Source organism: Phytopseudomonas straminea (assembly GCF_900112645.1).
GTDB classification, from domain to species: domain Bacteria; phylum Pseudomonadota; class Gammaproteobacteria; order Pseudomonadales; family Pseudomonadaceae; genus Aquipseudomonas; species Aquipseudomonas straminea.
Map to the genome: position 1 here is coordinate 1 of NZ_FOMO01000016.1, position 48800 is coordinate 48800.

General features: G+C 63.7%; 41 protein-coding genes and 1 other RNA gene. 24 read left to right on the forward strand and 18 right to left on the reverse strand.

Translation table 11 applies throughout. From position 1 onward, the window contains the following. Window positions 1–327 (forward strand): TRAP transporter large permease subunit (locus BM279_RS22695; protein WP_143103634.1); only part of this gene is annotated, 327 nt, incomplete at its 5' end. A gap of 50 nt (window positions 328–377) precedes the next feature. Here BM279_RS22695 and BM279_RS22700 read toward each other — a convergent pair. Then, a complete protein-coding gene (locus BM279_RS22700; RefSeq protein WP_093507629.1) occupies window positions 378–1922 on the reverse strand; it encodes an EAL domain-containing protein in 1545 nt (514 codons plus the stop codon). Between the two features lie 213 nt (window positions 1923–2135). On the opposite strand from BM279_RS22700, the gene acs reads away from it, so the two are divergent. The 6 genes from acs (at window position 2136) to argR (ending at window position 8576) form a co-directional block, all read left to right on the forward strand. Further along, complete coding sequence (gene acs, locus BM279_RS22705) at window positions 2136–4097, forward strand: acetate--CoA ligase (RefSeq protein WP_093507631.1); 1962 nt, start codon at window positions 2136–2138, stop codon at window positions 4095–4097. Window positions 4098–4422: 325 nt separating this feature from the next. Then, entirely contained in the window at window positions 4423–5202 is a 780-nt protein-coding gene (locus BM279_RS22710; protein WP_093507633.1) for an ABC transporter substrate-binding protein, read from the forward strand. A 147-nt stretch (window positions 5203–5349) separates the two neighbouring features. Then, complete coding sequence (locus BM279_RS22715; protein ID WP_093507635.1) at window positions 5350–6039, forward strand: ABC transporter permease; 690 nt, start codon at window positions 5350–5352, stop codon at window positions 6037–6039. A 10-nt stretch (window positions 6040–6049) separates the two neighbouring features. Next, a complete protein-coding gene (locus tag BM279_RS22720) occupies window positions 6050–6748 on the forward strand; it encodes an ABC transporter permease (protein WP_093507637.1) in 699 nt (232 codons plus the stop codon). Window positions 6749–6777: 29 nt separating this feature from the next. Continuing rightward, window positions 6778–7542: an ABC transporter ATP-binding protein gene (locus BM279_RS22725; protein ID WP_093507639.1), complete on the forward strand. Its 765-nt coding sequence runs from the start codon at window positions 6778–6780 to the stop codon at window positions 7540–7542. A 53-nt stretch (window positions 7543–7595) separates the two neighbouring features. Beyond that, window positions 7596–8576, forward strand: a complete 981-nt coding sequence (argR, locus tag BM279_RS22730) for a transcriptional regulator ArgR (protein WP_093507641.1) — start codon at window positions 7596–7598, stop codon at window positions 8574–8576. A gap of 50 nt (window positions 8577–8626) precedes the next feature. On the opposite strand, the gene BM279_RS22735 is transcribed toward argR, so the two are convergent. From BM279_RS22735 to coxB, 3 genes are read right to left on the reverse strand one after another with little or no spacing between them, the layout of a single operon-like run. Further along, complete coding sequence (locus BM279_RS22735) at window positions 8627–8980, reverse strand: hypothetical protein (protein WP_093507643.1); 354 nt, start codon at window positions 8978–8980, stop codon at window positions 8627–8629. Beyond that, window positions 8980–11535: a cytochrome c oxidase subunit I gene (gene ctaD / locus BM279_RS22740; protein WP_244154208.1), complete on the reverse strand. Its 2556-nt coding sequence runs from the start codon at window positions 11533–11535 to the stop codon at window positions 8980–8982. Before ctaD ends, BM279_RS22735 begins: the two co-directional genes overlap by 1 nt. Next, on the reverse strand, window positions 11532–12473 hold the full coding sequence (coxB, locus tag BM279_RS22745) for a cytochrome c oxidase subunit II (RefSeq protein ID WP_279626507.1): 942 nt from the start codon (window positions 12471–12473) through the stop codon (window positions 11532–11534). The genes ctaD and coxB overlap by 4 nt, the downstream gene beginning before the upstream one ends. 81 nt (window positions 12474–12554) lie before the next feature. Here coxB and BM279_RS22750 point away from each other — a divergent pair, with 81 nt between their 5' ends. Next, window positions 12555–13013: a DUF2231 domain-containing protein gene (locus tag BM279_RS22750; protein WP_093507647.1), complete on the forward strand. Its 459-nt coding sequence runs from the start codon at window positions 12555–12557 to the stop codon at window positions 13011–13013. 44 nt (window positions 13014–13057) lie between these two features. Here the strand turns inward: BM279_RS22750 and BM279_RS22755 are convergent, their stop codons facing one another. After that, the gene (locus tag BM279_RS22755) at window positions 13058–13471 is read right to left on the reverse strand and encodes a CopD family protein (RefSeq protein WP_093507649.1); all 414 of its coding nucleotides are present in this window, start codon (window positions 13469–13471) and stop codon (window positions 13058–13060) included. A 375-nt stretch (window positions 13472–13846) separates the two neighbouring features. Between BM279_RS22755 and moaA the strand changes: the two genes are divergently transcribed. The 5 genes from moaA (at window position 13847) to BM279_RS22780 (ending at window position 18810) form a co-directional block, all read left to right on the forward strand. Then, window positions 13847–14842: a GTP 3',8-cyclase MoaA gene (gene moaA, locus BM279_RS22760; RefSeq protein ID WP_027910107.1), complete on the forward strand. Its 996-nt coding sequence runs from the start codon at window positions 13847–13849 to the stop codon at window positions 14840–14842. A gap of 253 nt (window positions 14843–15095) precedes the next feature. Further along, window positions 15096–15545, forward strand: a complete 450-nt coding sequence (locus tag BM279_RS22765; RefSeq protein ID WP_013791723.1) for a PA2169 family four-helix-bundle protein — start codon at window positions 15096–15098, stop codon at window positions 15543–15545. Between the two features lie 262 nt (window positions 15546–15807). Continuing rightward, window positions 15808–16953 (forward strand): ABC transporter substrate-binding protein, encoded by a 1146-nt coding sequence (locus tag BM279_RS22770; RefSeq protein ID WP_093507651.1) that lies wholly within the window; start codon window positions 15808–15810, stop codon window positions 16951–16953. Beyond that, the gene (locus tag BM279_RS22775) at window positions 16946–18031 is read left to right on the forward strand and encodes a FecCD family ABC transporter permease (RefSeq protein WP_013791721.1); all 1086 of its coding nucleotides are present in this window, start codon (window positions 16946–16948) and stop codon (window positions 18029–18031) included. The genes BM279_RS22770 and BM279_RS22775 overlap by 8 nt, the downstream gene beginning before the upstream one ends. Beyond that, entirely contained in the window at window positions 18028–18810 is a 783-nt protein-coding gene (locus BM279_RS22780; RefSeq protein ID WP_093507653.1) for an ABC transporter ATP-binding protein, read from the forward strand. The genes BM279_RS22775 and BM279_RS22780 overlap by 4 nt, the downstream gene beginning before the upstream one ends. Window positions 18811–18943: 133 nt before the next feature. Here BM279_RS22780 and guaD read toward each other — a convergent pair whose 3' ends face one another. Continuing rightward, window positions 18944–20251, reverse strand: coding sequence for a guanine deaminase (gene guaD / locus BM279_RS22785; RefSeq protein ID WP_093507656.1), 1308 nt, complete (start codon window positions 20249–20251; stop codon window positions 18944–18946). Between the two features lie 160 nt (window positions 20252–20411). Continuing rightward, the gene (locus BM279_RS22790) at window positions 20412–21641 is read right to left on the reverse strand and encodes an MFS transporter (protein ID WP_093507658.1); all 1230 of its coding nucleotides are present in this window, start codon (window positions 21639–21641) and stop codon (window positions 20412–20414) included. A 251-nt stretch (window positions 21642–21892) separates the two neighbouring features. Between BM279_RS22790 and smc the strand changes: the two genes are divergently transcribed. From smc to ligA, 3 genes are all read left to right on the forward strand, one after another. Continuing rightward, window positions 21893–25381: a chromosome segregation protein SMC gene (gene smc, locus BM279_RS22795; RefSeq protein ID WP_093507660.1), complete on the forward strand. Its 3489-nt coding sequence runs from the start codon at window positions 21893–21895 to the stop codon at window positions 25379–25381. Between the two features lie 225 nt (window positions 25382–25606). After that, on the forward strand, window positions 25607–26431 hold the full coding sequence (zipA, locus tag BM279_RS22800; protein WP_013791716.1) for a cell division protein ZipA: 825 nt from the start codon (window positions 25607–25609) through the stop codon (window positions 26429–26431). A gap of 99 nt (window positions 26432–26530) precedes the next feature. Further along, complete coding sequence (ligA, locus tag BM279_RS22805; RefSeq protein ID WP_093507663.1) at window positions 26531–28897, forward strand: NAD-dependent DNA ligase LigA; 2367 nt, start codon at window positions 26531–26533, stop codon at window positions 28895–28897. A 174-nt stretch (window positions 28898–29071) separates the two neighbouring features. Here the strand turns inward: ligA and BM279_RS22810 are convergent, their stop codons facing one another. Both BM279_RS22810 and BM279_RS22815 read right to left on the reverse strand, forming a co-directional pair. Then, a complete protein-coding gene (locus BM279_RS22810; RefSeq protein ID WP_093507665.1) occupies window positions 29072–30784 on the reverse strand; it encodes an OPT family oligopeptide transporter in 1713 nt (570 codons plus the stop codon). Window positions 30785–30907: 123 nt separating this feature from the next. Further along, window positions 30908–31186 carry an HU family DNA-binding protein gene (locus BM279_RS22815; RefSeq protein WP_013791713.1) on the reverse strand — a complete coding sequence of 93 codons (279 nt, stop codon included), beginning with the start codon at window positions 31184–31186 and terminating at the stop codon, window positions 30908–30910. A gap of 286 nt (window positions 31187–31472) precedes the next feature. On the opposite strand from BM279_RS22815, the gene BM279_RS22820 reads away from it, so the two are divergent. Continuing rightward, window positions 31473–33107 carry a methyl-accepting chemotaxis protein gene (locus BM279_RS22820; RefSeq protein ID WP_093507667.1) on the forward strand — a complete coding sequence of 545 codons (1635 nt, stop codon included), beginning with the start codon at window positions 31473–31475 and terminating at the stop codon, window positions 33105–33107. A 101-nt stretch (window positions 33108–33208) separates the two neighbouring features. Continuing rightward, window positions 33209–33305, forward strand: an RNA gene (gene ffs / locus BM279_RS22825) — signal recognition particle sRNA small type. A 188-nt stretch (window positions 33306–33493) separates the two neighbouring features. Here the strand turns inward: ffs and BM279_RS22830 are convergent. The 5 genes from BM279_RS22830 to BM279_RS22850 all read right to left on the reverse strand — a co-directional run bounded on the left by BM279_RS22830 (window position 33494) and on the right by BM279_RS22850 (window position 38211). Then, window positions 33494–34699 carry an OprD family porin gene (locus BM279_RS22830; RefSeq protein WP_372239586.1) on the reverse strand — a complete coding sequence of 402 codons (1206 nt, stop codon included), beginning with the start codon at window positions 34697–34699 and terminating at the stop codon, window positions 33494–33496. Window positions 34700–34921: 222 nt separating this feature from the next. Next, complete coding sequence (locus tag BM279_RS22835; protein ID WP_093507671.1) at window positions 34922–35923, reverse strand: tripartite tricarboxylate transporter substrate binding protein; 1002 nt, start codon at window positions 35921–35923, stop codon at window positions 34922–34924. A 62-nt stretch (window positions 35924–35985) separates the two neighbouring features. Further along, window positions 35986–37500 (reverse strand): tripartite tricarboxylate transporter permease, encoded by a 1515-nt coding sequence (locus BM279_RS22840; RefSeq protein ID WP_093507673.1) that lies wholly within the window; start codon window positions 37498–37500, stop codon window positions 35986–35988. A 12-nt stretch (window positions 37501–37512) separates the two neighbouring features. Continuing rightward, window positions 37513–37980 (reverse strand): tripartite tricarboxylate transporter TctB family protein, encoded by a 468-nt coding sequence (locus BM279_RS22845; RefSeq protein ID WP_075935114.1) that lies wholly within the window; start codon window positions 37978–37980, stop codon window positions 37513–37515. Between the two features lie 45 nt (window positions 37981–38025). Further along, window positions 38026–38211 carry a hypothetical protein gene (locus tag BM279_RS22850; protein ID WP_093507675.1) on the reverse strand — a complete coding sequence of 62 codons (186 nt, stop codon included), beginning with the start codon at window positions 38209–38211 and terminating at the stop codon, window positions 38026–38028. Between the two features lie 315 nt (window positions 38212–38526). Here BM279_RS22850 and BM279_RS22855 point away from each other — a divergent pair, with 315 nt between their 5' ends. From BM279_RS22855 to BM279_RS22870, 4 genes are all read left to right on the forward strand, one after another. Next, window positions 38527–39300: an IclR family transcriptional regulator gene (locus tag BM279_RS22855; RefSeq protein ID WP_093507691.1), complete on the forward strand. Its 774-nt coding sequence runs from the start codon at window positions 38527–38529 to the stop codon at window positions 39298–39300. A gap of 119 nt (window positions 39301–39419) precedes the next feature. Beyond that, window positions 39420–40466, forward strand: coding sequence for a Gfo/Idh/MocA family protein (locus BM279_RS22860; protein ID WP_093507677.1), 1047 nt, complete (start codon window positions 39420–39422; stop codon window positions 40464–40466). Between the two features lie 40 nt (window positions 40467–40506). Beyond that, the gene (locus tag BM279_RS22865; RefSeq protein WP_093507679.1) at window positions 40507–41328 is read left to right on the forward strand and encodes a sugar phosphate isomerase/epimerase family protein; all 822 of its coding nucleotides are present in this window, start codon (window positions 40507–40509) and stop codon (window positions 41326–41328) included. Between the two features lie 83 nt (window positions 41329–41411). After that, window positions 41412–42293: a DMT family transporter gene (locus tag BM279_RS22870; protein ID WP_075932747.1), complete on the forward strand. Its 882-nt coding sequence runs from the start codon at window positions 41412–41414 to the stop codon at window positions 42291–42293. Window positions 42294–42355: 62 nt separating this feature from the next. Here the strand turns inward: BM279_RS22870 and BM279_RS22875 are convergent, their stop codons facing one another. After that, window positions 42356–43732: an MFS transporter gene (locus tag BM279_RS22875; RefSeq protein WP_093507681.1), complete on the reverse strand. Its 1377-nt coding sequence runs from the start codon at window positions 43730–43732 to the stop codon at window positions 42356–42358. Window positions 43733–44309: 577 nt separating this feature from the next. On the opposite strand from BM279_RS22875, the gene quiC reads away from it, so the two are divergent. Both quiC and BM279_RS22885 read left to right on the forward strand, forming a co-directional pair. Next, complete coding sequence (gene quiC, locus BM279_RS22880; protein WP_093507683.1) at window positions 44310–46217, forward strand: 3-dehydroshikimate dehydratase QuiC; 1908 nt, start codon at window positions 44310–44312, stop codon at window positions 46215–46217. An 83-nt stretch (window positions 46218–46300) separates the two neighbouring features. Continuing rightward, a complete protein-coding gene (locus BM279_RS22885) occupies window positions 46301–46972 on the forward strand; it encodes a TetR/AcrR family transcriptional regulator (RefSeq protein ID WP_093507693.1) in 672 nt (223 codons plus the stop codon). 69 nt (window positions 46973–47041) lie between these two features. On the opposite strand, the gene BM279_RS22890 is transcribed toward BM279_RS22885, so the two are convergent. The 3 genes from BM279_RS22890 to BM279_RS23485 form a co-directional block, all read right to left on the reverse strand. After that, on the reverse strand, window positions 47042–47896 hold the full coding sequence (locus BM279_RS22890; protein ID WP_093507685.1) for a shikimate dehydrogenase: 855 nt from the start codon (window positions 47894–47896) through the stop codon (window positions 47042–47044). A gap of 7 nt (window positions 47897–47903) precedes the next feature. Then, window positions 47904–48344, reverse strand: coding sequence for a type II 3-dehydroquinate dehydratase (gene aroQ, locus BM279_RS22895; protein ID WP_093507687.1), 441 nt, complete (start codon window positions 48342–48344; stop codon window positions 47904–47906). Window positions 48345–48578: 234 nt separating this feature from the next. Beyond that, the coding region (locus tag BM279_RS23485; protein WP_208604553.1) for a hypothetical protein at window positions 48579–48800 on the reverse strand (222 nt) is incomplete at its 5' end.

The following is a 48800-nucleotide window of genomic DNA, read 5'->3' on the forward strand; positions in this document are numbered from 1 at the left end:
AACATCGTGCTGCTGATCGCCGGCACCTTCATGGAGCCGTCGGCGATCATCCTGATCCTGGCGCCGATCCTGTTCCCGATCGCCATGCAGCTGGGCATCGATCCGATCCACCTGGGTATCATCATGGTGGTGAACATGGAAATCGGCCTGATCACACCGCCGACCGGGCTCAACCTGTTCGTCACCTCGGCAGTTACCGGCATGCCGCTGACCCGCACGGTCCGCGCCGTATCGCCGTGGCTGCTGGTGATGCTGGCGTTCCTGATCCTGGTGACGTACGTGCCGTTCATTTCCCTGGCGCTGCCGAACTGGCTGGGCATGAACTGATAGTCGCCAGACGCTAGACGAAGCCCGGCCTAGAGCCGGGCTTCCTGGTTCTACACCGTCGGCGGCGTGCGTAGCGTATCGAACAGCGGCGCGGCGGGCATTGGTCGGGCGAAGTGGAAACCCTGCAGAAAGCGCACGCCGCGTTGTCTCAGGTACTGGACCTGCTCGGGGTTTTCCACGCCTTCAGCGACCAGGTCCAGCTGCAGGCGAGTGGCCAGGTCGAGGATGTTGTCCAGCAGATGGCGGGACAGCGAGTGTGAGTCGACCATGGAAATGAAGCTGCGGTCGATCTTCAGAATGTCGATGCGAAATTCTCGCAGATAGGCCAGGCTCGAATGGCCAGTGCCGAAATCGTCGATGGCGATGCGCACGCCCAGTTCGCGCAGCTCGGTGAACAGCTGCGCAGTGATCGCGGTGGGTGGGATCATCTGCCGTTCGGTCAGCTCGAGCACCAGGGTGATTTGCCCCGGCCCGAAGGCCGCCAGAAACTCGCGGCATTCCTCGGCCAGCTGCAGGTCCTGGCAGTGCGCTGCGGTGATGTTGATGCCGACATGAAACCCCTTCGGCAACTGCTCAGCGCGACCCGCGAAGTCCTCGCGGATATGGCGCATCAGCGCGCGGGTCATTGGTACGATCAGGCCCAAACGCTCGGCCAGGGGGATGAATTGATTCGGCGGCACCAGGCCTTCGCCTGGATGCTGCCAGCGCATCAGGGTTTCGACCCCGTCCCAGATGCCGGTTTCGGCGTCTATCACCGGCTGGTAATAGGGGATGAATTGGTCCGCCTCCAGAGCACGCTTGAGCGCAGTGCCAGGCGAGCTGGCGCGCAGGCTGAGGCGATAGGTGCCGATGCCTGCCAGTACGCCGAGAATGAGGAACAGCAGCCACTGCGGCTGATAGTGCGCCTGCATGTAGTGCAGGGTAACGCCCGGCGGATAGCCAGCAGTCACCTTGAACGGGTAGCGCGAGGAAGCGACCTCGGTGCTGTAGTCGCTGGTTGCCGGGGTTGGCGCGTTAGTCACATGGCCGTCAGCGGAAATCCAGTTCTGACCCACGGCGATCTGCAAGGAAACCTCTTGGCCATTGATCTGCAGCAGGTTGATCAGGTGCTGGCCGTCGATTCCGATCAGCACGCCATGCTGGTCGTCGGTCTGGCGATAGACCAGCACGGCGCGATCCGGAGTGACCACGTTGCCGGCCATCAGCCTGAGCTGCCCCTTGGCGTAGCTGGCGATGTCCTCGGTTTTTTCATAGGCGCCGAGCAGTGAGGTGCAGTAGATCAGGCCGTCGGTGACCAGATTGACCGAGCGCGAAAAGGGGCTGATGGTCATCTGGCTGCGGAGTGTCTGGACTACGTTCTCGCAGGGTTGCCCGGCAATCGGCAGCACTACGTCGGCAACTCTAGCGGCATCGTCGAGCATGTGCTCAAGTTGCGTGCGGGTATCGGTAGCGCTCTTTTCGGCACGGTTCTGCAACAGCGTGGCAGCCTGCCAATACATCAGGGGAATACCAAGCAGCAAAGGCAGTGCCGCGACCGCCAGCGAGGTGCTCAGGCGCAGCGTACGTCCGCGCTTGCGCAGGGTGGAGAGGGGCATGGGAGGTAGAAGAATCCAGAGTGGCTTTGCAGAGTCTAGCGGAAGTCGTACAACAAGAATGCTCGCTGCTTCTCGCAATTGTCGCCGTGTGCAATTTCGCCTAGCGTGCTTGTGGCCTGGCTGCCGTTAAGACCATGGTCGAATGGTTGGCGGCGGGCGCGATGGTTACAAAGGTAGATATAGAAGAACAACATCAATAACCGAGGTGATTCAATGAGTGCTGCGTCCCTTTATCCCGTGCGCCCCGAGGTGGCGGCCAATTCGCTGACCGACGAAGCCACCTACAAAGCCATGTACCAGCAGTCCGTGATCAACCCGGATGGCTTCTGGCGCGAACAGGCGCAGCGCCTCGACTGGATCAAACCCTTTACCAAGGTCAAACAGACCTCCTTCGACGATCACCACGTCGACATCAAGTGGTTCGCCGACGGCACGCTCAATGTGTCCTACAACTGCCTGGATCGCCACCTGGCAGAGCGCGGCGACCAGGTCGCGATCATCTGGGAAGGCGACGATCCGTCCGAGCACAAGGAAATCACCTACCGCCAGCTGCACGAGCAGGTGTGCAAGTTCGCCAACGCCCTGCGTGGCCAGGACGTGCATCGCGGCGACGTGGTGACCATCTACATGCCGATGATTCCCGAAGCCGTGGTCGCCATGCTGGCCTGCGCGCGCATCGGCGCCATCCACTCCGTGGTATTCGGCGGCTTCTCGCCGGAAGCCCTGGCCGGGCGCATCATCGATTGCCAGTCCAAGGTGGTGATCACCGCGGACGAAGGCCTGCGCGGCGGCAAGAAGATTCCGCTCAAGGCCAACGTCGACGACGCCCTGACCAACCCCGAGACGCGCAGCATCCAGAAGGTCATCGTGGTGCAGCGCACCGGCTCCGAGATCAAGTGGAACCAGCACCGCGACATCTGGTTCGAGGACCTGATGAAGGTGGCCGGCAGCGTCTGCGCGCCGAAGGAAATGGGCGCCGAGGAAGCGCTGTTCATCCTCTACACCTCCGGCTCCACCGGCAAACCGAAAGGCGTGCTGCACACCACTGGCGGCTACCTGCTGTACGCCGCGTTGACCCATGAGCGGGTGTTCGACTACAAGCCGGGCGATGTCTACTGGTGCACCGCCGACGTGGGCTGGGTCACCGGCCACAGCTACATTGTCTACGGCCCGCTAGCCAACGGCGCGACCACGCTGCTGTTCGAAGGTATCCCCAATTACCCGGACGTGACCCGCGTGTCGAAGGTCATCGACAAGCACAAGGTCAATATCCTCTACACCGCACCGACTGCGATCCGCGCCATGATGGCCCAGGGCGAAGCGGCCGTGGCCGGCGCCGACGGCTCCAGCCTGCGTCTGCTCGGCTCGGTCGGTGAGCCGATCAACCCGGAAGCCTGGGACTGGTACTACCGCAACGTCGGCAAGGAGCGCTGCCCGATCGTCGACACCTGGTGGCAGACCGAAACCGGCGGCATCCTGATCAGCCCGCTGCCGGGGGCCACGGCGCTCAAGCCGGGCTCGGCGACCCGTCCGTTCTTCGGCGTGGTGCCGGCGCTGGTCGATAACCTGGGTAACATTCTCGAGGGCGCCACCGAAGGCAACCTGGTGATCCTCGATTCCTGGCCGGGCCAGTCGCGCAGCCTGTACGGCGACCATGACCGCTTCGTCGACACCTATTTCAAGACCTTCAAGGGCATGTACTTCACCGGTGACGGCGCGCGCCGCGACGAAGATGGCTACTGGTGGATCACCGGCCGTGTCGATGACGTGCTTAACGTCTCTGGCCACCGCATGGGTACCGCCGAGGTGGAGAGCGCCATGGTCGCCCACCCGAAAGTCGCCGAGGCGGCGGTAGTGGGCGTGCCGCACGATATCAAGGGGCAGGGCATCTACGTCTACGTGACTCTGAACCAGGGCCAGGAGCCGTCCGAGCAATTGCGTCAGGAGCTCAAGGCCTGGGTACGCAAGGAGATCGGCCCGATCGCCACGCCGGACGTGATCCAGTGGGCGCCGGGCCTGCCGAAGACCCGCTCGGGCAAGATCATGCGCCGTATCCTGCGCAAGATCGCCACCTCCGAGTACGACAGCTTGGGTGACATTTCCACCCTGGCCGACCCGGGCGTGGTGCAGCACCTGATCGATACCCACAAGTCGATGCAGAGCGCCTGCGCCTAATCTGAGTTGCGCTACACCCCAGCGCCCCACGTCGGCTTGTCCGAGTGGGGCGTCTGCTTTTCTGCCCCTCGGATTGAACCAGTAAGTGAACTGGCCGGTCAGGATTGTCTGTTTTTTGTTCTGTCAAGATGCGTAGGCGGCCGGTCTCTGGGTTCTGTAATTAGTTGTCGCATCTTGGAAATATCGCCTGCCGCGCTATCGCTAGAATGCCGCACTTCCGTGCGCCGCCCGCAGCCTTGCATTACGCTGGCGACGTCATTTCTCCATGGCCCGGCTTACCCGCCCTGCGGCCAGTGAAACCCCATCCCAGTCAGGAGTTTCCCCCATGAAAAAGATCGCACTGCTCGGCGCGCTGGCACTATCCCTGCTGTCGCCGCTGACCATGGCCCAGGAAGCCAAGGCGCTGCGCATCGGTATCGAAGCGGCTTACCCGCCGTTCGCCTACAAAACTCCGGACGGCAACATCACCGGCTTCGACTACGACATCGGCGTGGCCCTGTGTGAAGAAATGAAGGTCGAGTGCAAGTGGATCGAGCAGGAGTTCGACGGCCTGATCCCAGCCCTGAAAGTACGCAAGTTCGACGCCGTGCTGTCGTCGATGTCGATCACCGAAGAGCGCAAGCGTGCCGTGGACTTCACCGGCAAGTACTACGCCACGCCTGCCAAGCTGGCGATGAAGAGCGGCGCGGTGATGAACGACGTGGCCACCGACCTCAAGGGCAAGAAGATCGGCGTACAACGCTCCTCCGTTTATGACCGCTACGCCACCGACGTCTTCGCGCCGGCCGGTGCCGAGATCGTGCGCTACAGCTCGCAGAACGAAGTGTTCCTGGACCTTAGCGCCGGCCGCCTGGACGGCACCATCGCCGACTCGGTGAATATCGAAGACGGCTTCCTGAAAGCCGACGCCGGCAAAGGCTTCGCCTTCGTGGGCCCGGACTTCACCGAAGAGAAGTACTTCGGCGAAGGCCAGGGCATCGCCGTGCGCAAGGGCGACAAGGCGCTGGCTGACAAGATCAGCGCCGCGATCCTGGCGATCCGCGCCAACGGCAAGTACAAGGCCATTCAGGACAAGTACTTCAGCTTCGACGTCTACGGCAAGTAAGACACGACTGCTGAAGCGGGCCTGTGTTGTTCAAGCAGGCTCCAGCGATCGTGATTTCTTGCTGGAGGTGGCGCACGCCGATTTTCGGCCTGTGCCACTTGTGCGTTGCATTTCCGGCGCCTGCGGGCGCACGCATGAGGTAAGCGGATGCTCAACGGCTACGGCTCGTCCATTATCGAGGGCGCCTGGCTCACCCTGATTCTGGCCTTGACCTCGATGGCGGTGGCGATCGTGCTCGGCCTGATCGGCGCGGCGTTTCGGCTGTCGCCGGTGCGCTGGCTGGCGGTGCTGGGGGAAACCTATTCGACGGTGATCCGCGGCATTCCCGACCTGGTACTGATCCTGCTGATCTTCTACGGCGGCCAGGACATGGTGAACCGGGTCGCGCCGATGCTCGGCTATGACGACTACATCGACATCAACCCCTTCATCGCCGGCGTGTTCACCATGGGCTTCATCTTCGGGGCCTATCTGTCCGAGACCTTTCGTGGTGCCTTCATGGCCATCCCCAAGGGCCAGGCGGAGGCGGGCGCAGCGTACGGCATGAGCGGCTTTCAGGTGTTCATGCGCATTCTGATGCCGCAGATGATCCGCTTCGCCATTCCGGGCTTCACCAATAACTGGCTGGTGCTCACCAAGGCCACCGCGCTGATTTCGGTGGTCGGCCTGCAGGACATGATGTTCAAGGCCAAGAGTGCCGCCGACGCCACTCGCGAGCCCTTCACCTTCTACCTGGCGGTGGCCGGTCTGTACCTGCTGATCACCAGCGTCTCGCTGCTGGCCCTGCGTTATCTGGAAAAACGCTACTCGGTCGGCACCAAGGCTGCCGAACTGTGAGGGCCGCACGATGATTTTCGATTACACCGTCATCTGGGACAGCCTGCCGCTGTATTTCGGCGGCGTGCTGGTGACCCTCAAGCTGCTGGCCATTGCGCTGTTCTTCGGCCTGTTGCTGGCCATTCCGCTGGCGCTGATGCGCACCTCGCGTTCGCCATGGGTCAACGGGCCAGCCTGGTTGTATACCTACGTGATTCGTGGCACGCCGATGCTGGTGCAGCTGTTTCTGGTCTATTACGGCCTGGCCCAGTTCGAGGCGGTGCGCGAGAGCGTGCTGTGGCCGTACCTGTCCAACGCCACCTTCTGCGCCTGCGTGGCGTTCGCCATCAATACCAGCGCCTACAGCGCCGAGATTCTTGCCGGCAGCCTGAAAGCCACGCCTCATGGCGAGATCGAGGCGGCCAAGGCCATGGGCATGTCGCGGGCCAAGTTGTACCGCCGCATCCTCCTGCCGTCGGCGTTGCGCCGCGCACTGCCGCAATACAGCAACGAAGTGATCATGATGCTGCACACCACCAGCCTAGCGTCGATCGTCACCCTGATCGACATCACCGGCGCGGCGCGCACCGTCAGCTCCCAGTACTACCTGCCGTTCGAGGCGTTCATCACCGCTGGCCTGTTCTATCTGTGCCTGACCTTCATCCTGGTGCGCCTGTTCAAGCTGGCCGAGCGTCGCTGGCTGGCCTACCTGGCGCCGCGGCGTTCCTGAACCCTCGGACTTCTGAAAGAGTGAAAAGCATGTACAAGCTCGAAGTGACGGACCTGCACAAGCGCTATGGCAGCCACGAGGTGCTCAAGGGTGTGTCGCTGGCGGCCAAGGCCGGTGACGTGATCAGCATCATCGGCTCCAGTGGTTCGGGCAAGAGCACCTTCCTGCGCTGCATCAACCTGCTCGAGCAGCCCCACGCCGGGCAGATCCTGCTCAATGGCGAGGCGCTCAAGCTGGTGCCCGGCAAGGACGGCGCCCTGCGCGCCGCCGACGACAAGCAGCTGCAGCGCCTGCGCTCGCGGCTGTCCATGGTGTTTCAGCACTTCAACCTGTGGTCGCACATGAACGTGCTGGAAAACGTCATGGAGGCGCCGGTGCACGTGTTGGGCATGGGCAAGGCCGAGGCTCGCGACAAGGCCGAGCACTATTTGCAGAAGGTCGGCGTGGCCCATCGCAAGACCGCTTACCCCGCCCATATGAGTGGCGGCGAGCAGCAGCGCGTGGCGATCGCCCGGGCACTGGCCATGGAGCCGGAGGTGATGCTGTTCGACGAGCCGACCTCGGCGCTGGACCCCGAACTGGTCGGCGACGTGCTCAAGGTAATGCGCGATCTGGCCGATGAAGGGCGTACCATGGTGGTGGTCACCCACGAGATGGGCTTTGCCCGCGAAGTGTCCAATCAGCTGCTGTTCCTGCATCAGGGCCTGGTGGAGGAGCGTGGCGATCCGCGCGAGGTGCTGGCCAATCCGCAGTCTCAACGGCTGCAACAGTTCCTCAGCGGCAGCCTCAAGTAGTTGGCGTTATCATCCCCGACCTATCACTGCGTTCAGAGCCCAACCTGCCCATCATGACTGCCCCCCGAATCGGCTTCCTGCTTTGGCCCTCCACCAAGCCCCTGACCCTGGCGCTGGCGGAAGAGGCCCTGAGCGTCGCCCAGCGCGTCCATCCGGAGGTGGTCTACGAGGTGTCGTTCCTGCAGGCAGAGGAGCCCGCCGAAGGCGCCTGGCGCCTGCCGGGCAGTTCCTGGACGGCAGGCCTGGAAGGCTACCGCAAGCTGTTCCTGCTTGCCGACGAGCCGCCGACTACCGTGGCGCCGGCGCTGGCCACCGCACTCAAGCAGGTGGCGCGCAATGGTTGCTGCCTAGGCGCGGTGGCGGCGGGCGTCTACCCGCTGGCGCAACTGGGGCTGCTCGATGGTTATCGGGCATCCGTGCACTGGCGCTGGCAGGACGACTTCGCCGAGCGTTTCCCCAAGGTGATCGCCACCAGCCACCTGTTCGACTGGGACCGTGACCGCCTCACCGCCTGTGGCGGCATGGCGGTGATGGACATGCTGCTGGCCCTGTTGGCCCGTGACCACGGCGCCGAGCTGGCTGGGGCGGTGTCAGAAGAATTGGTGGTCGAGCGCATCCGTGAAGGTGGCGAGCGCCAGCGCATTCCGCTGCAGAATCGTCTTGGCTCCAGCCACCCCAAGCTGACCCAGGCGGTGCTGCTGATGGAGGCCAACATCGAGGAGCCGCTGACCACCGACGAGATCGCCCAGCACGTGTGCGTGTCGCGTCGCCAGCTGGAACGCATCTTCAAGCAATACCTGAACCGCGTGCCCAGCCAGTACTATCTGGAGCTGCGCCTTAACAAGGCCCGCCAACTGCTGATGCAGACCAGCAAATCGATTATCCAGATCGGCCTGTCCTGCGGTTTTTCCTCGGGGCCGCATTTCTCCAGCGCCTACCGCAACTTCTTCGGCGCCACGCCGCGCGAAGACCGTAATCAGCGGCGCAGCAACAACCCCTTTGAACTGACCTCGGCGCCTGCCGAGCGCGGGTAATCGGTCGCCCTGACCGTCACCTCGCTGGATGCGGCTTTAATCTCGCGCCGTCAGGCGCAGGGCGGCAGTACCAGGACCGGCAGAGCGATAAACATTACGGCGATGGCCGCGATCAGGTGGCCGGCAGCGGAGACGCTGGCGACGAAGCGTTCGCGTTCGCTGCAGTGTGGCCGCCTGGCAGCAAGCTGGAACAGGCGCGCCAGGCCCAGCAGCACGGCAGCCGTACAGAGCGAAAGCGTGCCCAGGGCCAGGTTCAGCCAGGTCCACGGGCCGTCCTCAATTGGCGGCGGCGCCACCGAGCAGCCGACGCCCTGGCCGCCATACAGGGCCACGAACCACAGGCTCCAGATGCTCAGCCCGCTGGCCATATGGATCGGGTTGTAAAGCGAACGCAGGCTTTGCATCAGGCGCCTCCGAAAGCAGGTGGGAACAGGGCGATGGCGAAGTAGCTGACCCACAGCACGCCGAGGTTGTAGCCCCACAGCTGGGCGACCACCAGCGGCTCGTAGGGCGACTCGCCGCTGACGTAGCCGATGCGTATACGCAATGCCTGCAGCATACTGAGGATGCTGGCGAGCAGGGCATGGCCGAGGCTGTAGGCGAGCATCACGAAGATCACTGCATCATGGGCGCGCACGGTCGGCTCCAGTGATTCGCTGAGCAAGGCGACCAGCAGCAGAGCGCTCTGAATCAGGCCGACCACGGCCAGGCCGACCTGGCAAGTGAACAAGCCGCGGGCATCACCCTGGCGCAGTCGTGCCAACACCCGCCGGTGCCACGGCGTGGCCAGGCTCAGCAGCAGGGCGGCGGCCAGTAGCAGCCAGTGGTTGAGCACGGGAGCATCCGGCACCAGCCAGTTCGGCGCCACCGTCCAAAGGTAGAACCAGCCGAACAGCAGCGACAGGTACAACGCGCCGTTGGACAGCAGCGTCACGCCCATGCCCCAGAGGCCCGGCCCATCGCAGGTACGCGAATGCAGCGGCGGCTCGCCGGGCTGGGTGCGGGCATCCGGCGCGGCCTTGGGGTGGGCGCCGTTTTCCCAGCTCCAGCGCAGCAGCACCACAATGGCGGCGAAGCACGCGACCAGTGCCAGCAGGTAGGTCTTGGTCAGCAGGCTCAGGCACAGCACCGCGATAAAACAGGCGGCAATGAACGGCAGCCAGCTGTTGCCGGGCAGGTGAATGATCTCCCGCACCTTGCCGGTCAGCGGGTCGACGCCCCAGGTCTCGCGGCGGCCGTGGTCGATCACCGTCAGCGCATGTTCGCCACGGGCCATGCTTTCGCCTAGATCTGGGGCGCGCCACAGCGGGTGACGGTCGGTGACCTTGGCCAGGCTGACGAAGTTGTACGGGTTGGGTGGCAGGGCGGTGGCCCATTCCAGAGTGTCGGCCTGCCAGGGGTTGTTGCCCGCGGGTTTGCCATAGCGATAGTGCAGCACCAAGTCGAGCAGCAGGGTGGCGATGCCGATCACCATGATGAAGCTGCCGATCGACGAGATCAGGTTGGGCATGTCCCAGCCCAGGCCGCTCTCGTAGGTGTACACCCGGCGTGGCATGCCCAGAAGGCCGGTCCAGTGCATGATCAGGAAAGTCATATTGAAGCCGATGAACACCAGCCAGAATCCCCACTTGCCCAGACGCTCGGAGGCCATGCGACCGGAGAAGTGCGGCAGCCAGTAGTACAGGCCGGCGATCAGCGGGAACAGCATGCCGCCGATCAGCACGTAGTGGAAATGGGCGACCACGAAGTGGGTGTCGTGCACCTGCCAGTCGAACGGCACCAGTGCCAGCATCACCCCGGTCAGCCCGCCGCATACGAAGATGATCAGAAAACCCACCAGCCACAGCATCGGCACGTTGTAGCGCGGTTTGCCGAGCCACAGCGTGGCGATCCACGAGAACACCTGAATCGCCGTGGGAATCGCCACCAGCATGCTTGCCACCGAGAAGAACGCCTGGGCCAGTTGCGGAATGCCCACGGTGAACATGTGGTGCACCCAAAGGCCGAAGCTGATGAAACCGGTGCTCAGCACGCCCAGTACCACGGCGCGGTAGCCCACCAGTGGGCGGCCGCAGAACACCGGCAACAGGGTGGAGACGATGCCGGCCGCAGGCAGGAAGATGATGTACACCTCGGGGTGGCCGAACAGCCAGAACAGGTGCTGCCACAGCAGTGGGTCGCCGCCACGCGCCACTTCGAAGAACGGCAGGCCGGCGGCGCGTTCCAGTTCCAGCAGGATGCTGCCCAGGATCAGCGGCGGAAAGCCGATGACGATCATCATCGCCATGGTCAGGATGTACCAGGCATAGATCGGCATCCTGTTCAGCGCCATTCCCTCGGCGCGGGTGCGCAGGATCGATACCACCAGCTCGACCCCGGCCGACACCGCGGAAATCTCCACGAAGGTGATGCCCAGCAGCCAAAAGTCGGCGTTGATGCCCGGCGAGTGTGCAGCGCTGGACAGCGGCGTGTACATGAACCAGCCGGCATTGGGCGCCACGCCGAACAGCAGGCTGGAGCAGATGATCAGCCCGCCGAACAGGTAGCACCAGTAGCCCAGCGCCGACAGGCGCGGGAACACCAGGTCCCGAGCACCGAGCATCTTGGGCAGCAGGTACACCGCCAGGCCTTCCATCATCGGCACGGCGAACAGGAACATCATCACCGTGCCGTGCATGGTGAACACCTGGTTGTACATCTCCGGGCCCATGAAGGCGTTGCCCGGCAGCGCCAGTTGGGTACGGATCAACATCGCCAGCAACAGGCCGAAGATGAAGAAGCCGAGGCCCGTGACCATGAAACGCAGGCCCAGGGTGGTGTGGTTGACGATGGTCAGCGCCCGCCAGCCGCGCGGGTTGCCCCATACCTCGTTGAACTGATCGTGCAGGGCATCGGCATCGGCCGTTTCGCGGCACTGTGTTTCGCGGCTATCGCGCTGCTTCTCGTGACTTGCGCTCATGGTTCGAGGCCCTCCAGCCAGGTGGCGATGGCCTGCAGGTGCTCGTCATCGAGGTCGTCGGTCAGCGGCATGCCGGTACTCGGTTTCAGGCGGCCGTGCTCGCCTAGCCAGGTCAGCGTGGCGCCGGGCTCGTTGGGCAGCAGGCCGGCGCCGAGATGACGGCGGCTGGCCAGATCGGTGAGGTCCGGGCCGCGGTTGCCGGCACTGACGCCGGCCACCCGGTGGCACATGCCGCACTGGGCGAGAAAGGTGTCGGCGGCCGGGCCTTGTATGGCCTCTACCTGCGGCTCGCGGCGTGCATCGAGCCACGCCGCGAAGCTCTCTTCGCTGTGTGCCTGCACGTCGAGCACCATATGGCTGTGCTGGGTGCCGCAGAACTCCGTGCATTGGCCGCGAAAAGTGCCGGGCTTGTCGGCTTGCAGGCGGATGCGGTTCTCGCGGCCGGGAATCATGTCGATCTTGCCGCCCAGGCGCGGCACCCAGAACGAGTGGATCACGTCGGCGCTGCTGACCGTGATGTCGACCGGCCGCCCGGCCGGCAGGTGCAGCTGGTTGGCGGTCACCACGCCGCTGTCCGGGTAGCGCACCTCCCACCACCACTGATGGCCGATCACCTCGATCTGCAGCGGTGGTTCACCGAGAAGCGGCAGCTGCATCATGCGCTGGCCCACCGGAATGCCGAAGGCCAGCAGCAGGACGATGGTGATCGACGGCAGCAGGATGCCACCGCCGATCAGCCAGCGCCGCTGAATGCGCCGAGCTTCATCGACCGAATATTCGCGCGGCTTGCGCCAGACGGCATAGATCCACAGGGCGCTGACCACCACCAGCACCAGGCTGAAAAAGCCGCACATCGCCCACCACAGCAGGGCGATATCGCGCGCTACCGGGCCGGCCGGGGCCAGAATTGATTGGTCACCACTGCAGGCCGAGATAATCGGAACTGCTGAGGCGAGTGCGGTCAACTTGATTAGGGTCGGCCACGCTCGGCCTTTTCTAGAATCGACAGGGAGGCCGCCATGGCTGAGCAACAAGAATCGATCATCAGTCGCGCCGCCATCGCCGGGCACCCGCTGCACCCGATGATGATCCACTTCCCGGTGGCTGCGTTGCTGGGCCTGGTGGCCACCGATTTCGCCTACTTCTGGACCACCGATCCGTTTTGGGTACGCGCCAGTTTGTGGCTGGCCGGAGTCGGCGCGATCGGCGGCTGGATCGCCAGCATCGCCGGGCTGATCGATCTGCTGACCGTCAAGCGCATCCGCCAGAAGATCAGCGCCTGGTGCCATGCCATCATCGCCGTGATGATGCTGTCCCTGGCTTCGCTGAACTGGATGCTGCGCTTCCGCCACGGCGAGGAAGGCTTCGAGATCTGGGCGTTCTACCTGTCGCTGATCACCGCCGGGCTGATCGCCATCGCTGCCTACCTGGGCGGGCGCCTGGTGTATGAGCATGCCGTGGGTGTCGACGTCGAGTAGATCCGGCTGGGGCCCGCCTGCATTCATGGGTGGGTAGCTCCTGGTCAGAAAGGTTTGGCGAGCACCAGCCACAGGGTGGCGGCCATCATCGCGAAGGTGAGGCTGCCCAATGCCGCGCAGGCGATGGTCAGGGCAGGGCGAGGCTGGCGTTCGCATTGCAGGATCAGCAAGCCGCACAGCGCGTGACAGATGACCATCACCGCTACGGCGGTGAGCTTGGCTACCAGCCAGATGCCGAAGGTGCCATCGCGCAGGAACAGCGCGGTGCCGCTGCCAATGGCGAGCAGTGCGGCCGGCGTGGCGACCAGGGTGAAAATGGTGCGGTTGAGTCCCGGGTGGCCGGGGCGCTCCACGCTGTAGGCCGTGCGGCAACTCGCGGCGATCAGCGCAGGCAGATAGAGCAGGGTGCCGCACCAGGCGATCAGCGCGGTGAAATGCAGCAGTTTCAGCAGTGGCATCGGCGCCCTCCATTGCCAGTCATCCTGAGGTCTGCCCGTGTGACCCTGCCCCGAGAAAGCCGGTTCGACCTTTCCGCCGGGCGAGCAGGGCCGTGATTGCGATGCCTGTCAATGTGCTGAAGGCCCCGTCATTGCTGGTCTGGCGGCCGGGTGATTGGCGGTGAGAGGGCGTTCGCATGAGCCTGAAGGTAAGCCCGGGTGTGTCACTGAATGTGTGGGCTTTGTTGTCCGAGCCGACAGGGTGTGACCCCGTGACCGGCGCGGCGCCACGGCGGCGTGGTAAACTTGGCGCCACATTCCGCAGCCAATCGGGCTGTTCACTGTCGCACTGCGACAGCCACTTCCAGCTGGCCGCGAGGCCGGGAGATCGGATAGATGCACACGACGCAGTTGGTCGACCCCTTCGGCCGACGCATTACCTACCTGCGACTCTCGGTGACCGATCGCTGCGACTTCCGCTGCACCTACTGCATGAGCGAAGACATGGTGTTCGCGCCGCGCTCGCAGATCCTCAGCCTGGAAGAGCTGTACAACGTCGCCGACGCGTTCATCGGCCTGGGCGTCAAGCGCATCCGCATCACCGGCGGTGAGCCGCTGGTGCGCAAGAACCTGCTCAGCCTGCTGCGCCGTCTGGGCGAGCGCCCCGAGCTCGAGGATCTGTCGATCACCACCAACGGCTCGCAGCTTTCGCACATGGCCAACGACCTGCGCGCCGCGGGCGTGACACGCCTGAACGTCAGCCTCGATTCGTTGCAGCGTGAGCGCTTCGCCGCCTTCACCCGTCGCGACATGCTCGATCAGGTGCTGGCCGGCATCGATGCGGCAGCAGCGGCAGGCTTCAAGCGCATCAAGCTCAACAGCGTGGTGCAGACCGGGCGCAACGACGACGAAGTGCTGGGCTTGGTCGAGTACGCCATGGCCCGCGGCCTGGACATCAGCTTCATCGAAGAGATGCCCCTGGGCAGCGTGGTCAGCCATCAGCGCGAACAGACCTTCTGCTCCAGCGACGTGGTACGCGAGCGCATCGAACAGCGCCACGCGCTGGTGCGCAGCAGCCACGTCACCGGCGGGCCATCGCGTTACTGGCAGGTCAGCGGCAGCGACACCCGCGTGGGGTTCATCTCGCCGCACAGCAACAACTTCTGCGGCGATTGCAACCGCGTACGCGTCACCGCCGAAGGCAAGCTGGTGCTCTGCCTGGGCCATGACAACGCGCTGGATCTGCGCAGCCTGATGCGCGCTCATCCGGGCGACAGCGAGCGCTTGCGCGAGGCCCTGGTAGGCGCGCTGCAGCTCAAGCCCGAGCGCCATCACTTCGAAACCGACGAGCAGGTGCAGGTGATTCGCTTCATGAGCATGACCGGCGGCTAAGAGCCTGTTCAAAGTCTGCTGCGCGTCGGCACTGCGGCGTTAAAAACAGGCTCTAAGCCGCTTCGCTTGCTAGCTGTTTTCTCCATCCAGACGAGCGGTTCGCGCCTAGACGGCGCGGGCCTTTGCCCATTGTCCGCTGATCGGTGCCTGACCGAGTCGTCAGAAATTGCCCTGAACCTCCGCAACAGGGGCTCACTCCACTTAAGGGAGCGGCCCACACGGGCTTTTTTCTGAAGCGACGAGGAGATTCAAAGTGGATAACAAAGACGTTATTTCGGTACTGAATGACCTGATCGAAACCAGCAAAGATGGCGAGAAAGGCTTCAGCGAGTGTGCCGAGGACGTGAAAGAGCCGCGTCTCAAGAGCTTCTTCACCCAACGTTCGCAGGACTGCGCAAGCGCCGCCGCCGAGCTGCAGCAACTGGTACGCGGCCTGGGCGGCGACCCGGAAACCAGCTCCAGCGTTTCCGGCGCGCTGCACCGCGGCTGGGTGGACCTCAAGTCGCTGCTGACCGGCAAGAGCGAAGAGGCCATCCTCAACGAGTGCGAGCGTGGCGAAGACGTAGCCCTGAAGGCCTACCGCGATGCGCTGCAGAAAGACCTGCCGGCCAACGTGCGTGTGGTGCTCGAGAAGCAGATGCAGGGCGTGCAGCGCAACCACGACCAGGTCAAGGCACTGCGCGACTCCGCGCGCGCCAGCTGATCAGCGTTGCCAACGAAAAAGGATGCCTGCGGGCATCCTTTTTTATGTCCGGTATCTGGGCTCTCACTTGAACCACAGCCTGCAAGGGGCGACGTGCGCAGGCCTTATCCGACTCATCGAAGAAAACGATCATCAGCGGCAGAACCTTGCATCGATAATGGTTCTTAATGACGTTGCACCACAGCTTTGTTACCCTGTGTTTCGCTTTTTTCCGCGACTCTCCGTCTCCGTTCTACTCCGCAGTAAAAGGTTTGTTCCCTCCATGACTATCCCTGCGTTCGTTTTACGTCTCACGGCCCTCGTGTGCCTGGTGTGCAGCGCCGCCGCGCACGCCACCGATTATCCGCTCACCGTCACCGACCTGGCGGGCCGCCAGGTGACCATCGAGCACGAACCCAAGCGCATCGTCCTGCAGGACGGCCGCGATCTTTTCAGCCTGGCGCTGCTCGACCGTGAAGACCCGTTCGCGCGCATTTCGGTGTGGAACAACATCATCAAGCGCTCGGATCCCAACACCTGGGCGCTGTTCGAGAAGCAGTGGCCGAAGAGCGCCAACAAGGCCACCGACATGCAGTTCGGTGACGACGGCGACATGAACCTGGAAGCGGTGGTGGCCGGCAAGCCCGATCTGCTGGTGTTCCAGCTGCGCGCGCGCAAGTCGTTGGAAGGTGCCGGTGTCGAGCGCAAGCTGGCGGCCCTGAAGATCCCGGCGATCTATGTCGACACCGACCTGGACCCTGTGCCCCACAGCCAGAAGAGCATCGAGTTGCTCGGCAAGGTGCTGAACCGCGAAGCGCGAGCCACCGAATACCTGGACTTCTACAAGGCGCGCCTGGCCAAGGTCGACAAGCTGGTGGCCGAGCAGGGCAAACGCCCGCTGGTGTTCGTCGAGGCCAAGGCCGGGCAGGGCGGCTCCAGCGCCTGCTGCTTCACCCACGGCGAGGTGTACTGGGGCAAGCTGGTGCAGGCCGCTGGCGGCGACAACCTCGGCAGCCAGATCCTGCCGGGCGTTACCGGTGACGTGACCCTGGAGACGGTGATCAGCAAGAAGCCGGACGTTTACGTGATGAGCGGCACCCAGTTCAAGGACAGCACCTCGATCTCGCCGCCGTTCGGCTTCGGCCCGACCGTACAGCAGCCGGCCATCGACAAGGCCATGGCGCAATTGCTCAAGCGTCCGGGCATGGCGCAGTTGCAGGCGACCCGGCAGAACCGTGTGTACGGTGTGTATCACCACTTCTACGCCAGCGCCTGGAACATCCTGGCGGTCGAGTACCTGGCCCAGGCGTTTTACCCGCAGGCCGCCGCCGGGCTCGACCCTGCCGCCAGCACCCATACCTTGCTGGGCATGACCGGGCTGGGCACCGTGCCGGCCATCCTGTTCAGCCAGGCGCCGCACGGTGAGTGAGTCGGCCGTGGGCGCTGCGCCTGGCGCCGGCGACTATCAGCAGCGCTACGCTCGCGCGGTCTGGCAGCGCAGCCTGCTGCTGGTCGGCCTGCTGGTAGTGGCGCTGCTGGCGTTCATCGCCGATCTGGTGGTGGGCTCCGGCACCCTGAGTTTCGCCGATGCCGTTCAGGGCCTGTTCACGCCCGACCAGGTGGATGACTCGACGCGGGTAATCCTCTGGGAGCTGCGCATGCCCATGACCCTGATGGCAGTGCTGGCCGGCACCTGCCTGGCGCTGGCCGGGCTGATCATGCAGACGGTGCTCGACAACCCGCTGGCCGAGCCCTTCACCCTCGGTATTTCCTCGGCAGCGGGCTTCGGCGCGGCCCTGGCGCTGACCTTCAACCTGTCCCTGGCCCAGTGGCTGCCGGGCTTCGGCGCGGAGATGCTGGTCACCGCCAACGCGTTTCTGTTTTCGCTGCTCACCGTCGGCGTGATCCTCTTGCTGACCCGCGGGCAGATCGGCCTTCAGGCCATCACCCTGCTGGGGATCGCCGTGCACTTCGTGTTCAGTTCGCTGCTCGGCCTGGTGCAGTACGTGTCCAGCGTCGATCAGCTGCAGAGCATCGTGTTCTGGCTGATGGGCTCGCTGCTCCACGTGACCTGGACCAAGGTCGCCCTGTGCACGGCCATCGCCCTGGTGGCAGTGCCGCTGGTATTGATGCAGGCCTGGGCGCTCACCGCGCTGCGCAGCTTCGGCGACCAGGCGGTGGTGTTCGGCATTCGCGTCAAGCGCGTGCGCACGACCATGCTCGTTCTGGCAGCGCTGCTTGCTGGTGCGGTCACCTCGGTGGTCGGCATCATCGGTTTCGTCGGCCTGGTGGCGCCTCACGTGGCGCGCCTGCTGGTCGGCGAGGATCAGCGTTTCACCATCGGCGTGACCCTGGCCTGCGGGGTCATCTTCGTCACCCTGGCGTCGCTGGCCAGCAAGCTGATCGTGCCGGGCGCCGTGCTGCCCATCGGCATGGTCACTTCGCTGATCGGCCTGCCGTTCTTCATCGTCTTGATCCTGCGCGACCGGAGGCTGACTTCCCGATGAGTTTCGTCAGCCAGAATTACAGCGTTTCCATCAACGGTCGGCCGATCATCCGCGACTTCGCCGTGCGCGCCGAAGCGGGCCGCACCCTAGCTTTGCTCGGCGCCAATGGCGCGGGCAAGTCGACCTTCATGAAGGGGCTGTGCGGCCTGCTGCGCGCCGAAGGCTCGGCGACCATCGACGGCACCCAATTGCTTGGCCTGGAGCCGGCGCTGCGGGCGCGGCTGATCGGCTACGTGGCCCAGGACATGGCGCACCTCGACGTGCGTTTGTCGACCTACGAGCTGCTGTTGCTGGCGCAGCACGGCGGCGCGCGCGGCTGGTCGACCCAGCGCGACAGCCAGCACCGCGCCAGCGAAGTGCTCGAGCTGCTGGGCCTGCAGCGCTTCGCCGAAAAACAGCCGGGACAGCTGTCCGGCGGCGAACGGCAGATGATTTCCCTTGCTCTGGCGCTGGTGCGCAGCCCACGCCTGCTGCTGCTCGACGAGCCAACCTCGGCGCTGGATCTGGCCAATCAGCTGCACATGCTCGAGGCGGTCACCGCCTACACGCGTCGCGAAAAGATCGTCACCCTGGCGATCTTCCACGACATGAACCTGGCCAGCCGCTACGCCGACGACGCGCTGATGATCAGCCAAGGCCGTGTGCACGGCTGCGGCACCACCGACGAGATGCTTACCCCCGAGCATCTGGCCGCCGTGTATGGCGTCGATTGCCGGACCCTGAGCGTGGACGAGGGCGCCTATACCGCGATCTATCCTGTGTCGGTGATCGGCGCCTAAAGCTCCAGGGTATCGCTGCGCTCAATCCGAGCTACAGATGTAGCCGACTAACACCTGTGGGAGCGGGCCATGCCCGCGAACGCTTCGCGGGCATGGCCCGCTCCCACATGATGTGTCCACTCGCGCCGTCCATTCAGCCATCGCGCCGATGCACGCTGTTCCCCGCCGCAAAGGTCTCCCGGATCACCCGATCATCTCCCAGAGTAATCAGCGCGAACAGCCGCTCGGCCAGGTTGCTGCTCTGCTTGAGGCGATAGTCGATCAGCGGCGTGGCCTGGTAGTCGAGTACCACGAAGTCCGCGTCCTTGCCCGCCTCGAAGTTGCCGATGCGCTCGTCCAGATACAGCGCCCGGGCGCTGCCCAGGGTCGCCAGGTACAGCGACTTGAACGGATCGAGCTTCTGGCCCTGCAGCTGCATGATCTTGTAGGCCTCACTGAGCGAGCGCAGTTGCGAGAAGCTGGTGCCGGCGCCGATGTCGGTGCCCAGGCCGACGCGTACCTTGTACTGCTCCATGCGCTTGAGGTCGAACAGGCCGCTGCCGAGAAACAGGTTGGAGGTCGGGCAGAAGGCCACCGCCGACCCGGTCTCGGCCAGGCGCCGGCATTCGGCGTCGCACAGGTGCACGGCGTGGGCGAACACCGAGCGCGGGCCGGTGAGCTGGTGCTTGTCGTAGACGTCCAGGTAGCCGCCATTGTCCGGGAACAGCCCCTTGACCCACTCGACCTCCTGGCGGTTTTCCGACAGGTGCGTGTGCAGGTACAGGTCCGGGTATTCGCCCAGCAGGCGCCCGGCCATGGCCAGTTGCTCCGGCGTGCTGGTCGGCGCGAAACGCGGCGTCACCGCATAGTGCAGGCGGCCCTTGCCGTGCCAGCGCTCGATCAGTTCACGGCTGTCGGCGTAGCCGGATTCCACTGTATCGGTCAGCGCCTCGGGGGCGTTACGGTCCATCAGCACCTTGCCGGCGATCATGCGCAGGTCCAGTGCGCTGGCCACCTCGAAGAAGGCGTCCACCGACTGTTTGTGCACGCTGCCGAACACCAACGCCGTGGTGGTGCCGTTACGCAGCAGCTCATTGACGAACACCTCGGCCACTTCACGGGCGTGGGCCTGGTCGGCAAAACGCATCTCGGTCGGAAAGGTGTAGGTATTCAGCCAGTCGAGCAATTGCTCGCCGTAGGCGCCGATCATGCCGGTCTGCGGGAAATGGATATGGGTGTCGATGAACCCTGGGGTAATCAGCGCGTTGTCGTAGTGGGTCAGGGCGACGCCCGCCAGGCGCGGCAGCAGCTCGATAGCCGGGCCCACGTCGCGCACCTTGCCGTCTTCGACCAGCAGAATGCCGTCCTCGAAATAGGCGTAGGACGCCTCGATACCGACTTCGGCCGGGTCGGCCAGGCTGTGCAGGATGGCGCCGCGGTAGGCGTGGGGGACGTTGGACATGGGGCCTCGATTCAATTCCGATGGAGCAGGGCGGGCTTCGCGGATGGCGATGCCCACTGGGCGAGCGCCCTGATAATGGGCGCTTGCCGCTGTGAGCCGGGATTCTGCGCGACAAGCGTGGCGTCGACAACTACGCCTGCGACGAATGTTGACCTGATGGTCAGGTGGTGGGGCGAGGCGCCGCGCCGTCGGGCTCGGCCGTCGTCGCGTCGGCCTTCAGGGTTTCCGGCATGCCCAACAGCAGAAGAACCGCGCAGCCGGCCACCGCTGCCAGCACCAGAAACGCACTGTCGTAGCCATTGGCCTCGGCGACATAACCGGCCAGGCCGTTGCTCAACGCCGCGCCAATGCCGAAGATCAGGCTGACGCTGGCCAGGCTGACGTTGAAGTGGCCGCTGCCGTGGGTCAGGTCGCGCACCATCAGCGGGATCAGCGCGCCGAACAGGCCGGCGCCGATGCCGTCGAGCAATTGCACGGATACCAGCCAGACCGGATCGTCGCTCAGCGTATAGAGTACGCCGCGAATCGGCAGAATCAGAAAACCGACCAGCAGCAGCGGCTTGCGCCCCCAGCGATCGGCGCGGGCGCCGACCAGCATGGCCGCCGGAATCATTACCAGCTGGGCGGCGACGATACAGGCCGAGATCAGTGTGGTCGCCAGCTCCGGATTGGCCAGCGCGAGCTTCTGCCCCACCAGCGGCAGCATGGCGGCGTTGGCCAGATGAAACAACGCGCAGCATAGTGCCAACAGTACCAGCGGTGGCTGGGTGAGCAGCTCGCGCAGCGGCGTCATGGCCGCGCCGACGTCCCGGCCACGGGCTATGTCGGCATCGACGGCGCGCGCCGGAATGCTCAGCACCGACAGCAGGCTCAGCACCGCCATGACGGTCATCAGGTAGAACACCGCCACCGGCCCCCACAGGTAGGCGAACAGGCCGGCGAGCAGCGCGGCGGTGGCGTTACCGGCGTGGTTGAAGGATTCGTTGCGGGCAATACGGCGGGTAAACGCCTTCGGCCCGACGATGCCCAGGGTGATACCAGCCAGCGCTGGGGCGAACACCGAAGACGCCATGCCGGCGGCGATCTGGCTCACCGCCACCCAGGCGAACTGGGTCTGCCACAAGGTGACCAGGCAGGCGAGGGTGACCAGTACAGAGGCGGCCGCAACCAGCAGGCGCTTGTCGCGAGCCCAGTCGACCAGCGCGCCAGCCGGAATCTGCGCCGCCAGGCCGGCCAGCCCACCGAGGGCCATGACCAGGCCGATATCGCCGGGCTGCCACTTGTGCACCGAGAGCAGATAGATGGCGAGATAAGGCCCGAGCCCGTCGCGTACATCAGCCAGAAAGAAATTCAGGCGATCCAGCTTCGCTGCGCATGGGTACGTCTGCATGGGAACCTCGGGCGGCAAGAAAACGCGCCAGGCAATTGCGCTGGCCTGGCGATTGGATGCCAGCGAAGCGGCGGCGTTCCCTGTACATATGCGCGGGGCTTGCTGGCGCCTTGGCTGTGCTAAACTCCCGCCCCTTCTGGCCATTGGCCAGGCCTCACGCTCTCCAAGCATCGCGCCTCAAGGACCTATATGACGCTGTGCGCCGCTGACCTCCCTGCCAATCCGGTTGCCGTCTCGGCGAGCGCCTGCCCGTGCGCCTGAAATCCATCAAGCTGGCGGGCTTCAAGTCCTTCGTCGACCCCACCACGGTGAACTTCCCCAGCAACATGGCGGCGGTGGTCGGTCCCAACGGCTGCGGCAAGTCCAACATCATCGATGCCGTGCGCTGGGTGATGGGCGAGAGCTCGGCGAAGAACCTGCGCGGCGAGTCGATGACCGACGTCATCTTCAACGGCTCCAACACCCGCAAACCGGTGACCCAGGCCAGCATCGAGCTGATCTTCGACAACAGCGACAACACCCTGACCGGCGAGTACGCAGCCTTCGCGGAAATCTCCATTCGCCGCCGGGTGACCCGCGACAGCCAGAACACCTATTTCCTCAACGGCGTGAAATGCCGTCGTCGCGATATCACCGACATCTTCCTTGGCACCGGTCTGGGCCCGCGCAGTTACTCGATCATCGAGCAGGGCATGATCAGCAAGCTGATCGAGGCCAAACCCGAGGAGCTGCGCAACTTCATCGAAGAGGCGGCGGGCATTTCCAAGTACAAGGAACGCCGCCGCGAGACCGAGAGCCGTATCCGCCGCACCCAGGAAAACCTGGCGCGCCTGACTGACCTGCGTGAAGAGCTGGAGCGCCAGCTCGAGCGCCTGCACCGTCAGGCCCAGGCGGCCGAGAAGTATCAGGAATACAAGGCCGAGGAGCGTCAGCTCAAGGCGCAGCTGACCGCGCTGCGCTGGCAGACGCTGAACGAGCAGGTCGGCCAGCGAGAGGCGGTGATCGGCAATCAGGAAGTTTCCTTCGAGGCGCTGGTGGCCGAGCAGCGCAACGCCGACGCCAGCATCGAACGGCTGCGCGATGGCCACCATGATCTGTCCGAGCGTTTCAACCTGGTACAGGGGCGCTTCTATTCGGTGGGCGGCGATATCGCCCGGGTCGAGCAGAGCATCCAGCATGGCCAGCAACGCCTGCGCCAGCTGCAGGACGACCTGCGCGAAGCCGAGCGCGCGCGTCTGGAAACCGAATCGCACCTGGGCCACGACCGCACCTTGCTGGCGACCCTCGGCGAAGAACTGGCCATGCTCGAACCGGAGCAGGAAATCACCGCGGCGGCTGCCGAGGAATCCGCCGCCGCCCTGGAGGAAGCCGAGACCGGCATGCACGGCTGGCAGGAGCAGTGGGACGCCTTCAACCAGCGCAGCGCCGAGCCGCGTCGCCAGGCGGAGGTGCAGCAGTCGCGCATCCAGCAGTTGGAGCAGAGCCTGGAGCGCCTCAGCGAACGCCAGCGTCGTTTGGGCGATGAGTTACAGCAACTGGCCGCCGACCCGGAGGATGCGGCGATCATCGAGCTGGGCGAGGAGATCGCCGTTGGCGAGCTGGACCTGGAGCAGTTACAGGAACAGGAAGCCGAGCAGGCCGAGCGCCTGCAGCAATTGCGTGACGAACTGCAACACACCGGTCAGGCGCAGCAGCAGGCCCAGGGCGAGCTGCAACGCCTCAGCGGTCGCCTCGCGTCTCTGGAAGCCTTGCAGCAGGCCGCGCTGGATCCGGGCAAGGGCACGGCGCAATGGTTGCGCGACAACGGCCTCGATCAGCGCCCGCGCCTGGCCGAAGGCCTGCGGGTGGAAGCCGGCTGGGAGCTGGCGGTGGAAACCGTACTCGGTGCCGACCTGCAGGCCGTGCTGCAGGATGATTTCGGCGGGCTGGATTTCGCCGCCCTTGAGCAGGGCGAATTGCGCCTGGTGTCGGCGGCCGGCGATAGCCAGCGCATCCCCGGCAGCCTGCTGGACAAGGTCGAGTCACCCGTGGACCTGGCGCCCTGGCTGGGCCGTGTGCGCCCTGTCGAAAACCTCGATCAGGCCCTGGCCGAACGCGCCACGCTGGCATCCGGCGAAAGCCTGGTCAGCCGCGATGGCTATTGGGTTGGCCGGCACTTCCTGCGGGTGCGGCGTGCCAGCGAGGCGCAGAGCGGCGTCCTGGCCCGGGCTCAGGAGCTGGAGACGCTGGGCCTGGAGCGGGACGAGCGCGAGGCCGCGCTGGCGCTGCTGGAGGAAAGCCTGCAGGCCCTGCGCGAGCGCCAGCGTCAGGAAGAAGAATTGCGCGAGCAGCAGCGCCGCCAGTTGCAGGATCAGGCGCGCCGCCTGGGCGAGCTGAAGGCGCGGCTGTCAGCCGGTCAGGCCAAGGCCGAGCAGTTGTTGCTGCGGCGTCGGCGCATCGAGGCCGAGCAGCAGGAGCTGGCCGAGCAGCGGGCCATGGAAACCGAACAGTTGGGTGAGGCGCGCCTGTACCTGCAGGACGCCCTCGACAGCATGGCCCTGGATACCGAGCAGCGCGAAAGCCTGCTGGCCAGCCGCGATGCCTTGCGCGAGCGGCTTGATCGGGTACGCCAGGAGGCCCGTCAGCACAAGGACCACGCGCACCAGTTGGCCGTGCGCCTGGGCTCGCTGCGCGCCCAGCACGACTCCACCCGCCAGGCCCTGGAACGCCTCGAGCTGCAATCCGAGCGCCTCACCGAAAAGCGCGAGCAGCTCGACCTGAACCTGGAAGAGGGTGCTGCACCGCTGGAAGAGTTGCGCCTGAAACTCGAGGAGCTGCTGGAGCGGCGCATGGGCGTCGAAGAGGAACTGCGCCTGGCGCGCCTCGCGCTGGAAGATGCCGATCGCGAACTGCGTGATGCCGAGAAGCGCCGCACCCAGGCCGAACAGCAATCGCAAATGCTGCGTGGCCAGCTGGAGCAGCAGCGCCTGGAATGGCAGTCGCTTAACGTGCGCCGCAAGGCCTTGCAGGACCAGTTGCTGGAAGAGGGCTTTGATCTGCACGGCGTGCTCGCCACCTTGCCCGAGGACGCCAGCGAGGCGGCCTGGGAACAGGCCTTGGAACAGATGGCCGGGCGCATCCAGCGGCTCGGCGCGATCAACCTGGCGGCCATCGAGGAGTACCAGCAGCAATCCGAGCGCAAGCGCTACCTGGATGCCCAGAATGCCGACCTGGTCGAAGCACTGGATACCCTGGAAAACGTCATCCGCAAGATCGACCGGGAAACCCGCAATCGTTTCAAGGAAACCTTCGACCAGATCAACGCCGGCCTGCAGGCGCTTTTCCCGAAAGTTTTCGGCGGTGGCAGCGCATATTTGGAACTCACCGGCGAAGATCTACTCGATACCGGGGTGACCATCATGGCGCGTCCACCGGGCAAGAAGAACAGCACCATCCATTTGCTGTCCGGCGGCGAGAAGGCATTGACGGCGCTGGCGCTGGTTTTTTCGATCTTCCAGCTCAATCCGGCACCGTTCTGCATGCTCGACGAAGTGGACGCTCCGCTGGACGATGCCAACGTCGGGCGTTACGCGCGGCTGGTCAAGGAGATGTCGGAAACCGTGCAGTTCATCTACATCACCCACAACAAGATCGCCATGGAAATGGCCGACCAGTTGATGGGCGTGACGATGCACGAACCCGGTTGTTCGCGACTGGTAGCGGTGGATGTCGAAGAGGCGCTGGCGATGGTGGACAGTTGAGAAGGCCAAACGAGGTTTTTGTCGCGTAAAAACCGGTGTCAGTGGCGGTTTTACAGCGTATTGCCGGTGTAAAGTTGCCTTTCGTCGTGCTAGCTTAACGCCCACTTTTGTTGCACGTGGGAAAACGCCAGTCAGAACATGGAGTTGGCGCCACGTTTCAAGGTCATCATTACGGGCCAGGACGCCTTTTTTCATCAATTTTTGCTTTAGGGGTCAGGACATTTCATGGAATTCGGTCTACGCGAGTGGCTGATCATCATCGGTATCATCGTCATCGCCGGCATCCTCTTCGATGGCTGGCGGCGGATGCGCGGTGGCAAGGGCAAACTCAAGTTCCGGCTCGACCGCAACCTGTCCAATCTGCCCGATGATGACGGCGACCCCGACGTGCTCAGCCCGCCCCGGGTGGTCGAGCGCAATCAGGAACCCTCTCTGGACGAAGATGATCTGCCGTCGATGAGCGCCCGTGACGTCAACAACCGCCGTCGTGGCGAGCCGCGCCAGGGCGACCTGGATCTGGTCGCCGACGAGCCGGTGCCGACGCTGCTCGATCCGGTTGCTGAAAAAGACGATTCCCGCAGCGCCTCCAGCAAGCAGTCCGACAAGGACCTGCCGCCGGTCGAGGAGGTGTTGGTGATCAATGTCATCGCCCGCGACGAACAGGGCTTCAAGGGCCCGGCGTTGCTGCAGAACATTCTGGAAAGCGGCCTGCGTTTCGGTGAGATGGACATCTTCCATCGCCACGAGAGCATGGCCGGCAACGGCGAAGTGCTGTTCTCCATGGCTAACGCCCTGAAACCCGGCACCTTCGACCTGGACGACATCGAAGGCTTCAGCACTCGCGCGGTGAGCTTCTTCCTCAGCCTGCCAGGCCCGCGTCATCCCAAGCAGGCCTTCGACGTGATGGTTGCTGCGGCACGCAAGCTGGCCCACGAACTCAATGGTGAGCTCAAGGACGATCAGCGCAGCGTGCTGACCGCGCAAACCATCGAACATTACCGTCAGCGCATCGTCGAATACGAACGCCGCCTGTTGACGCAAAAACGCTGAAAGAAAGCGGCACCGACAAGCCTCAAGCTACAAGCCCAGCGCTTGGCTTGAGGTTTTTCGTTTCTGTGCCCTGGCCGTGGCCCGCCGAGAATGACCCGCATGAAAGATTCCGCTCAACGTATCCTCGAACTGCGTAACGAACTGGACGCACACAACTACCGCTATTACGTGCTCGACGAGCCGAGCGTGCCGGACGCCGAATACGATCGTCTGTTCCGCGAACTGCAGGCCCTCGAAGCCGAGCACCCGGAACTGGTGACGCCCGATTCGCCGACCCAGCGCGTTGGCGGTGAAGCGCTTAGCGCCTTTGGCGAGGTGCGCCACGAAGTGCCCATGCTCAGTCTTGGCAACGCCTTCGAAGAGGACGACCTGCGGGCTTTCGACCGCAGCGTGCAGAACGGCCTCGGCGTGCAGGGCGGCGATCTGTTCGGTGGCGGTGCCGAGGTCGAATACAGCTGCGAGCCCAAGCTCGACGGCCTCGCGGTGAGCCTCTTGTATCGCGACGGCAAGCTGGTGCGCGGCGCCACCCGCGGCGACGGCACCACCGGCGAGGACATCAGCGTCAACGTGCGCACCATTCGCAACGTGCCGCTCAAGCTGCAGGGCAGTGGCTGGCCGGATGTGCTGGAAGTGCGCGGTGAGGTGTTCATGTCCCGCGCTGGTTTCGAACGTCTCAACGCCGCCCAGGCCGAGATCGGTGGCAAGACCTTCGCCAACCCGCGCAACGCCGCGGCCGGCAGCCTGCGCCAGCTGGATTCGAAGATCACCGCCAGCCGCCCGCTGGAATTCTGCTGCTACGGCCTCGGCCAGCACAGCGCCGAGCCGGCGCCGACCCAGGTCGGCATGCTGCAGCGCCTGAAGACCTGGGGCATTCCCATCAGCCCCGAGCTGAAGCTGGCCAAGGGCGTTGAGGATTGTCTCGCCTATTACCGCGATATCGGCGAGCGGCGCATGGGGCTGCCCTATGACATCGACGGCGTGGTGTTCAAGGTCAACAACATCGAAGACCAGCAGCAGCTCGGCTTTCGCGCCCGCACGCCGCACTGGGCCATCGCCCACAAGTTTCCCGCCATGGAAGAGCTCACCGAGCTGCTCGACGTGGAGTTCCAGGTTGGCCGTACCGGTGCCGTAACGCCAGTGGCGCGCCTCAAGCCGGTGAAGGTCGCTGGCGTGACGGTATCCAACGCCACGTTGCATAACATGGACGAGGTGGCGCGCCTCGGGGTGATGATCGGCGACACGGTGATCATCCGCCGCGCCGGTGACGTGATTCCCCAGGTGATGCAGGTGGTCACCGAGCGCCGCCCCGAGAACGCGCGCCCAGTGGCGGTGCCGGAGCAGTGTCCGGTGTGCGGCTCGGCGGTGGAGCGTACCCAGCTGATCAAACGCAGCAAGGGCCGCGAAACCGTTAGCGAAGGTGCCGTGTATCGTTGCGTCGGCCGCCTGGCCTGCGCCGCCCAGCTCAAGCAGGCGATCATCCATTTCGTCTCGCGCCGTGCCATGGATATCGAAGGCCTCGGCGAGAAGAGCGTCGAGCAACTGGTGGACGAGGGCCTGGTCGGGTCGCCGGCCGATCTCTACACCCTTGAATTCGATCAGGTCGTTGGTCTGGAAGGCTTCGCCGAGGTATCCAGCAATAAACTGCTCAAGGCCATCGCTGACAGCAAGCGCCCGAGCCTGGCGCGCTTCATCTACGCCCTCGGTATTCCCGATGTGGGTGAAGAGACCGCCAAGGTGCTGGCGCGCTCCCTGGGGTCGCTGGAGCGTGTCACCCAGGCATTGCCGGAAGTACTAACCTACCTGCCGGACATCGGTCTGGAGGTGGCCCACGAGATCCACAGCTTCTTCGAAGACGCGCACAACCAGACGGTGATCAGCCACCTGCTCGAGCGCGGGCTCGAGCTGCAGGACCAGGGCGAGCTGGCGGCCGAATTCGCCGCCAGCACCACGCTCGGCGGATTGCTCGACAAGTTGAATATTCCGTTTGTGGCGGCCACTGGCGCGAAGAATCTGGCCGAGCGCTTCAAGACGCTGGAGGCGGTGATCACCGCCGACTGGCTCGACCTCAGCGCGATGAAGGGGCTCAACGAAAAAGCCAAACAGTCGGTGCGCGAGTTCTTCGCCAACGCCGAGAACGCCAATCGTGCGCGGGCCATCGAGACGCAGCTGCGTGATTTCGGCATGCACTGGGAGAGCGAGAAGAAGGTCGTCGAAGGCCTGCCGCTGGCCGGCCAGACCTGGGTACTGACCGGCAGCCTGGAAGTGATGAGCCGCGATATCGCCAAGGACAAGCTGGAAAGCCTGGGCGCCAAGGTGGCCGGCTCGGTATCGGCGAAAACCACCTGCGTGGTCGCCGGCCCCGGCGCCGGCTCGAAGCTGGCCAAGGCCACCGAGCTGAACATTCCGGTGCTTGATGAGCAGACGTTTATCGCCAAGCTGGGCGATTACGGCATCGCTGCTGAATGACGGTTTAACGCCTCCAGAAACCGCGACCTCGCGCCGAGGTCGACGCTCCTGCGCAGCGCATAGCCCGGGTCGAGCGCAGCGACACCCAGGGTTTTCTGGGTTTCGCTGCGCTCAACGCCAGGCTACGAGGCCTGCGTGGCTACAACCCATCAGCAGTGGCTCATCAATGCGTTCTCAACCGCCCGCCAACATCATCCAGAACGACGTGCCGACCCCGACGATGCTTTCGCCGGCCACCAGCCCAGCCGCGGCGGCGATGGTGAAACGCTCGCCGAGGCTGCGCCAGCGCGACTGAAATACCCAGGCGAGCAGGGCGCCGATCGCCATCATCAGCGAGATCGACGCCGGGATGATGAACGCCAGGCCAAAGGCCGCCGAGCTCGGCAGCAGCCGGGCGAAGGTCGACTGCACCGGCAGGCTCGCTTCCAACACGCCAAACACCACGCCGCCCAGGGCGCCGGCCAGCATGGCCCAGCGAATGCTCACGTCGAGAGAATCGAGGCCATAACCCAGCACTTCGGCGACCGCCTTCCAGGTGGCGACGGCGGGCGCCGGCCATTGTTGGGTGATCAGCATGCTTTGTGGGTCGGGGATCAGGATCTGGTAGACCAGCACGCCGACGATGCTGCCGACCAGAATGCCCAGGCACTGGGCGATCAACTGGTTGTAGGGCTTGGCGCCGATGGCGTGGCCGACCCGGAAGTCATTGAGCAGGTCGGTGCACTGGCCGGCGGCGCCGCCGGCGGTATTGGCGGCCATCAGGTTGACGCTGACCTGCCCCGGTGCGATCACTCCGAACGTCAATTGCGACAGCTGCCCGGTGGCGCCAATTGGCGGAATGCCGGTCGCCCCGACCACCCGCGCGGCCATGCAGGCGAGGGCCACCGCCAGCGGTACGCTGAGCAGCGCCATCAGCGGGTCGATATCGAACAGCAGCACCTGCAGCGTCAGCACCAGCAAGGACGCTAGAACCAGCATCAGCAGCGGCAATTTGGCAGGGCTCTGCCGGAGCGTATCGCCAGCGGCGCGGGCGATACGCCGGCTCGCCACGAAGCGCACCGCCAGGGCGGTCAGGGTGGCGCAGACCAGCAGGGTCACGCCGGGCCATAGCAGCCACTCTACCAGCGGAGCGAACTGCGGGCCGCTGGCATCATCGGCGAGCGCGACCAGGCCACTGCTCAGCAACCACGGAGCCAGGCCGCCCCAGGCGATCAAGGCACCAAGCAGCAACGACAGGCCTACTCGGATGCCGATGATGCCGCCAAAGCCGATCAGCAGCGGCGACGGGTCGAGGTTGAAGGTCAGCCGTTCCAGTTGCGCACTGGGCGACCAGCGCGGCAGGTTGTATAGGAAGGTATCTGCCCATTTCACCAGCCCGCCGAGCAGCGCCGCGGCGCCAAGCACGCAGAGACGTTGCAGCGCATCGCGGCCATGGTTGTAGACCTGCTGCATGGTTTCCAGGGTGGCGACCGCCTCGGGAAAGCGCAGGCGGGTGTCCTCGACCATGCTGCGACGTAGGTACCAGGCCACCCAGATACCCAGAAAGCTCACCGAGAACACCCAGGCCACCAATGGCAGCGTCGGCAGCTGTTGCCCGGTCAGCAGGGTGTAAGCTGGTATGGGCGCCACCAGGCCGCCGGAGATGATCGAAGCGGCCGCCGAGGCGGTGGTCTGATTGATGTTGCTTTCGCGCATGCTCCAGGCGGTGCCCAGACGCCAGCGCACCAGGCTTTGCCAGATGCCGTAGCTGACCAGCAGGGCGATGATCGACATGTTGAACGACCAGCCGATTTTCAGCCCGGAATAAATGTTAGACGGCGTCAGCAGGGCGCCGAGCAATACACCGGAAAACAGGGCGCGGAAGGTGAGTTCGCGATCGGCGAGCATGGCGAGCCTGCATCTGACGAGTGTCGTCGTTTGAGGCGTCAGGCTGGCGGGGGTTCAGTCTTAAAGGAGGGCGTTCTTTGCGGGGAAGAGCAGCGGGACGCCTTGTGACGCCCCGCTGATGGATCAGTTGACCGCGTCGGTCAGTGCCTTGGCCGGTACGAACTTCACGACCTTCTTGGCAGCGATTTCGATGGCTTTGCCAGTCTGCGGGTTGCGACCGGTGCGCGCCGGGCGCTCGCTTACCTTCAGTTTGCCGATGCCCGGCAGGGTGATTTCACCACCATTTTCCAACGCATCGCTGACGATCTCGCTCAGCTGATCGAGTGCCGCGCGGACGGTGGTCTTCGGCGTGTCGATAGCTTCTGCGATGTCACCGATCAGTTGGTCTTTGGTAATGGCCATGTGATTGCTCCTTGGGGATGAAAAGTCTGGCGCTGGATACGCCGCTACTCATAGTTGATCGATCAGAGCTGCACTGCCCGATCGGTCAGGCTTCATTGTGACCTACCTGCTGCCGGTTAATTCCGCCGTACTGCTCAAATCCGTGCGCTTGCGAGCGTTTCTCGTGTTTTTCCAAGGGTGTTAAGTTCGCGTAAAGATACTGGCGGTTTGCCTTTCTGTTCCTTTAAATGGGGCTATTCTCCTGAAAACAGTCGCCAGAGCCATTCCGGTTCTGCTGGGGGAAGCCATGTTGCGCTTATTCGCCGATCTTGGGTTTCGTTCGAAGATTGCCCTGCCGATCATCTTCCTCGCACTGTTGCTGGTGCTGATGGGCAGCCTGGCTATGTGGGGCATCAGCCAGGTGGTTGGCGCCAGCAATCGACTCACTCACCAATTTCTGCCAGGCGTGAGTCTGCTGCTCAACGCCGATCGCGACCTCTATCAGGCGCTAGTCGCCGAGCGCAGCCTGCTCAGCGATGGTGCTCGAGAACATGTAGCGGATCTGCGCCAGTCCCAGGCAGAAAACGTCCAGCAGGCCGCTGACCGCGTCCGCGCCTATGGGCAGATGGCGCCGGGCGACGAGGCCATGCGCCTGGTGAGCGACTTCGAACGTGCATTTGCAACCTGGCAGCGCAGTGCCGCTCAGGTCATGCAACTGATCAACACGGATCCGGCCGCCGCCGCCCGCTTGAGCTTCGGCGACAGCGAGGCGCAATTCGATGCCATGCGCGAGGTGATCAACAAGCTTGGCGAGTTGGAGGATCAGGCTGCCAAAGATGTCGGTACAGCGGCTATTGCCCACGGCGAACGCCTTGGCTGGCAGCTCGGTGTGGCAGTGGGCAGCGGGTTGCTGGTCTGCTTGCTGCTGGTCATCGCCTTCCCCACGCTGGTCACGCGGCCGCTACACCGCTTGCTCGACCGCATCGACCAACTGGCCGATGGCGATGGCGACCTACGCGTACGCCTTGAAGTATCGTCACGCGACGAGCTCGGCCGCCTCAGTACCAGCTTCAATCGTTTCCTCGACAAGCTGCACCCGATGATCAGCGATGTAGGTCGGGTCACCGGCGAGGTCGCCAGTGCGGCGAAAGGCCTGGCGGTGATGGCCGCCACCAATGACCGGCTGATCAACAGCGAGCACGCGGCGGTCGATCAGGTCAGTACCGCAGCCACTGAAATGAGTGCAGCGGTGCATGAGGTCGCGCGTAGTGCCCAGGGCGCAGCCGATAGCGTACGTCACGCCGAAACCCAGTCCCGTGAAGGCGCGCGGGTGGTCGGGGCGACCATTCAGACCATTCGTCATCTGGCTGGTGAAGTGGAGAGTGCTTCGCAGAGCATTCAGGCGCTGGAGCAGGAAGCCGGTCGCATTGGTGAGGTATTGGCGGTGATCCGCGGCATTGCCGAGCAGACCAATCTATTGGCCCTCAACGCCGCAATCGAGGCCGCGCGAGCGGGCGAACAGGGACGCGGCTTCGCTGTGGTGGCCGACGAGGTGCGGGCTCTGGCAGCGCGCACCCAACAGTCGACAACCGACATTCAGGACATGATCCAGCGCCTGCAAGGCGGTGTGCAGAATGCCGTCAAAGCCACCCACTCGGGCAGTTTGAAGGCCCGGGAAAGTGTCGAGCAGGCAGCGGGTGTGGATCAGGCGCTAAGCGATACCAGTGATTCGCTGCAACGCATCAACGATATGACGGCCCAGATCGCCACCGCCTGTGAGCAGCAAAGCAGCGTCACCGAGGAGATCGCCCGTAATATCACCGATATTCGTGAGCTCTCCAACGAGGCAGCGAACACCTCGCAGCAGAGCACCGAAGCCAGTCAGCGCCTGTCCGAGCTGTCCGGGGACCTGGCGCGACTGGTCGGCCGCTTCCGCGTCTGAGGCCGCACATATACGCTAAGTGCTTGAAGCAGTTGTAAGTTCGGCACAAGCCGGTACAATGGCGCCGGCTCACTGCATGGTGAGCCGCGTTATGGTGGTCCTGCCGGTCCCCCCGCAACGATTACCCGTGAACCTGGTCAGATCCGGAAGGAAGCAGCCACAGCGGGAACATTGTGTGCCGGGGTGTGGCTGGCAGGATCGCCTCCATCTCCAGGCCCGTTCGGGTCACTTGATTTTGAAATACAGCTTCGGCGCTCGGTACCTACCGCAGCGGCGTTTTCTGCTGTCCGTCGTTTTTGTTCCTGCGAGTGATATTTCCCGTTGGCCATGGAAAAAGCCCGTCGCAGGGACGGGCAAAAGGGTGACACTGGAGAGGGTACGCTGGCTTACAGGATCGACAGCGGGTAGTTGAAGATCAGGCGGTTCTCGTCGAACTCGTTGTTGCTGAAGTCGCGGCGGATGCTCGCGTTACGCCAGCGCACGCTCAGGTTCTTGAAGGCGCCGTCCTGGATCACGTAGGCCAGCTCGGTCTCACGGCCCCATTCCTTGCCATCGTCGGTTGCAGCGGTATGCACGTTGCTGCCGCTGATGTAGCGGTTCATCAGGGTCAGGCCCGGGATACCGACACCGGCGAAGTTGAAGTCATGCCGTACCTGCCAGGATTTTTCCTTGGCATTGTCGTAGGACGAGTTGTAGCTGTCGTTAGCCAGGGTGCCGCCACTGGTGCCGTTGACGCGCATCCAGCCGGTGTCGCCGGTAACCTTCTGCAGGCCGACGTAGAAGGTGTTGCTGCCGTACTTGGCGGAGAACAGGCCCGAGTAGGTCTTGTTGTCCAGTTTGCCGGCGCGCGCGGAGCCGTCGTCTTCACCCTGGAAGTAGCCGAGATTGGCGCCGAGGGTCCAGTCGCCGATGGGCTGGCTGTGGGTTAGTTGCAGGTACTGCTGCTCGTAGACGTCCTTCAGCTCGGCGCCCCACAGACCGATCATGGTGCGGTCGCCGTTGAACTTGTACTCACCGCCGACGAAGTTGAAACGGTTGGAGTCATTGGCTGCGCTGTTGCCGTTTAGGAACATGTTTTCCATGCTGGCGTTGTTGCGTTCGCTGTTCTGGCGGAACTGGCCGCCGTACAGCGTCAGGCCGGCGATTTCGTTGGAGGTGACCTGCGCGCCTTCGAACGTTTGCGGGAGCGAGCGTCCATCGTCGGCACGCAGGATCGGCAGCACCGGCATCCATTCGCCGACCTTCAGTTCGGTTTTGGAAATTTTCGCCTTGGCAGCCAGCGCCAGACGACCGTAATCGTCAGCCGGGCGGCCGTCGTCATGACGGGGTAGCAGGCCAGTGCCGTAGGTGCCGCGACCACCATCGAGCTTGAGCGAAAGCATGCCCAGCGCATCGACCCCAAAGCCGACCACGCCCGGCGTGTAACCCGAGCGGGCATCGAGAATGAAGCTCTGGGTCCATTCCTCGGCCTTGCTCTGTGGCGCCGCCGCGCTCGGGCCCTCGGGATTGGTGAAGTTGCGGTTGATATAGAAGTTGCGCAGGTTCAGCGACACCTTGGCGTCGTCGACGAAGCCCTCGGCGTGGGCGCCCATTGGCAGGGCGAGAGCAACGCCGAGGGCCAGCAGCGAGGGGGCGAGCAAGCAGCGGCTGCGAACTACGGTTTCGATCGGTTTCATGACGATTTTCCTTTTCTCAGGACGCACGAGTCCTGCCGCCTGGGCGGAAGCGTTTTTCTGTCATCGATTGATGGAGTTGGCCCGACTGGGCGCTCCGCTACAGCACAGGCTGGGCAGTTTGCCTGCCCAGCCCGGTTATCAGGGTTGCTCGATACCCACGCTGTCCGGCGAGATCTCGATGGCCTTGGCCTTGTACATCGACCAGGCGGTGACCGACTGCCAGCGCTTGAGGAATTGCTCGGCTTCGGCGCCATTGAGGTTCAGGCTCTGGGCGCCGTAGTTCTTCAGGAAGCCCTGGAACTCTTCATTGGCCACGGCCTTGGAGTAGGCCTCGACCAGCTTCTGCTTGATGTCGTCCGGGGTGTCCTTGTGCACGAAGGCGCCCCAGAATGGGCCCCATGGCAGGTATTCGCCGATGTCAGGCAGGGCCTTGGTGATCGGTTCGACGCCCGGCAGCTCCGGCACTTCCTCGGCGGCCAGCACGGCCAGTGCCTTGAGCTTGCCGGAGCGCACCAGTTCTTGGGCGGCTGCCAGGCTCAGCGGCATGAAGTCGATGTGCTTGCCCATCAGCGCGGTGATGCCCGGGCCGTCGCCGCCAAAGGTTACTTCACGCACCTTCAGCTCGCCGACGGCGTTGACCATGGCGTGGACGGTGCTCGGCAGGCCGCCAGCGCCGGTGGAGCCCATGCGCAAGGTGTCCGGCTTTTCCTTGGCGGCGGCCAGCAGCTCGGCCATGGAGTTGAACGGGCTGTCGGCGTTGGTGGCGATCACCACAACGTTCTGGCCAATGATGTTGACCGGGTAGAAATCGCTGTAGTCGAACTTGGCCAGGCCGAGCACCGGATACAGCTGCGGGTTTTCGGCGCCGAGCAGCAGGGTGTAGCCGTTGGGTTTCTGCTGCATCACGTAGCTGCTGCCGATCACGGCGGTGCCGCCGGGGCGGTTGTTGAGGATCAGCTTGGTGCCCAGTTCCTTCTCGACGTAGGGCGCCAGGCTGCGCATCACGTTATCGGTGGCACCGCCGGCACCCCAGGGAATTACTGCCTGGATGCTGCGTTCCGGGTATTCGGCATGGGCGGGCAGGGCGAGCGTCAGTGCACTAAGGGAAAATGCGACGCCGGTAAGTAGTTGCTTGAGCATGTTGGAGACTCTCCATTGGTTGTTTTTATATATCCGTTTCCGGGCATGCGTGACGCGGTGTATCAAGGTTGAACCGAAGCGGCCTTGCGCTTGTGTTTGAGCCAGCCGAACAGCGGCGTGTTGCTCAGTAGCACCAGCACCAGGGCGCTGGTGAGAATCAGCGACAGCGGGCTGCTGACCAGCTCGCCGAGCAGCTCGACCGGGTTGTCGCCGACCGAGGCCATGGCCTGGCGGTAGGAGCTGTCCATCAGCGGGCCGAGGATCACGCCAAGGATGATCGGCCCCATCTGGAAGCCGAACGCTTTGAGGAAATAGCCGAGCAGGCCGAAACCAAGCATCCAGTACACCTCGGTCATGCTGCTGTTCAGCGAGTAGGAGCCGACGGTGCAGAGCACCAGGATCAGCGGAATCAGCACGGCCTTGGGCAGCTCGACGACCTTGGCGAACAGCTTGATACCCATCAGCCCGAAGATCAGCAGGAAGATGTTGGCCAGCGCCAGGTTGCCGACAGTGAACCAGAAGATGTGCGGGTTCTCGACCATCAGCATCGGGCCGGGGTTGAGGCCGTGGATCACCAGCGCGCCGATGATCACCGCGGTGACCGCGTCGCCCGGCATGCCGAGCGTCAGCATCGGCACGTAGGCGCTGCCGACGGCAGCGCTGTTGGCGGTTTCCGGTGCCACCAGGCCTTCGTAGGCGCCTTCACCGAACGGGCTGGTCGGGTTCTTGACCGTGCGCTTGGCATGGTCGTAGGCGAGCAGAGCGGCGATCTCGCCGCCGACGCCAGGCAGCACGCCGACCAGCACGCCGATGATCGAAGTACGCAGCGACAGCGGCAGGAACTTGAGCACCATCGCCACCGACGGAATGATCTTGTCGACCTTCTGCTTGACCGCCTGGGTGCTGAGGTTGTGCAGCTGGAAGAGCGCTTCGGCGACGCCGAACAGGCCGATCATCACCACCACGTAGTGAATGCCGCCCATCAGCTCCATCTGGCCCATGGTGAAGCGCCCTTCGGCGGTGACCGGGTCCATGCCGACCATGCCGATGATCGCGCCCAGCGCAACCGCGAAGATGCCCTTTGCCAGGCTGCCCTCGGCAAGGCTGCCGACCAGCATCAGGCCGATGGCGGCGATCAGGAAGTAGTCGCGGGGCGCGAACTGCAGCGCCAGGTCGCCGAGTATCGGTGCCGCCAAAGCCAGTACCCCTGTACCGACCAGCCCGCCGATCACCGACATCACCGTGCTCAGGCCGATGGCGCGACCGGCCTCGCCACGCTTGGCCAGCGGGTAACCGTCGAACGAGGTGGCCACCGAAGAAGGGCCGCCGGGGATGTTCAGCAGGATGGCGCTGCGCGCGCCACCGTATACGCCGCCGATGAAGATGCCGACGATCAGCGCCAGGGCGTCGTTGACGTCCCAGGAGAAGGTGAACGAGACGAGGATGGACACCGCCATCGTCACCGAGAGGCCGGGAATGGCACCGATGTAGATGCCGGCGAAGGTGCCGAGCGCCGTCAGCATCAGCAGGTTGGGGTCCATCCAGGCCATCAGCAGGTAGGAAAAGGTATCGCTCATGGAAGTCTCGTCTCAGGGCAGGTAGACGCTGAACGCCAGGGTGAACAGGAGGTAGATGGCCAGCACCGAGATGCCGCTGGCCACCAGGGCTGAAAGCACCTTGCCGCGCCGCAGGTAGACGATGGAGAGCATCAGGAAGGCGAAGGTGCTGACGTAGAAGCTCGCCCATTGAATGACGGCCAGGTAGGCCACCGAGAGCAGGGTGAAGACTACGATGTGGCGTGGGAAGTGCTCGTGGCTGAAACGCTTGGCCGAGGCCGCCCAGCTCTCGCCGTGAGTCGGCTTGCCGCGTAATTCCCAGAGCACTCGCACGGCGGCGATCAGCAGCACGGCACCGGCCCCCAGGGGGAAGGCGCCGGGCGAACTGATCGAGGAGAACCCGGAAATCAGATAGGCCTGATAGAGAACGAACAGGCTGAAGACCACCAGCAGGATGCAGAAGGTGCGCTCACCCACCGGTACTTTTTTCGATGTACTCATGACTCACTCCAAGATGCAGCCGTGCTGCCCGCGTTGGAAAACCGCTCAGGCGCGTGTGCCGGGTTGGCGAATCGGCGCGTGGGTAGGGCGCTGGGGCGTCTGGAAAGTGAGCATGTCGAGGGCCGCCGGCGCGAAGGACGAGGCGGCGTCGCTGTGCGTATTGGCCAGGGAGCGAATGGCGCTCAGGCTGATCTGCCGGGCGCGGGTGAACACAGTGTTGAGCTGTGGCATGGCGTGACCTTCTTATATTTATAGGTAAGGCATTTTTTTCGTGAGTGGCGCTGGCAAAACCGGCATGTCTCACGCAAGTGCTGGGAATACTGTGTGGTGATGCGGGCTATTTCAATTCACCAAATCGGTTCCTGTTCGATAACCGAACAAGAACGAACCAGTTAGTACAAATAGCCGGTCTGGATTATGGCCTCATGTTCGGGCGCAGCCAACCCGCGGCGATCCCGACGGTGGCTGCGATGATTTCAGAATGTGGCGGTTCCGCCGGCACCGCTGGGTCTTTAGAATCGTGGCAAATTATTCGAGGGCATGACCATGGCTGGCAGCCAGATAGAACGGGCACTGAATCTTCTGGAGAGCCTGGCGGGTTCCGGTGATGTGCCGATGCAGACGCTGGCCGAGCAGCTGCAGATTCCCAAAAGCGCCACGCATCGCATGCTCGCCGAGCTGGTGCGCCTGGGTTACGTGCGCCAGGACGCCGATACCAGCCGTTATCGGCTCTCGACCAAGCTGGTCGCCCTGGGTTTTCGCTACCTGTCGGCCAGCGGCGCCGACATCGTGCAGCCGATTCTCGATCGCCTGGCCCGGCAAAGTGGCGAACTGGTGCGCCTGGGGGTGATCGAAGGCGAACGGCAGACCTGGATCGCCAAATCCCAGGGCGCGCGCTCCGGCCTGCGTTATGACCCCGACATGGGGCGTGACGCGCCGCTGCGCTATACCGCCTCCGGCCATGCCTGGCTGGCCAACCTGGCGGACGCCGACGCATTGGCGCTGGTGGCGCGCCAGCACATTCCCGACGACAGCGAGTTCGGCCCCAACGCGCCCCATGACGATGAAGCGCTGCTCGGTTACCTGCAGCGTGCCCGCGAGCGCGGCTATGCGACCGTGATGGAAACTTCCTCCCTGGGTACCTGCGCGCTGGCTGCGGTGGTCAGCCACCCGCAGCGAGGTGGCGTGATTGGCGTGCTGAGCATCGCCGGCCCCAGCGCGCGCATGCCCGGCGAACGCATGGAACAGCTTGCACCCTTGCTGCTGGAAGCGGCTGCCGAGCTGTCGTCAGCGAGCCAGGCATCGGACCTGTTCGTCTGAGTGGCCGATAACGTTCGATTAACGGCCGAGCGCTCCATCCGGAGTTGATTAAATGTAGAACTGAGTTCTAGATTGTTGTCGAGCGCTGCGCCTATAACAATCAGAAAAGGACTCATGTCTTGAACCCTTTGCGAATCGCCCTGATCGGCGCCGGCATCATGGGCCGGCAACACCTCAGTTATCTGCGCGAGCTGCCGCACGCCACTCTTTGCGCGATCGTCGATCCTACCGAGCAGGCCCGGCAGCTGGCCGCCGACCACGGGGTACCGTGTTTCGATGAACTACAGGGCCTGCTCGACAGCCACCTGGCCCAGGCGGTGATCATCGCCAATCCCAATGCGGCCCATGTGCCCACTGCGTTGCGCTGTATCGAGGCCGGCCTGCCGGCGCTGCTCGAGAAGCCGGTCGGTGTCAGCCTGCAGGAAGTGCGCGAACTGGTGGCTGCCGTGCAGCGCAGCGGCGTGCCGGTGCTCGTGGGTCACCACCGCCGCCACAATCCGCTGATCGGCAAGGCGCGGGAGTTGATGCAGCAGGGCGTCTTGGGGCGACTCACCACGGTGACGGCGCTCTGGCAACTGCAGAAGCCGGACAGCTATTACGACGTGCCTTGGCGGCGCGAGCCCGGCGCGGGGATGCTGCTGACCAACCTGATCCATGATCTGGATCTGCTGCGCTACCTGTGTGGCGAGGTGGACCAGGTTCAGGCCCTCACCAGCAACGCCGTGCGCGGCTTCGCCAACGAGGACGGCGCGGCGATTATCCTGCGCTTCGCCAATGGTGCGCTGGGTAGCCTGACCGGCTCAGACGCGGCGGCGGCTCCCTGGAGCTGGGAGCTCAGCGCCGGGGAAAACCCTGTGTATCCACGGCAGCCCGATCAGCCGTGCTACCTGCTGGCCGGCACCGCAGGTTCGCTGAGCATCCCGCAGCTGCGTTACTGGTCGTACGCTTCGCCAGGCGCTGGCTGGCACGAGCCCTTGCAGAGCGCGGAGCAATCGTACGAGGCTGCTCCCGCATTGCTGTTGCAGCTCAGGCACTTCATCGAGGTTGCGCGGGGTGAAGCACTGCCGCTGGTCAGTGCAGCCGATGCCGGGCGCACCCTGGCGCTGTATGACGCCATCTGCCGCGCCGCCGAGCAGGGCTGCGCCACCGTACCCGAATCCGTCTGAGCCAACGTCCATTCATGGGCCTCGGCCTGGAGAGAGATCGATGCACACCCACGAACGTCCGATGTCCCTGGCAAGCCTGACCGTCCTCGAGCTCGCGCCCCCGCATATGGTCGAGGTGGCTGCCCGAACGGGCTACAGTCATGTCGGCCTGCGCCTGATTCCCGCCACCGAGGAGGAACACCACTTCGCGCTGGTGGCCGACGCGGATCTGCGCCGGCAGACGCTCAGGCGGCTGCGCGACACCGGCATCGGCGTACTCGACGTCGAGATCCTGCGGCTCAAACCCCATACACGCTGCAGCGATTTCGAGACGGTGCTGGAGGTTGGCGCCGAGTTCGGTGCGCGTGAGGTGCTGGTCGCCGGCAACGACCCGGATGAAGCGCGGCTGACCGACAATTTCAGCGAATTGTGCGACCGCGCCATGGCGTACGGTTTGCGGCCCCATCTGGAATTCATGCCTTGGACCAACGTTGCCGATCTCGCACAGGCAGTGCGTATCGTGCGTCAGGCCGGCCGCGACAACGGCGGCGTGCTGGTCGACGCCTTCCATTTCAATCGCTCGGGGTCGCGCCTCGACGAGTTGCAGCAGGTGGAACCATCATGGCTGGGTTATGCCCAACTGTGCGACGTGGCCGGGCCGCGGCCGCACGATATGGCGGAGATTCTGCGCCAGGCGCGTAACGAGCGGCGTTTTCCCGGTGACGGTGATTGTGACTTGCCGGGGCTGTTGCGCTGTCTACCGGCCAATGTTCCGTTGAGTCTGGAAATCCCCACCCGGCAGGTGAAGGATCCGACGCAGCGGGCGCAGATGGCTATCGATAAGGCTTGGGCGCTGTTGAAACGTCTCGACCTGTCGGCATAGCCCATACTGAATCCGCAATGGCGGCAGACCGCACATATAGTTAGTTTGCTACCGATAATGACGTCTGGATCACGAGAATTCCCATGAGCACCCCGAGTTCGCTGTCAGGCGTCAATCATCCCTTGAAGGGCATCGCCCTGGTGGTGCTGGCGACCTTTCTGTTCGCCAGCCACGACGCGCTGTCCAAGTACCTTTCCGGCATCTACCCGGTGATCATGGTGGTGTGGGCGCGCTATGTGGTGCACACGCTCCTGATGGCCGGCATCTTCCTGCCGCAGTCGGGGTTGCGCGTGCTGCGCAGCAAACGGCCGGGGTTGCAGGCGTTGCGGGCGATCTGCCTTTTGGGCTGCAGCCTGTTCTTCACCACCGGCCTCTTGTACATCCCGCTGGCCGAGGCCACGGCGGTAAACTTCCTGGCGCCGCTGCTGGTTACCGCGCTGTCGGTGCCGTTGCTCAAGGAGCGTGTCAGCCGGGGGCAATGGGCGGCGGTGCTGGTGGGTTTCGTGGGCGTACTGATCATCGTGCATCCTGGCGGCGACCTGTTCACCCCGGCCGTGCTGCTGCCGCTCTGTTCGGCAAGCTGCTTCGCCGCCTACCAGATACTCACGCGCCTGCTCAGCCAGTACGACACGCCGACCACCAGCAACTTCTTCACCGGCCTGCTCAATACCTTGCTGATGAGCTGCCTGGTGCCGTTCTTCTGGCAACTGCCGCAGTGGCAACACTTGCCGCTGATGCTGGCGCTCGGTGCGTGCGGTATGTTCGCTCACCTGCTGCTGACCAAGGCCTTCCGCCACGCCGCGCCGGCGCTGCTGGCGCCGTTCGGTTATTGCCAGATCGTCTTCGCCGGCCTGCTGGGGCTGATCATTTTCGGCCACGACCCAGAGGCGAGTGCCAAGGTGGGTATCGCCATCATCTGTCTCAGCGGGCTGGCGGCCGCCTATCAGCAACGCAGAAAGCGCTAAAATTTCAGCCCCCGGAAATACAAGAAGGCCCGTTAAGGGCCTTCTCTTTTACGTCTGCCTGATTAGTGGCTGGCTTCGTTCACGCTGTTCTGGCGAGCGGCGTCGTACTCGGCCTTGTCCATCGGCTTGGCGCCGGGTTTGCCCAGTTCGCTCATCGGAACGCGGTAGGTTTCCGGCGCGATGAAGGCGGCGAGGGCGCACAGGCAGGTGATGCCGAATGCCAGGCCGCCGATCAGCCATGGAATGTTGTCCGAGCCGGGCGGTGCGACCAGGGCAAACAACGCAGGCAGCATGGCGGTGAGCATGGTGCCGATGTTCTGGGCGATGGCCATGGCCGACACGCGGTAGCGGGTCTGGAACAGCTCCGGGTAGAAGCTCGGGAACACCGCGTTGTAGCCCTGGTAGACCACGCCCCACATCAGCAGCGACATGATGAACGCCAGCGGCACGTTGCTGATGCTGATCGCATACAGGTAGCCGAACGCCAGCAGGCCAGAGCCCAGCGCGCCGGTGATCATGGTCGGGCGGCGGCCGATTTTGTCGGAGAGGTTGCCCACGAACGGAATCACCAGAACCGCGACGATGTTGCCCACCACCGGAATCCACAGATAGACGCTCTTGTCGAAGCCGATCCCGTAGGCGGGTTGCACGGCATAAGCGCCACCGAAGATGGTCGCCACCACCGGAATCACGTTCATCAGCGCCATGACCATGACCAGGAACATGGTCCGCCAGCTGGTGCTGAATGCTTCGGAAATCGGTGACTTGGCGATCTTCTGCTTGTTCTCTTCGTTGACGAAGGCCGGCGTTTCGTGAACCTCGCGACGGATGATGAAACCCGCCAGCAGTACGAAGGCACTGAGCAGGAACGGGATCCGCCAGCCCCAGTCGTTGAACGCCTCGCTCGGCATGAAGTAGGCGAGCGGCAGGAACACCGCAGCGGCGAGCACCTGGCCGGCCTGCACGCCTTGCAGCGTGAAGCTGGCGTAGAAGCCTCTTCGTCCGAAGGGCGCATGCTCGAGAATCATCGAGCTGGCGCCGGAGATCTCACCGGCTACCGCGAAGCCCTGGATCAGGCGCAGCACGACCAGCATGGCCGGAGCCAGCAGACCGATATCGTGGTAGGTCGGCAGCAGGCCGACGGCCATTGTGGAGATGCCCATCAGGAACATGCATAGCAGCAGCACGTTCTTGCGACCACGGGTGTCGCCCCAATGGCCGAGCACGAATGCACCTACCGGGCGCGCCAGGTAGCCGACGCCGTAGGTTGCCAGCGAGGCGACGATGGCCATCTTCGGATCGGTGTTGGGAAAGAAGATCTGCGGGAAGATCAGCGCCGCGGCCTGGGCGTAGATGAAGAAATCGTAGTACTCCAGCGCTGAACCGACCCAGCCGCTGGCAGTGGCTTTCTTGGCTTGTGAAGTTGAGGGCTTAGCCATCATGGTCTCCGTTGTTATTAGAGCGCCGAGCGAAGCGGCAACTGGGTGCGGCTTGGCCACAGCGTGTGGGGACCGGCCTTGTGGATGGCACCGGTCGACCCGCTTTCAGGATTATCGAGCGGAGTGTCGCGAGTCAGGGTTGGACGTGCGCAGACGCAGTTGGCCGGGTGGGTGCCAAAAAGCGTGCGAATGGTATGCGGGTATGCAGGGGCTGGGAAGTGAGCATGGGCGTACTCTTATTGAAATTGTTATGGATGGAGCCGGGTTGTTTGCTGGTCGCGGCGGAAGGGTTTCCGTCACTGCAGTGGGAAACATGGTGTTGCAAGTCGTGAAATAGCGTCAATTCGATAAACGGCCTAGTGTTCGATAATCGCACGAAATACTAACTAGTTCGTACACTTTGAATTGCCGCTTCCCGCGAGCGCACGAATAATCGCTGCAGGCCTCAAGAAATGGCATAAGGGGATTGAACGGCCTGGTAAACCCCAGGCTCGAACGCCTCGTCGGCTACGCTTCTGGTGCCGGGCCCAGGTCATTACACGATCCGTAGAGATCGTTATCTACAAGGAGCTGAAGTATGCATCGCTCGATCGCCACCGTCTCGCTGAGCGGCACCCTGCCCGAGAAACTCGAAGCCATCGCCGCTGCCGGCTTCGACGGCGTGGAAATCTTCGAGAACGACCTGCTGTACTACGCGGGCAGCCCGCGCGACGTGCGCAAGATGTGCGCCGATCTGGGCATCGCCATCACCCTGTTTCAGCCGTTTCGTGATTTCGAAGGCTGCCGCCGCGACCGGCTGCAACGCAACCTGGACCGTGCGGAGCGCAAGTTCGACCTGATGCAGGAGCTTGGCACCGATCTGGTGCTGGTATGCAGCAACGTGGCTGCCGACTCGCTCGGTGATGAAGAGATTCTCGTCGACGACCTGCGTCTGCTGGGCGAGCGCGCCGGCGCACGGGGCCTGCGTATCGGTTACGAGGCACTGGCCTGGGGCCGCCACGTCAATACTTACCAGCAGGTCTGGAACCTGGTTCGCCAGGCCGATCATGCCGCGGTCGGGGTGATTCTCGACAGCTTCCACACCTTGTCGCTCAAGGGTGACCCGGCAGCCATCGCCGAGATCCCTGGCGACAAGATCTTTTTCGTGCAGATGGCCGATGCGCCGATTCTGGCCATGGACGTGCTGGAATGGAGCCGCCACTTCCGTTGCTTCCCGGGGCAGGGCGAGTTCGACCTGCCAGGCTTTCTGGCGCCGATCATCCGCACCGGCTACACCGGCCCGCTGTCGCTGGAAATCTTCAACGATGGCTTCCGCGCCGCGCCGCCACGCGCCAATGCGGTCGACGGGCTGCGCTCACTTCTTTATCTGGAAGAGAAGACCCGGCAACTGCTGGCGACCGATGCCAAGGCGCCGAACCTCGATCTGCTGTTCGACACACCGCCAGCCAGTCGCTATCACGGTGTCGAGTTCCTCGAGTTCGCCGTCGACGAGGCTGCCGGCGCCAAGCTGTCGGGCTGGTTGCAGCGCCTGGGTTTCGCCAAGGCAGGCGAGCATCGCTCCAAGGACGTCAGCCTGCTGCGTCAGGGCGACATCAACATCGTGCTCAATGCCGAACCCTATTCGTTCGCCCACGGTTTCTTCGAGGCCCACGGCCCGTCGCTGTGCGCCACCGCACTGAAGGTCAAGGACGGTACGACGGCATTGCAGCGCGCCCTAGATTACCGTGGCCACCCCTATCGCGGTCTGGTCGGGCCGAACGAGCGCGAGATTCCGGCGATGCGCGCGCCCGATGGCAGCCTCATCTACCTGGTCGACCAGGCCGAAGCAGGGCAGACCATCTACGACAGCGACTTCAAGCTGGACCCCGCTGCGGCTCCGGCCGGTAGCCTGCAGCGTATCGACCACATGGCGCTGGCGCTGCCGGCGGACAGCCTCGACAGTTGGGTGCTGTTCTACAAGAGCCTGCTGGACTTCGAGGCCGACGACGAAGTGGTGCTGCCCGATCCCTATGGCCTGGTGAAGAGTCGGGCGCTGCGCAGCCGCTGCAGCTCTGTGCGCCTGCCACTGAACATTTCGGAGAACCGCAATACCGCCATCGCCCATGCGCTGTCCAGCTACCGGGGTTCCGGCGTGCATCACATCGCGTTTTCCTGCGAGGACATCTTCAAGGAAGTCGAGCGGGCCAAGGAGGCGGGCGTGCCGCTTTTGGACATCCCGCTCAACTACTATGACGATCTCGCCGCGCGCTTCGATTTCGACGACGAGTTCCTCAGCGAACTGGCTTATTACAACGTGCTTTACGACCGCGATGCCCAGGGCGGTGAGCTGTTCCACGTGTACACCGAGGCGTTCGAGGAGCGCTTCTTCTTCGAGATCATTCAACGCAAGAATGGCTACGTCGGCTACGGTGCTGCCAACGTTGCGGTGCGTCTGGCTGCCATGGCCAAGGCACGCAGTGGTGTGACGCGGCAGGCGAAGCTGTAAGCTGTACTCAGGCGGATGCGTACCACAGGTCGCATCCGCTTTTCGTTTGTAGTGATAACAAGAACGCCATGATGAGTGATTCCATGACCGCTACCCTCGAGCCTGCGAGCCAAGAACAGGCCGCAGCGCCGCGCAAGCCACGCAAGAACAATCCGGAGAAAACCCGGGAAAATATCCTGCAGGCCGCCATCACCGAATTCGTCCGCCAGGGGCTCTCGGGTGCCCGGGTCGATGCCATCGCCGAGCGCACGGCAACTTCCAAGCGCATGATCTATTACTACTTCGGCAGCAAGGAGCAGCTTTATCTCGAAGTGCTCTCGAAGTTGTACGGTGATATCCGCAGTACCGAGCGCCGTCTGCACCTCGACGAGCTGCCAGCACCCGACGCCATTCGCCGCCTGGTGGAGTTCACCTTCGACCACCATGATCGCAACTCGGATTTCGTGCGCATCGTCAGCATCGAGAACATTCACTACGGCGAGTACGTCAAGCAGTCCCCGGAAATCCGCCGGATGAGCAACGTGGTGCTGCTGACGCTGGGCGAAACCCTCAAGCGTGGCGAGAAGGAAGGGCTGTTTCGCGAGGGGCTCGATACCCTGGACGTACACATGCTGATCAGTTCGTTCTGCTTCTACCGCGTCTCGAACCGGCATACCTTCGGAGAGATCTTCCAGATCGACCTGCCGGACGAACAGGTCAAGCAGCGCCACAAGACGATGATCTGCGAAGCGGTACTGCGCTATATCACGCGTTGAGCGTGTCATCGCCTGAACGTATCACTCATTGAGCTTAGGCCGACTCATCGCTGAGTCGGCCCGGTGGCATCAACCGTTCATGCTATGGAAGTGATCAAGCATCCGCTTTGCATCGGCTTGGGCATCGCTGAACAGTTCGAATGCCTTCACGGCCTGGAAGACTGCCATGTTGCCGCCGTCCAGGGTTCGGCAGCCGATGGCACGCGCTTCGCGCAGCAGTTCGGTTTCCAGTGGGAAGTAGACGATCTCCGCGACCCATAATTCTTTGCGCAGCAGCGCCTTGGGTACCGGCATGCCGGGCAGTTTAGCCATGCCCATCGGTGTGGTGTTGACCAGACCATCTGCGGCGGCCATCGCCGAGCTCAGGTCGTCGCCGGCCTGGGCACGTGGCGAGCCGAAGTGCTCGTTGAGGTTGCTTGCCAGGGCCTGGGCGCGTTCGGGCTCGACGTCGAAGATGCTCAGCTGTTCGACGCCCTCACTCAACAAGGCATGAGCGACCGCGGCGCCGGCGCCTCCAGCGCCCATCTGCACCACGCGTCGACGGGCGACGTCACCCAGGCCGCGTTTAAATCCTTCGGAAAAACCGAGGCAGTCGGTGTTGTGACCGATGCGTTTGCCATCCTTGAACACGACCGTGTTGACCGCGCCGATGCCCCTTGCTTCGTCGGAGAGTTCATCGAGCAGCGGAATGATCGCCTGTTTGCAGGGAAAGGTGATGTTGAGCCCGGTAAAGCTCATGCGCTCGGCGGCGCTGAGCAGATCGGGGAGGGCGCTGATGCCGAGCTTCAACTGGTCCAGGTCGATCAGCCTATATAGGTAGCGAATCCCCTGGGCATCGCCTTCATGCTCGTGCATGGCTGGGGTACGGGACGCTTGGATGCCGGCACCGATGAGGCCGGCGAGAATGCTTTTGCTGGAAGTCATGACGGCCTTATTCCTTGACCAGGTGGCTGAAGTGCTGGAGTGCAGCGCGATAGCCGCCGCTGCCCAAACCACAGATCACGCCAAGCGCGACAGGGGAAACGAAGGAGTGATGGCGGAAGGTCTCCCGCTTGTGAACGTTGGAGAGGTGCACTTCTATGACCGGTAGCTCGCAGGCAACCAGCGCATCGCGAATGGCGACGGACGTATGCGTCCAGGCCGCCGGGTTGATCACGATGCCCGCGCAGCGGCCGCGTGCCTTGTGAATCCAGTCGATCAGCTCGGCTTCATGGTTGGTCTGGCGGAATTCGGTGGTCAGGCCAAGGGCTTCAGCGGTGTTCGCGCAAAGCCTGGAGATATCGGCCAGGGTTTCGTGGCCGTAGGTGACCGGCTCACGGGTGCCGAGCATATTCAGGTTCGGGCCGTTGAGGATCAGAATGATGGGAGCCATGGTGCTTCCTGTTGTTATTGTGGAATCAGCCTGAGGCGGCTTCAGTAAAAATGTACTAACTGGTTAATTAGGTCAATCCAGCTATCTATATAAAGCAGCCAAAGCGTTCGATTATCGCGCTACGGCCGATTTCGCAAGAAAGTGAAATAACCCCTTGACCTGAGTTTCGAGGGGCCTATAATGCGCACCACTTCCGGCGCAGTCTGATCTGAAAACTCTTTGTAGATCAACGAGTTAGACGAAGATAAAGGTTGCACGGACGGCGAATTCGAGTAGAATGCGCCGGCATCGACAGGGCGGTTTGAGTGGTTCTGTGGATGGTTCGGTCAGGTTGATCGAAGGCGGTAAATGAGGGTGTTGACAGCGGTTTGTAACGCTGTAGAATGCGCCTCCCGCTGGAGAGAAGATGGTCTGGTCGGGCGCTGCAAGGTGTTGAGAAGAAAGAAAAAATTCTTC

Excerpts from the sequence above, each read along its gene's own strand:
- BM279_RS22770 (WP_093507651.1), top strand. The coding sequence starts at position 15,808 with ATGACTATCCCTGCGTTCGTTTTACGTCTCACGGCCCTCGTGTGCCTG.
- guaD (WP_093507656.1), bottom strand. The coding sequence starts at position 20,251 with ATGTCCAACGTCCCCCACGCCTACCGCGGCGCCATCCTGCACAGCCTG.
- BM279_RS22845 (WP_075935114.1), bottom strand. The coding sequence starts at position 37,980 with ATGAGTACATCGAAAAAAGTACCGGTGGGTGAGCGCACCTTCTGCATC.
- ctaD (WP_244154208.1), bottom strand. The coding sequence starts at position 11,535 with ATGAGCGCAAGTCACGAGAAGCAGCGCGATAGCCGCGAAACACAGTGC.
- BM279_RS22835 (WP_093507671.1), bottom strand. The coding sequence starts at position 35,923 with ATGCTCAAGCAACTACTTACCGGCGTCGCATTTTCCCTTAGTGCACTG.
- BM279_RS22865 (WP_093507679.1), top strand. The coding sequence starts at position 40,507 with ATGCACACCCACGAACGTCCGATGTCCCTGGCAAGCCTGACCGTCCTC.
- aroQ (WP_093507687.1), bottom strand. The coding sequence starts at position 48,344 with ATGGCTCCCATCATTCTGATCCTCAACGGCCCGAACCTGAATATGCTC.
- BM279_RS22870 (WP_075932747.1), top strand. The coding sequence starts at position 41,412 with ATGAGCACCCCGAGTTCGCTGTCAGGCGTCAATCATCCCTTGAAGGGC.
- acs (WP_093507631.1), top strand. The coding sequence starts at position 2,136 with ATGAGTGCTGCGTCCCTTTATCCCGTGCGCCCCGAGGTGGCGGCCAAT.
- BM279_RS22750 (WP_093507647.1), top strand. The coding sequence starts at position 12,555 with ATGGCTGAGCAACAAGAATCGATCATCAGTCGCGCCGCCATCGCCGGG.
- BM279_RS22715 (WP_093507635.1), top strand. The coding sequence starts at position 5,350 with ATGCTCAACGGCTACGGCTCGTCCATTATCGAGGGCGCCTGGCTCACC.
- BM279_RS22850 (WP_093507675.1), bottom strand. The coding sequence starts at position 38,211 with ATGCCACAGCTCAACACTGTGTTCACCCGCGCCCGGCAGATCAGCCTG.
- argR (WP_093507641.1), top strand. The coding sequence starts at position 7,596 with ATGACTGCCCCCCGAATCGGCTTCCTGCTTTGGCCCTCCACCAAGCCC.
- BM279_RS22725 (WP_093507639.1), top strand. The coding sequence starts at position 6,778 with ATGTACAAGCTCGAAGTGACGGACCTGCACAAGCGCTATGGCAGCCAC.
- BM279_RS22735 (WP_093507643.1), bottom strand. The coding sequence starts at position 8,980 with ATGCAAAGCCTGCGTTCGCTTTACAACCCGATCCATATGGCCAGCGGG.
- BM279_RS22830 (WP_372239586.1), bottom strand. The coding sequence starts at position 34,699 with ATGGGCGCCCACGCCGAGGGCTTCGTCGACGACGCCAAGGTGTCGCTG.
- BM279_RS22820 (WP_093507667.1), top strand. The coding sequence starts at position 31,473 with ATGTTGCGCTTATTCGCCGATCTTGGGTTTCGTTCGAAGATTGCCCTG.
- BM279_RS22755 (WP_093507649.1), bottom strand. The coding sequence starts at position 13,471 with ATGCCACTGCTGAAACTGCTGCATTTCACCGCGCTGATCGCCTGGTGC.
- moaA (WP_027910107.1), top strand. The coding sequence starts at position 13,847 with ATGCACACGACGCAGTTGGTCGACCCCTTCGGCCGACGCATTACCTAC.
- BM279_RS22815 (WP_013791713.1), bottom strand. The coding sequence starts at position 31,186 with ATGGCCATTACCAAAGACCAACTGATCGGTGACATCGCAGAAGCTATC.
- zipA (WP_013791716.1), top strand. The coding sequence starts at position 25,607 with ATGGAATTCGGTCTACGCGAGTGGCTGATCATCATCGGTATCATCGTC.
- BM279_RS22710 (WP_093507633.1), top strand. The coding sequence starts at position 4,423 with ATGAAAAAGATCGCACTGCTCGGCGCGCTGGCACTATCCCTGCTGTCG.
- BM279_RS22890 (WP_093507685.1), bottom strand. The coding sequence starts at position 47,896 with ATGACTTCCAGCAAAAGCATTCTCGCCGGCCTCATCGGTGCCGGCATC.
- BM279_RS22840 (WP_093507673.1), bottom strand. The coding sequence starts at position 37,500 with ATGAGCGATACCTTTTCCTACCTGCTGATGGCCTGGATGGACCCCAAC.
- BM279_RS22875 (WP_093507681.1), bottom strand. The coding sequence starts at position 43,732 with ATGGCTAAGCCCTCAACTTCACAAGCCAAGAAAGCCACTGCCAGCGGC.
- BM279_RS22780 (WP_093507653.1), top strand. The coding sequence starts at position 18,028 with ATGAGTTTCGTCAGCCAGAATTACAGCGTTTCCATCAACGGTCGGCCG.
- BM279_RS22790 (WP_093507658.1), bottom strand. The coding sequence starts at position 21,641 with ATGCAGACGTACCCATGCGCAGCGAAGCTGGATCGCCTGAATTTCTTT.
- ligA (WP_093507663.1), top strand. The coding sequence starts at position 26,531 with ATGAAAGATTCCGCTCAACGTATCCTCGAACTGCGTAACGAACTGGAC.
- BM279_RS22855 (WP_093507691.1), top strand. The coding sequence starts at position 38,527 with ATGGCTGGCAGCCAGATAGAACGGGCACTGAATCTTCTGGAGAGCCTG.
- BM279_RS22720 (WP_093507637.1), top strand. The coding sequence starts at position 6,050 with ATGATTTTCGATTACACCGTCATCTGGGACAGCCTGCCGCTGTATTTC.
- quiC (WP_093507683.1), top strand. The coding sequence starts at position 44,310 with ATGCATCGCTCGATCGCCACCGTCTCGCTGAGCGGCACCCTGCCCGAG.
- BM279_RS22700 (WP_093507629.1), bottom strand. The coding sequence starts at position 1,922 with ATGCCCCTCTCCACCCTGCGCAAGCGCGGACGTACGCTGCGCCTGAGC.
- BM279_RS22885 (WP_093507693.1), top strand. The coding sequence starts at position 46,301 with ATGACCGCTACCCTCGAGCCTGCGAGCCAAGAACAGGCCGCAGCGCCG.
- BM279_RS22810 (WP_093507665.1), bottom strand. The coding sequence starts at position 30,784 with ATGCTCGCCGATCGCGAACTCACCTTCCGCGCCCTGTTTTCCGGTGTA.